The organism is Sphingopyxis sp. LC363, from assembly GCF_000756385.1.
In the GTDB taxonomy this organism is placed as follows: Bacteria; Pseudomonadota; Alphaproteobacteria; order Sphingomonadales; family Sphingomonadaceae; genus Sphingopyxis.
The window spans coordinates 1-56,077 of sequence record NZ_JNFC01000002.1; the positions used below are offsets into that span (position 1 = coordinate 1).

General features: G+C 63.8%; 55 protein-coding genes and 2 tRNA genes (1 of these 57 cut by a window edge). 39 read left to right on the top strand and 18 right to left on the bottom strand.

Annotated features, from left to right (window positions below; all coding sequences use genetic code 11):
* The first annotated feature begins 298 nt into the window (after window positions 1-298).
* Entirely contained in the window at window positions 299-658 is a 360-nt protein-coding gene (locus FG95_RS01405) for a DUF2200 domain-containing protein (RefSeq protein ID WP_037553447.1), read from the top strand.
* 67 nt (window positions 659-725) lie between these two features.
* On the opposite strand, the gene FG95_RS01410 is transcribed toward FG95_RS01405, so the two are convergent.
* The gene (locus FG95_RS01410) at window positions 726-1,607 is read right to left on the bottom strand and encodes a LysR family transcriptional regulator (RefSeq protein WP_037553448.1); all 882 of its coding nucleotides are present in this window, start codon (window positions 1,605-1,607) and stop codon (window positions 726-728) included.
* A gap of 95 nt (window positions 1,608-1,702) precedes the next feature.
* Between FG95_RS01410 and bla the strand changes: the two genes are divergently transcribed.
* Together bla and FG95_RS01420 are read left to right on the top strand one after the other, a co-directional pair.
* Window positions 1,703-2,563, top strand: coding sequence for a subclass B3 metallo-beta-lactamase (gene bla / locus FG95_RS01415; RefSeq protein ID WP_037553449.1), 861 nt, complete (start codon window positions 1,703-1,705; stop codon window positions 2,561-2,563).
* Window positions 2,564-2,643: 80 nt separating this feature from the next.
* Entirely contained in the window at window positions 2,644-3,756 is a 1,113-nt protein-coding gene (locus FG95_RS01420) for an energy transducer TonB (RefSeq protein ID WP_052181978.1), read from the top strand.
* Window positions 3,757-3,833: 77 nt separating this feature from the next.
* Here FG95_RS01420 and FG95_RS01425 read toward each other — a convergent pair whose 3' ends face one another.
* A complete protein-coding gene (locus FG95_RS01425; protein ID WP_152567549.1) occupies window positions 3,834-5,072 on the bottom strand; it encodes an SPOR domain-containing protein in 1,239 nt (412 codons plus the stop codon).
* Window positions 5,073-5,329: 257 nt separating this feature from the next.
* On the opposite strand from FG95_RS01425, the gene FG95_RS01430 reads away from it, so the two are divergent.
* The 3 genes from FG95_RS01430 to FG95_RS01440 are packed head-to-tail and all read left to right on the top strand — an operon-like array spanning window position 5,330 to window position 8,174.
* Window positions 5,330-6,052: a ParA family protein gene (locus tag FG95_RS01430; RefSeq protein ID WP_037553450.1), complete on the top strand. Its 723-nt coding sequence runs from the start codon at window positions 5,330-5,332 to the stop codon at window positions 6,050-6,052.
* A 14-nt stretch (window positions 6,053-6,066) separates the two neighbouring features.
* Window positions 6,067-6,750 (top strand): hypothetical protein, encoded by a 684-nt coding sequence (locus FG95_RS01435; protein WP_037553451.1) that lies wholly within the window; start codon window positions 6,067-6,069, stop codon window positions 6,748-6,750.
* A 23-nt stretch (window positions 6,751-6,773) separates the two neighbouring features.
* Window positions 6,774-8,174 carry an SPOR domain-containing protein gene (locus tag FG95_RS01440; protein ID WP_037553452.1) on the top strand — a complete coding sequence of 467 codons (1,401 nt, stop codon included), beginning with the start codon at window positions 6,774-6,776 and terminating at the stop codon, window positions 8,172-8,174.
* 91 nt (window positions 8,175-8,265) lie between these two features.
* Here the strand turns inward: FG95_RS01440 and FG95_RS01445 are convergent, their stop codons facing one another.
* From FG95_RS01445 to FG95_RS01465, 5 genes are all read right to left on the bottom strand, one after another.
* Entirely contained in the window at window positions 8,266-8,823 is a 558-nt protein-coding gene (locus FG95_RS01445; RefSeq protein ID WP_037553453.1) for a DUF4189 domain-containing protein, read from the bottom strand.
* 71 nt (window positions 8,824-8,894) lie between these two features.
* Window positions 8,895-10,118, bottom strand: coding sequence for a dihydroorotase (locus FG95_RS01450; RefSeq protein WP_037553454.1), 1,224 nt, complete (start codon window positions 10,116-10,118; stop codon window positions 8,895-8,897).
* The gene (locus FG95_RS01455; RefSeq protein ID WP_037553455.1) at window positions 10,109-11,104 is read right to left on the bottom strand and encodes an aspartate carbamoyltransferase catalytic subunit; all 996 of its coding nucleotides are present in this window, start codon (window positions 11,102-11,104) and stop codon (window positions 10,109-10,111) included. Before FG95_RS01455 ends, FG95_RS01450 begins: the two co-directional genes overlap by 10 nt.
* Before the next feature lie 66 nt (window positions 11,105-11,170).
* A complete protein-coding gene (gene ruvX / locus FG95_RS01460; RefSeq protein ID WP_037553457.1) occupies window positions 11,171-11,629 on the bottom strand; it encodes a Holliday junction resolvase RuvX in 459 nt (152 codons plus the stop codon).
* A 173-nt stretch (window positions 11,630-11,802) separates the two neighbouring features.
* Complete coding sequence (locus tag FG95_RS01465) at window positions 11,803-13,095, bottom strand: DUF3089 domain-containing protein (protein ID WP_037553458.1); 1,293 nt, start codon at window positions 13,093-13,095, stop codon at window positions 11,803-11,805.
* Between the two features lie 194 nt (window positions 13,096-13,289).
* On the opposite strand from FG95_RS01465, the gene FG95_RS01470 reads away from it, so the two are divergent.
* The 10 genes from FG95_RS01470 (at window position 13,290) to FG95_RS01510 (ending at window position 23,350) form a co-directional block, all read left to right on the top strand.
* On the top strand, window positions 13,290-15,065 hold the full coding sequence (locus FG95_RS01470; protein ID WP_037553459.1) for a DUF4153 domain-containing protein: 1,776 nt from the start codon (window positions 13,290-13,292) through the stop codon (window positions 15,063-15,065).
* A gap of 204 nt (window positions 15,066-15,269) precedes the next feature.
* Entirely contained in the window at window positions 15,270-15,572 is a 303-nt protein-coding gene (gene gatC / locus FG95_RS01475; protein ID WP_037553461.1) for an Asp-tRNA(Asn)/Glu-tRNA(Gln) amidotransferase subunit GatC, read from the top strand.
* Window positions 15,572-17,053: an Asp-tRNA(Asn)/Glu-tRNA(Gln) amidotransferase subunit GatA gene (gatA, locus tag FG95_RS01480; RefSeq protein ID WP_037553462.1), complete on the top strand. Its 1,482-nt coding sequence runs from the start codon at window positions 15,572-15,574 to the stop codon at window positions 17,051-17,053. The genes gatC and gatA overlap by 1 nt, the downstream gene beginning before the upstream one ends.
* Entirely contained in the window at window positions 17,050-17,328 is a 279-nt protein-coding gene (locus FG95_RS20410; RefSeq protein WP_152567550.1) for a hypothetical protein, read from the top strand. The genes gatA and FG95_RS20410 overlap by 4 nt, the downstream gene beginning before the upstream one ends.
* Window positions 17,328-18,794 (top strand): Asp-tRNA(Asn)/Glu-tRNA(Gln) amidotransferase subunit GatB, encoded by a 1,467-nt coding sequence (gatB, locus tag FG95_RS01485; RefSeq protein WP_037553463.1) that lies wholly within the window; start codon window positions 17,328-17,330, stop codon window positions 18,792-18,794. Before FG95_RS20410 ends, gatB begins: the two co-directional genes overlap by 1 nt.
* An 87-nt stretch (window positions 18,795-18,881) precedes the next feature.
* Entirely contained in the window at window positions 18,882-19,361 is a 480-nt protein-coding gene (locus tag FG95_RS01490; protein WP_037553464.1) for a hypothetical protein, read from the top strand.
* Between the two features lie 4 nt (window positions 19,362-19,365).
* Complete coding sequence (locus tag FG95_RS01495) at window positions 19,366-20,706, top strand: amidohydrolase family protein (protein WP_052181980.1); 1,341 nt, start codon at window positions 19,366-19,368, stop codon at window positions 20,704-20,706.
* A gap of 133 nt (window positions 20,707-20,839) precedes the next feature.
* A complete protein-coding gene (locus FG95_RS01500) occupies window positions 20,840-21,583 on the top strand; it encodes a hypothetical protein (RefSeq protein WP_235211417.1) in 744 nt (247 codons plus the stop codon).
* Entirely contained in the window at window positions 21,580-22,758 is a 1,179-nt protein-coding gene (locus tag FG95_RS01505; RefSeq protein ID WP_037553465.1) for a M48 family metallopeptidase, read from the top strand. The genes FG95_RS01500 and FG95_RS01505 overlap by 4 nt, the downstream gene beginning before the upstream one ends.
* A gap of 1 nt (window position 22,759) precedes the next feature.
* Complete coding sequence (locus FG95_RS01510) at window positions 22,760-23,350, top strand: hypothetical protein (RefSeq protein WP_052181981.1); 591 nt, start codon at window positions 22,760-22,762, stop codon at window positions 23,348-23,350.
* Between the two features lie 25 nt (window positions 23,351-23,375).
* Here FG95_RS01510 and FG95_RS01515 read toward each other — a convergent pair whose 3' ends face one another.
* Complete coding sequence (locus tag FG95_RS01515) at window positions 23,376-25,058, bottom strand: amidohydrolase (protein ID WP_052181982.1); 1,683 nt, start codon at window positions 25,056-25,058, stop codon at window positions 23,376-23,378.
* Between the two features lie 211 nt (window positions 25,059-25,269).
* Complete coding sequence (locus tag FG95_RS01520) at window positions 25,270-25,491, bottom strand: hypothetical protein (protein ID WP_037553466.1); 222 nt, start codon at window positions 25,489-25,491, stop codon at window positions 25,270-25,272.
* A 163-nt stretch (window positions 25,492-25,654) separates the two neighbouring features.
* Here FG95_RS01520 and FG95_RS01525 point away from each other — a divergent pair.
* Window positions 25,655-25,739: transfer RNA gene (locus tag FG95_RS01525), tRNA-Leu, on the top strand.
* An 87-nt stretch (window positions 25,740-25,826) separates the two neighbouring features.
* Window positions 25,827-27,446 (top strand): trigger factor, encoded by a 1,620-nt coding sequence (gene tig, locus FG95_RS01530; RefSeq protein ID WP_037553467.1) that lies wholly within the window; start codon window positions 25,827-25,829, stop codon window positions 27,444-27,446.
* 152 nt (window positions 27,447-27,598) lie between these two features.
* Here tig and FG95_RS01535 read toward each other — a convergent pair whose 3' ends face one another.
* Window positions 27,599-28,216 (bottom strand): DNA-3-methyladenine glycosylase family protein, encoded by a 618-nt coding sequence (locus tag FG95_RS01535; protein WP_037553469.1) that lies wholly within the window; start codon window positions 28,214-28,216, stop codon window positions 27,599-27,601.
* Window positions 28,217-28,318: 102 nt separating this feature from the next.
* Here FG95_RS01535 and FG95_RS01540 point away from each other — a divergent pair, with 102 nt between their 5' ends.
* Window positions 28,319-28,636: a 2Fe-2S iron-sulfur cluster-binding protein gene (locus FG95_RS01540; RefSeq protein ID WP_037553472.1), complete on the top strand. Its 318-nt coding sequence runs from the start codon at window positions 28,319-28,321 to the stop codon at window positions 28,634-28,636.
* Between the two features lie 3 nt (window positions 28,637-28,639).
* Here FG95_RS01540 and rlmB read toward each other — a convergent pair whose 3' ends face one another.
* Window positions 28,640-29,407 (bottom strand): 23S rRNA (guanosine(2251)-2'-O)-methyltransferase RlmB, encoded by a 768-nt coding sequence (gene rlmB / locus FG95_RS01545; protein WP_037553546.1) that lies wholly within the window; start codon window positions 29,405-29,407, stop codon window positions 28,640-28,642.
* A gap of 79 nt (window positions 29,408-29,486) precedes the next feature.
* Here rlmB and FG95_RS01550 point away from each other — a divergent pair.
* From FG95_RS01550 to FG95_RS01565, 5 genes are all read left to right on the top strand, one after another.
* A tRNA-Tyr gene (locus FG95_RS01550) sits at window positions 29,487-29,572 on the top strand.
* Between the two features lie 196 nt (window positions 29,573-29,768).
* Window positions 29,769-30,968: a tyrosine-type recombinase/integrase gene (locus tag FG95_RS01555; protein ID WP_037553474.1), complete on the top strand. Its 1,200-nt coding sequence runs from the start codon at window positions 29,769-29,771 to the stop codon at window positions 30,966-30,968.
* Between the two features lie 253 nt (window positions 30,969-31,221).
* Entirely contained in the window at window positions 31,222-32,250 is a 1,029-nt protein-coding gene (locus FG95_RS01560) for a hypothetical protein (RefSeq protein WP_052181983.1), read from the top strand.
* 416 nt (window positions 32,251-32,666) lie between these two features.
* Window positions 32,667-33,140, top strand: coding sequence for a hypothetical protein (locus FG95_RS20415; RefSeq protein ID WP_152567551.1), 474 nt, complete (start codon window positions 32,667-32,669; stop codon window positions 33,138-33,140).
* Between the two features lie 1,036 nt (window positions 33,141-34,176).
* Complete coding sequence (locus tag FG95_RS01565; RefSeq protein WP_037553476.1) at window positions 34,177-34,500, top strand: DUF736 domain-containing protein; 324 nt, start codon at window positions 34,177-34,179, stop codon at window positions 34,498-34,500.
* 58 nt (window positions 34,501-34,558) lie between these two features.
* On the opposite strand, the gene FG95_RS01570 is transcribed toward FG95_RS01565, so the two are convergent.
* Window positions 34,559-34,798: a helix-turn-helix transcriptional regulator gene (locus FG95_RS01570; protein ID WP_037553477.1), complete on the bottom strand. Its 240-nt coding sequence runs from the start codon at window positions 34,796-34,798 to the stop codon at window positions 34,559-34,561.
* Window positions 34,799-35,345: 547 nt separating this feature from the next.
* Here FG95_RS01570 and FG95_RS01575 point away from each other — a divergent pair.
* The 5 genes from FG95_RS01575 to FG95_RS01595 all read left to right on the top strand — a co-directional run bounded on the left by FG95_RS01575 (window position 35,346) and on the right by FG95_RS01595 (window position 38,573).
* The gene (locus FG95_RS01575) at window positions 35,346-36,239 is read left to right on the top strand and encodes an ArdC family protein (RefSeq protein ID WP_037553478.1); all 894 of its coding nucleotides are present in this window, start codon (window positions 35,346-35,348) and stop codon (window positions 36,237-36,239) included.
* Window positions 36,236-36,487, top strand: a complete 252-nt coding sequence (locus FG95_RS01580) for a sigma factor-like helix-turn-helix DNA-binding protein (protein WP_037553479.1) — start codon at window positions 36,236-36,238, stop codon at window positions 36,485-36,487. The genes FG95_RS01575 and FG95_RS01580 overlap by 4 nt, the downstream gene beginning before the upstream one ends.
* A 58-nt stretch (window positions 36,488-36,545) precedes the next feature.
* Window positions 36,546-37,466, top strand: coding sequence for a nucleotidyltransferase and HEPN domain-containing protein (locus tag FG95_RS01585; protein ID WP_037553480.1), 921 nt, complete (start codon window positions 36,546-36,548; stop codon window positions 37,464-37,466).
* A gap of 25 nt (window positions 37,467-37,491) precedes the next feature.
* Complete coding sequence (locus FG95_RS01590) at window positions 37,492-37,932, top strand: MucR family transcriptional regulator (RefSeq protein ID WP_037553481.1); 441 nt, start codon at window positions 37,492-37,494, stop codon at window positions 37,930-37,932.
* Between the two features lie 83 nt (window positions 37,933-38,015).
* Entirely contained in the window at window positions 38,016-38,573 is a 558-nt protein-coding gene (locus FG95_RS01595; protein ID WP_037553482.1) for a lipocalin family protein, read from the top strand.
* On the opposite strand, the gene FG95_RS01600 is transcribed toward FG95_RS01595, so the two are convergent.
* Both FG95_RS01600 and FG95_RS01605 read right to left on the bottom strand, forming a co-directional pair.
* Entirely contained in the window at window positions 38,560-38,790 is a 231-nt protein-coding gene (locus FG95_RS01600) for a conjugal transfer protein TraD (RefSeq protein ID WP_037553549.1), read from the bottom strand. The two genes, FG95_RS01595 and FG95_RS01600, sit on opposite strands and share 14 nt — an antisense overlap.
* 16 nt (window positions 38,791-38,806) lie before the next feature.
* Window positions 38,807-39,130: a conjugal transfer protein TraD gene (locus FG95_RS01605; RefSeq protein WP_037553483.1), complete on the bottom strand. Its 324-nt coding sequence runs from the start codon at window positions 39,128-39,130 to the stop codon at window positions 38,807-38,809.
* Window positions 39,131-39,303: 173 nt separating this feature from the next.
* Here FG95_RS01605 and traA point away from each other — a divergent pair, with 173 nt between their 5' ends.
* Window positions 39,304-42,288, top strand: a complete 2,985-nt coding sequence (gene traA, locus FG95_RS01610) for a Ti-type conjugative transfer relaxase TraA (RefSeq protein ID WP_037553484.1) — start codon at window positions 39,304-39,306, stop codon at window positions 42,286-42,288.
* A 9-nt stretch (window positions 42,289-42,297) separates the two neighbouring features.
* The gene (locus FG95_RS01615; RefSeq protein WP_052181984.1) at window positions 42,298-42,765 is read left to right on the top strand and encodes a DUF6118 family protein; all 468 of its coding nucleotides are present in this window, start codon (window positions 42,298-42,300) and stop codon (window positions 42,763-42,765) included.
* Between the two features lie 93 nt (window positions 42,766-42,858).
* Here the strand turns inward: FG95_RS01615 and FG95_RS01620 are convergent, their stop codons facing one another.
* From FG95_RS01620 to FG95_RS01630, 3 genes are read right to left on the bottom strand one after another with little or no spacing between them, the layout of a single operon-like run.
* Window positions 42,859-44,085, bottom strand: a complete 1,227-nt coding sequence (locus tag FG95_RS01620) for an NAD(P)/FAD-dependent oxidoreductase (RefSeq protein ID WP_037553485.1) — start codon at window positions 44,083-44,085, stop codon at window positions 42,859-42,861.
* Between the two features lie 44 nt (window positions 44,086-44,129).
* Entirely contained in the window at window positions 44,130-45,176 is a 1,047-nt protein-coding gene (locus FG95_RS01625) for an aldo/keto reductase (protein WP_037553486.1), read from the bottom strand.
* Complete coding sequence (locus FG95_RS01630) at window positions 45,176-45,883, bottom strand: ester cyclase (protein ID WP_037553487.1); 708 nt, start codon at window positions 45,881-45,883, stop codon at window positions 45,176-45,178. The genes FG95_RS01625 and FG95_RS01630 overlap by 1 nt, the downstream gene beginning before the upstream one ends.
* A gap of 253 nt (window positions 45,884-46,136) precedes the next feature.
* Between FG95_RS01630 and FG95_RS01635 the strand changes: the two genes are divergently transcribed.
* Window positions 46,137-47,387 (top strand): cytochrome P450, encoded by a 1,251-nt coding sequence (locus tag FG95_RS01635; protein WP_052181985.1) that lies wholly within the window; start codon window positions 46,137-46,139, stop codon window positions 47,385-47,387.
* Between the two features lie 35 nt (window positions 47,388-47,422).
* Complete coding sequence (locus tag FG95_RS01640; protein ID WP_081932961.1) at window positions 47,423-48,628, top strand: alpha-hydroxy acid oxidase; 1,206 nt, start codon at window positions 47,423-47,425, stop codon at window positions 48,626-48,628.
* On the opposite strand, the gene FG95_RS01645 is transcribed toward FG95_RS01640, so the two are convergent.
* On the bottom strand, window positions 48,625-49,671 hold the full coding sequence (locus FG95_RS01645; RefSeq protein ID WP_235211418.1) for an AraC family transcriptional regulator: 1,047 nt from the start codon (window positions 49,669-49,671) through the stop codon (window positions 48,625-48,627). The genes FG95_RS01640 and FG95_RS01645 overlap by 4 nt on opposite strands.
* 227 nt (window positions 49,672-49,898) lie before the next feature.
* Here FG95_RS01645 and FG95_RS01650 point away from each other — a divergent pair, with 227 nt between their 5' ends.
* The 6 genes from FG95_RS01650 to FG95_RS01675 form a co-directional block, all read left to right on the top strand.
* Window positions 49,899-52,178 carry a TonB-dependent receptor gene (locus FG95_RS01650; protein ID WP_037553490.1) on the top strand — a complete coding sequence of 760 codons (2,280 nt, stop codon included), beginning with the start codon at window positions 49,899-49,901 and terminating at the stop codon, window positions 52,176-52,178.
* A 113-nt stretch (window positions 52,179-52,291) separates the two neighbouring features.
* On the top strand, window positions 52,292-52,708 hold the full coding sequence (locus FG95_RS19750) for an ester cyclase (protein ID WP_052181986.1): 417 nt from the start codon (window positions 52,292-52,294) through the stop codon (window positions 52,706-52,708).
* 8 nt (window positions 52,709-52,716) lie between these two features.
* Window positions 52,717-53,028, top strand: coding sequence for a Rieske (2Fe-2S) protein (locus FG95_RS01660; protein WP_037553492.1), 312 nt, complete (start codon window positions 52,717-52,719; stop codon window positions 53,026-53,028).
* 2 nt (window positions 53,029-53,030) lie between these two features.
* A complete protein-coding gene (locus FG95_RS01665) occupies window positions 53,031-54,434 on the top strand; it encodes an FAD-binding oxidoreductase (RefSeq protein ID WP_052181987.1) in 1,404 nt (467 codons plus the stop codon).
* Window positions 54,431-55,132 carry a glutathione S-transferase family protein gene (locus FG95_RS01670; protein WP_052181988.1) on the top strand — a complete coding sequence of 234 codons (702 nt, stop codon included), beginning with the start codon at window positions 54,431-54,433 and terminating at the stop codon, window positions 55,130-55,132. Before FG95_RS01665 ends, FG95_RS01670 begins: the two co-directional genes overlap by 4 nt.
* On the top strand, window positions 55,125-56,077 hold the beginning of the coding sequence (locus FG95_RS01675; RefSeq protein WP_052181989.1) for an indolepyruvate ferredoxin oxidoreductase family protein. Its footprint extends 2,542 nt past the window's final position; 953 of the gene's 3,495 nt are visible here — the first part of the coding sequence; the start codon lies at window positions 55,125-55,127; its stop codon lies off the right edge, out of view. Before FG95_RS01670 ends, FG95_RS01675 begins: the two co-directional genes overlap by 8 nt.

A 56,077-nucleotide genomic window follows, 5' to 3' on the forward strand; every position in this document is an offset into this window, starting at 1 on the left:
GACGTACAGATCCTCCCCATCGCGAAGCGCTGGGGAGGGGGAGTGTTGGGTCGTCCAGTCCCCCGGACTGGACTTGGATTGCCGGGGGCAATCCAACCCTACACTCCGCGAAGCGGTGGTGGAGGGGTCTGGCCTTGCACCGACGCCTGACGGCGTCGACCCCTCCGTCAGCCCTGCGGGCTGCCACCTCCCCATCGCTGCGCAAAGGGGAGGATTTGGACGACAGCTCTCCACCCCTAAGCCGACATCGGGGTGACGATCGCGCTGCGGCCCACTATGATGCTGGCGGGAGAAGCCCATGACCAAGCACCGCATCTATTCGATCAGCGTCGCGAGCGTGTATCCGCATTATATCGCCAAGGCGGAGAAGAAGGGGCGCACCAAGGCCGAGGTCGACGAGATTTTCCGCTGGCTGACGGGCTATAGTCAGAAGGCGCTTGAGGGCGAGTTGGCGAAGGGCACGAGTTTCGAGGATTTCTTTGCCGCGGCGCCGAAGCTCAACCCGGCGCGCGAGCTGATCACGGGCGTGATCTGCGGCATCCGGGTCGAAAATATCGAAGATCCGCTAATGAAGGAAATCCGCTATCTCGATAAGCTGATCGACGAACTCGCCAAAGGCAAGGCGATGGCGAAGATTTTGCGCATTCCGGGGGAATAGTTGCCGCCGATGTTAATGGTGTTATCTTTGACGACGGCAATATTTACATTGTTAACTTTGCGTTGATCTACGCGGCTTCGGGAGCCGCCATCTCTTCGGTCAGCCACGCGCGGAACCGCCGCATCGCGTCGCTCTCGGGGCGCGACATCAGGCGGGTGAGCCAGTAGCGGCCGGCGTCGATCGCGACCGCGAAGGGCTGGACGAGTAGCTCGGCGGCAAGCTCGCGCGCGAACATCGAGGGCGGCGCGAGCGCGACGCCGTGGCCCGAAGCGGCGGCGGCCGCCATCAGCGCCGAGCTGTCGAAAACGGGGCCCCGCAGGACGGGGACGGGCACGCCGGCGGCGGCGAACCAGAGCGCCCATTCGTCGGCGCGGTACGAGCGCAGCAGGCGTTCGGTGACGAGGTCGGCGGGTTTTTGAAGGCGCGCGGCGATCGCGGGGGCGCAGAGCGGCGCCAGCGGCGCGGCGAGCAGCGGCTCGGCATGGGTGCCGTGCCAGGCGCCGTCGCCGAAGCGGATCGCATAGTCGAGCGCCTCGCCCGCGAGGTCGACGCGGTTGTTGTTGGTCGCGATGCGCAGGTCGATCGACGGGTGCAGGCGCGCGAAGGCATCGAGCCGCGGCAGCAGCCAGCCGGTCGCGAAGGTGCCGACCACGCCGACCTTGAGCGCCTCGCGGAAGCGGCCGTCCGCATATTGATCGAGTGTCGCGGCGACGCGGTCGAACGCCTCGGCGACGACGGGGACGAGCGCATGGCCCTCGTCGGTGAGCGCGAGGCCGCGCGGCAGGCGGTGGAAAAGGCGCGTGCCGAGGCGGCGTTCGAGCTGTGCCACCTGATGGCTGACCGCGCCTTGGCTGACGTGGAGCTCGATCCCCGCGCGCGTGAAGTTGAGGTGGCGCGCCGCCGCCTCGAAGGCGCGGAGGGCGTTGAGCGGGAGCTGGGCGCGGTCCATGACCCGTCATTAATTATTCTTATGGCTTTGTCGAGAAATGATGCTTTGTCGTCGGGCCGGCGAACGGGCATTTCCGGGGACGAAGGGAGACGAAAATGTTCGATGCAATCAACCTGTTCGCCTGGCTCGCGGGTGTGAGCGGGGCGCCGGTTCCGGCGGTCGATCCGCTGACGCAGCCGATCGAGACCTCGCGATCGGCCGGGTGGCTGGCGCCTGCGGAACCGGAGAAAATTTTCGGTAAGACCTATCTTGTCGGTTTCGCGGGGATGAGCGTCGCGCTGATCGACACCGGCGACGGGCTGGTGCTGGTCGACGGCGCGCTGCCGCAGGCGGCGCCCGCGATCCTCGCCAATGTCCAGAAGCTGGGGTTCGACCCCAAAGACATCAAATTTATTCTGAGCACCGAACCGCATTTCGACCATGCCGGCGGGCTCGCGGCGCTCGCGCGCGACACCGGCGCGACGGTGGTGGCGAGCGCGCGCGGTGCCGAGGGGCTGCGCATGGGGAAGCACGCCGACGACGATCCGCAGCTCGGCTATGGCGGCAGCTGGCCGGCGGTGGAGCGGGTACGCGTCGTCAAGGACGGCGAGGTGCTTAAGCTTGGCAAGACCGCGATCACCGCGGTCGCGACGCCGGGGCACACGATGGGCAGCATGAGCTGGCGCTGGCGCGCGTGTGAGGGCCGCGTCTGCAAGGCGGTGGTCTTTGCGTCGAGCCTCAATCCGGTGTCGGCCGACGGCTATCGCTTCACCTCCAAGGCCGGCGCGCCCTTTGTCGAGGGGTTTGCCGCAAGCTATCGCAAGATGGACGCGATGCCGTGCGACATATTGATCTCGGCGCATCCCGACAATGCGGGGCCGGGGCGGTATAACGACGCGCCGGGCGCGTGCCGCGCCTATGCCGACAGCTCGCGCAAGCGGCTCGAGAAACGGCTGGCGGAGGAGCGTACGCGATAGCAATCAATTCTGCGGCTTTTCAACCTTGTAAGCCCCCGCAATCGCGCTAGTCTGACGGCGAGTTTACGGGGGATTGCTCGATGTTGGACGCCGCCTTGCTGTTCGCTTTCCTGCCGGCTGCGGCGCCCGCGCCGCCCGTCACCGGCAATTCCGCCTATTCGCAGCAACTGCTGGCGTGGAATCCCGGCGAGATCCGCTGCGACGGCGCGGCGGTTCCGGGCACGGCGTTGCGCCCCGGCGTCGATGTGGCGACGATGGACCCGCAGCGGATCAAGCCCATATCCTATCGTTTCGCAATCGACGGTGCGGGGCGCACGCACTCGATCGTGCGCGACAGCGGTAGCGTTTCGCCCTTCGGGCAGGATATCGACCCGGCGCTGGCGGCGAGCCGCTTTGCCGCGGGGGCGCCGCGCGCGAATTGCGAAATCAGCTATTCGCCGCAATTCGCGTCGCTGGCGCAGGCGCCGCTCGCCGACATCGCCGCCTATTCGATCTTTCCGACCGGGCCGAGATTGCCCAAGGCGGGTTGGGACCGCTTCGCCGCCGCCGGCGATTGCCGCGACAAGCCGCGCCCGGTCGCGCTGCTGCGCGCGCGTCCCGATTTTGCGAAGCTGAAGGCGACTCCCGGCGTGCGCGACTGGTCGCTCGTCACCTATGACACGGATGATGAAGGGACCCCGGTCAATGTGCGGATCGCGCATGGCACCGGCAATGACGAACTGGACACCGCCGCGATCGAGGCGGTGCGGGCGTCGCGCTTCACCGGCGGTGCGCGGACGGGCTGCCTCTATCCCTATTGGCGCGGCGCGGCGAAGATTGCGGCGCCCGAACGGCCCGACAAGGCGGCGATGCGCCCCGCGAACGCCGCTTGTCCGGCAAAGATCGAGTGGGCGAGCCGGCCGACGACCTCTTATCCGACCGCCTATCGCAAGCGCGCGATCGAGGGCTGGGCGATGGTTTCGTTCGACGTCGCGCCGTGGGGCGAGGTGGGCAATGTCAAGCTGCTCGAAGCGCAGCCGTCGGCGGATTTCGGCGGGCAGGCGATCTCAATCGTGCGCAGCGGCCGCGTCGTGCCTTCGGCGCGGGGCGCGTCGGGCTGCGTCGAAACGGTGAAATTCCTGATGCCGGATCGCAATCAAGCCGACGATGAGGATGAGACGCCGGTCCAGCGACAAGACGTGCCTATTTTTTGATGTGGCTTCGGTCGAGCCGGCACCAACCAACCGCCGAAACCGCGTCCGGTATTGGGGGCTGCTCGCCGCTTCGCCGCCTATTTATCGACGACCAGACATGGCTGGCCGTCCTTGCGCAGCGCCGCGCAGAAGCTTTCGGCCTCGCCCTTGTTCGCGAAGCCGCCGGCCTGGAGGCGGGTGAGCTTGCCGCCCTTGACCAGATAGGGCTGGCGTCCGGCGAAGGCCGGATTCTTCTTTTCGAGCGTCGCCCAGAGTTTGCGCGCATTGCCGTCGACGCCGAAGGCGCCGAGCTGGGCGCGCCACGGGCTGGCGGCGGCACCGCTGTGGACGCGAACGGGGGCGGGGACCGCCTTGACCGGTTCGGATTTGGCCGGCGCGGGTTCGGCCTTGGCGGGTTTTGCCGGTGCCGGGGCGGGCGCCGACGGCAGCGGGCCGCTTGCGGGCGGCGGCGCGTAGGTCGTGCCCGGCTGGCCGGTCGCGGCGACGGCGTCGGCGGTCGCTTCGGCCGCCGCCGCCGCCGCGGCGCTGGCGACGGGCGAGGGCGGCACGGCGACGCTGCGGATCGGTTCGGGAAGCTTCGCGGCGGATGGCGGCGCGGGCTGTGCCTTGATCACCGGCGGCGGCATGTAGCTGGTACCGGGGGTCGAGGCGGGCAGGCTCGCCGTCTTGATCGGAGATGCGGGCGCGGGTTTCGGCGTGGCCGGTGTCGCTGCGCTGACCGCGGCGAGGCGCGCCTGCTGTTCGCCGCGCTCGATGTCGGGAATCATCGCGAGGCCGCGCTGGCGCTGCTCGAGCGGGATCAGATTGTCGAGCTGGACGAGGCGCGCCGAGGCGATGGCGAGCCCGGCGTCGCTCGCGCGCTTGGTGAGTGCATAAGCGCGCGGCCAGTCCTGCGCCGCGAGGTCGCCGTTGAAGTGCGCGGTGCCCAGAACATATTGGGCGCGCGGTTCGCCGCGTGCGGCCGAGCGGGCGATGAAGGTCATCGCCTCTTCGCGCCGGTTCGCGGTGAAGAGGACGAGGCCGAGATTGTCCTCCGCCTGCAAATGTCCCTGTTTCGCGGCGCGGCGATACCAGGCTTCGGCTTGGCCCAGATCGGTCGGCACGCCGCGGCCGAGCTTGTACGCCTGGCCGAGGTTGAACTGCGCATCGGCGTCGCCGGCGATCGCGAGCGGGCGCCATTCGGCGACGGCCGCCTGATAATTGCCCGCCTGCCAGGCATCGACGCCGTCCTTGACGTCGGCAAAGGCGGGTGCCGCCAGCATCGACACAAGGGCGAGCGGAAGGGCCAGTGAAACGGGGGTGCGGAACGAACGCATCTTATTCTCCAATGACTTGCGCGGCATGACAGCGGCTGCAGTCCCCGGATGCTTCATAGCGCCAATTGGCTAACACGGCGTTAGCGACAAAATGCGGCGCGCCGAACTTGATCCGTTCTGGGACAAGTTGGTCTTGAGGGATTGTTTACCATATTCGCGAGCAAGTCGTTCACCTTCTTTTTATCATCGTTAACCCAATTTTAGCGCCCCGCATGGCATCCCTTCGCCGATTTTTGGATTTCCGAGGGGGTAACGCAGTGCGCGTATTGGCATTGGCTTCACAGAAAGGCGGGTCGGGCAAGACGACGCTGTCGGGGCACCTTGCGGTGCAGGCGCAGCTTGCCGGCGCCGGCCCGGTCGTCCTGATCGACATCGACCCGCAGGGCTCGCTCGCCGACTGGTGGAACGAGCGCGAAACCGACCTTCCGGCCTTTGCCCAGACCACGGTCGCGCGGCTCGCCTCCGACCTTGAAATCCTGCGCCAGCAGGGCTTCAAGCTCGCCGTCATCGACACGCCGCCGGCGATCACCATGGCGATCCAGAGCGTGATTTCGGTTGCCGAGCTGATCGTCGTCCCGACGCGCCCCAGCCCACATGACCTCCGCGCCGTCGGCGCCACCGTCGACCTGTGCGAACGCGCGGGCAAGCCGCTGGTGTTCGTCGTCAACGCCGCCACCCCGAAAGCGAAAATCACCAGCGAGGCCGCGGTTGCGCTGTCGCAGCACGGCACGGTCGCCCCGGTCACGTTGCACCACCGCACCGATTATGCCGCGTCGATGATTGACGGCCGCACGGTGATGGAGGTCGACCCCAACGGACGCTCGGCCGACGAAATCCGCCAGCTGTGGACCTATATGAACGATCGCCTCGAAAAGAATTTCCGCCGCACGATCTTTGCCGCACCGATCCCGACGCAGGGCAATTACGGCGCGGTTCGCCCGATGGGTGGTGGCTTCGGCCGCCGCATCGCCGGTCAGTGACGGGAGCGGGAACCATGGGCGAACCGAAACCCCTCGCATCGCTGAGCGCCGGACTTCTGGCGCGCAAGGGCGGAGCGCGTCCCGCGATGCGCCGCCAGCCGCTCGGCAGCGGCCCCGCGCCGCTCAATACCGGTGGCTACGACGACCTTGGCTGGAACGACATGGGATATGATGTCGACCCCGACCAGTCGAGCGAACCCGCGCGGATGCTCGACCTGAAACCTTTGCTCACCGGATCGGTGCTGGCGCATAATGTCGAGGCCGAACATGCGGTCGACGACAGTGCCGGCCACGAGCTGGCGCCCGACTTCGCCGCGCCCGCAGACGATTTCGGTACGGACGATTATGGCGTCGGCCAGTTCGCGCCCGAAGCGGCCGAGGTTCCCGAGGTCGTCCGCCAGCAGGAATCGCTGATCGAACGCGTCGCCGCGGTGGCGCGCAAAGTCGAAGCGCGCCCCGAGCCGAAACCGAAAAAGGAAAAGGCACCGCGCGCGCTGCGCGCCCGCGAAAAGGCTGCGTTCACGCTGCGCCTCGATGCCGAACGCCACCTGCGCTTGCGGCTTGCGAGCGCGGTGACGAACCGGTCGTCGCAGATGATCCTGACCGACCTGCTCGACGAATATCTGGCGTCGCTGCCCGAAATCGACGCGATGGCGAGCCGCCTGCCGGCCGCGCGCCCGGCGCGCGGGTCGCGCTGAAAGACATAAGAGGGGGACCCATCATGAACCGCAAATTGCTGAAGAAGCTGGCCCTTTCGGGCTTCGTCCTCGGCGTCGCGACCGGGTGCAGCGGCATGGGCAAGATGGCCGATGCGCCGTCGCGCGCCGCCGGAACGCCCGCGCTTGCCGCCAAATCGGCGGACAAGGCGCGCGCGGCGCTCGAAGCCGGCAAGCCGAGCAAGGCCGTCGGCCTTGCCGAAGCGGCGGTGGCGGGTAGTCCGCGCGACGCCGGTTTTCGCGCGTTGCTGGGTCAGGCCTACCTCAATGACGGCCGCTTCGCCTCGGCGAGCGCGGCGCTGACCGAGGCGATGGAACTCGGCGCGACGGACAGCAACACGATCCTCTCGCTGACGCTGTCGCAGATCGCGCAGGGCAAGAATGGCGAGGCGGTGTCGCTGTTGACGCGGCATCGCGACACGGTTCCGGCGCCCGACCTGGGGCTGGCGCTCGCTTTGGCGGGCGACGCCGAAGGCTCTCTCTATGTCCTGGGCCAAGCCGCGCGCGCCGAGGGCGCCGAGGCGCGGACGCGGCAGAATTTTGCGCTCGCGCTCGCGCTGTCGGGCCGCTGGGCGCAGGCGCGGATTGTGGCGTCGCAGGATCTGTCGCTCGACAAGCTCGAAGGCCGGATGGCCGAATGGTCGAAACTCGCCGAACAGCCGAACGCGCAGGTCCGCGTCGCGGGCCTGATCGGCACCGAGGCGCAGCAGGACGCGGGGATGCCGGTCCGCCTCGCGCTCAGCAATTTCGCCGATACGCAAATGGCGGCCGCCGAGCCGGTCAGCGCGCCTGCTGTGCTCGCCAGTGCCGATCCGGCACCGGTCGCCGACTATGCGCCGCCGCCGCCGGTGCTCGCAGATGCGGGCAGCACGATCCGCAGCGTCGAATTGCCGATGCCGGTGCGCACCAAGGGCGGCGTCGTGCCGGTCACCGAATTGCCGCAGCCGACGCCGGCTGGCGAGATGATCCTTGCCGAAACCGCACCCTATCGCGCCGCGCCGCGCGCCCAGGGCGAGGGGCGCATCCGGCCCGCGCAGCAACAGGCGCTCGAACTCGCGACGGTGCTGATCCCCAAGGCGATGGGTTTCGACGCGAAAAATCCCGACGGCTGGGCGGTGCAATTGGGCGCTTACGACAGCCTGGCGATCGCCAAGGAAAAATGGGGCACGCTGAAAAAGCGCAACAACATGCTCGGGAATTTCCCGGCGTCGAGCCATGCCGCGACGATCAAGGGCCGCACTTACTATCGCCTGACGGTCAACGGCCTCGCCTCGCGCACCGATGCGACGAGCCTGTGCAATCAGCTGAAAGCACAGGGCCAGACCTGCTTCATCCGCGCGATGGGCGGCGGCGAGACGATCCAGTGGGCGGCGAAGGCGGGTTCGATGCGGCTCGCATCGCGATAGGGCAGATTTTCCGGAAAAGGGGGAGGGGCGTGGCCGCGAGGCCGCGCCTCTTTTGCATTATAAGGCGGCCGCAAACGACGGCTGCCGAGGGTCAGAAGCGAAAGAAATAGGGCATGCTTTCGAGCGTCTCGACGACCTTGCATTTGGCACCCACGCTCTTGCAACTGCCCATCACCGAACGTTTCGCGCCGCCGGGCGTGCCCGCGAAGCCGGCATAATATTGCCCTTCCTTGTCGCGCGCGATCGCGAAATGGCCATTGCCGCCCCATAAGCCAACGACGCAGTCCCGGCCGCCCGCCTCGTGGCACGCCGTCATCGCATATTGTTCGGCTTGCTCGCGGCTGTCGCCGCGCAGCGCGCCATAGCTATAGCCGGGCTGGCCCGACGCCGAGCGCCAGAAGGCGATCGCGGCGAAGCTGTTGACCATATAGCCGCCGACATATTCCTGTTTTTCCTGCGCGAAGGGGATGACCTGCCCGGGCGCGGCCGGGGGGCGGGCGTCACCATAGATTTGTTGCAGCACCTGCGGCGGCGGGGCGTTGCAGGGGAGCCCTTGCGCGCAGGGGATGCCCTGGACGGGTTGCATCTGCGCGGCCGCGGCGGGCGCGAGGAGGGCGGAGAGAAGAGCTGGCACGGCAAGACGGCGCATGGGGTCATCCTCGCTGTTTATCCAAACCTGTCCGAGGGGTATCGAATTAAATCAGCGAGATAAAGCCTGTATCAGCGTATCCGCAACCCGCCCTTCCACATCATCGTCGCGCGGCCCTGTACCGGCATGCCGTCGAAGGGCGTGTTGCCCGCCCAGGCGGCCATTTTCTTCGCATCGACCTGCCACGGCGTGCCGTCGTCGACGAGGATGAGGTCGGCTTCCATGCCCACCGCGAGGCTGCCGGCGTCGACGCCGAGAAGGGAGGCCGGAGTCGCCGCGAGCAGTTCGAACAGGCGGCCGGGCGAGACATGGCCGTCGCGGACGAGGCCGAGGCCAAGCGCGAGCAGGGTTTCGGCGCCCGCCATGCCGGGCAAAGCCTCGGCGAAGGGGAGGCGCTTGTCCTCGGGGCCGCGCGGGTCGTGGCCCGACGACAGGATGTCGATCGTGCCGTCCTTGATCGCGGCGAGGCAGGCGTGGCGGTCGTCCTCGCTGCGCAAGGGCGGTGAGAGGCGCGCGAAGGTGCGGAAATCGCCGATCGCGGTGTCGGAGAGCAACAGGTGCGCGGGGGTGATGCCGCAGCGGACGGGGAGGCCCTTCGCCTTGGCGGCGCGGATCAGGTCGAGCCCGCGCGCGGTGGTGACCTGGCGAAAATGGACGGGGGCGCCGGTTTCCTCGACGAGCGCGAGGTCGCGCGCGACCGCCATCGCCTCGGCGATCGCGGGGGCCGAGGCGAGGCCAAGGCGCGTCGCCATTTCGCCGTCGGTTGCGACCGCGCCGGCGGTGAGGCCTTCATCCTCGGCATGGATGATCGTGACGAGGCCGAGCGAGGCGGCATAAGCGAGGACGCGGCGCATCACGCCGCTGTCGGCGATGCGACCGCGGCCGGTGGCGACGGCGCGCGCGCCCGCCTGTTTCATCAGGCCGATCTCGGCGAGTTCCCTGCCCGCGAGGCCCTTGGTCGCGGCGGCGAGCGGGTGGACCCAGAGGTCGGGCTTGCCGCCCTTGGCGGCGCGTTCGACGAGCCCGGCGCCGTCGAGCGGGCCGCTGTCGGGCATCAGCGCGGCGCGCGTGATGCCGCCGAAGTGGAAGGCGGGCTTGTCGGTCGCGAAGACGCCGAGGTCGATGATGCCGGGGGCGAGCCATTGGCCCTTGGCGTCGATGGTTTCGGTTCCGTCGGGGACTTCGGTCGGATCGATGGCGGCGATGCGGCCGTCGACCGCGAGCAGGCTGCCCGCGCGCGGCGTGTCGCCGTCGATCAACTGGGCACCTACGATGTGGAGCGGCCTCAGTTCCATCCCGGGACCCCCCGCTGGCGGCGCGTCAATATGTCGAGGCACGCCATGCGGACGGCGACCCCCATTTCGACCTGTTCGGTGATCGTCGAGCGCGCGGGATCGTCGGCGATGCTGCTGTCGATTTCGACCCCGCGGTTCATCGGACCGGGGTGCATGACGATGGCGTCGGGCTTCGCCTTTTCGAGCCGCTTCGGCGTGAGGCCGTAGAGCGCGTGATATTCGCGCGCCGAGGGGAGGTAGGCGCCGTCCATGCGCTCGTTCTGGAGGCGGAGCATCATCACGACGTCGGCGTCTTTGATTCCTTCATCCATGTCGGTGAAGGTGGTGACGTGCATCCGCTCCATCGCGGGCGGGGTGAGCGTGGGCGGCGCGACGACGCGCACCTCGTTGCCGAGCAGCGTCAGCGCGAGGATGTTCGAGCGCGCGACGCGGCTGTGAAGGACGTCGCCGCAGATAGCGATCGTGAGCCCCTCGACGCGGCCGAGGCGGCGGCGGATCGTCAGCGCGTCGAGCAGCGCCTGCGTCGGATGCTCGTGGCGGCCGTCGCCGGCGTTGAGGACGGGGCAGTCGACCTTGTCGGCGATGAGCTGGACCGCGCCCGACGAGGCGTGGCGAATGACGATCGCATCGGCGCGCATCGCGTTCAATGTCATCGCGGTGTCGATCAGCGTCTCGCCCTTTTTCACGCTCGACTGAGCCGCGTGCATGTTGACGACGTCGGCGCCGAGGCGCTTGCCCGCGATCTCGAAGGAGAGAAGCGTGCGGGTCGAATTTTCGAAAAAGGCGTTGATGATCGTCAGGCCCGCGAGCCGGTCGTCATGCTTCGACGCGCCGCTGCGGTTGAGTTCGACCCACTCTTCGGCGGCGTCGAGGACGTAGCTGATCTCCCACGGGGTGAGCGGGGCGATGCCGGTGAGGTGGCGATGGCGAAAGGCATCGCCGCCGGGCGGATAGTCGCTGGCGGGTCGGGTGGTGGAGCTTGTCATTAAAGGGGAGCGTTTAGGTGCGGGGGGCGATTCTGGCAAGCGAAGATCCTCCCCGTTGGGGGAGGATCAGCGCGTCATCGCGTCGATCGCGCCTTGCAGGATGAACGCCGCCGCCGCGCTGTCGACGCGTGTCGCGCGCTTGGCGCGGCTGACGTCGGCGGCGATCATCGCGCGCTCGACCGCGGCGGTCGACCAGCGCTCGTCCCAGAGCAGAAGCGGAAGGCCGAGCGGCGCGAGGTTGCGCGCGAAGGCGCGGGTGCTTTGGGTGCGCGGGCTGTCGCTGCCGTCCATGTTGAGGGGGAGGCCGACGACGAGGCCGACGATATTATGCTGTGTGATCAGCGCCTTGAGCGTTTCGAAGTCGACCGAGAATTTCTTGCGGAGGATCGTCTTGTCGGGGGTCGCGAAGCTCCAGTTCGTGTCGCAGAAGGCGACGCCGATCGTCTTCGTGCCGACGTCGAGCCCCGCGAGACGGCCGCCGTTCGGGAAATTGGCGGCAAATTCGGGGGCGGCGGTGGTGATCATCACGGCCTCTCTAGAACATGATCGCCTTTGAATGAAAGACATCACCACCGTTCCGTCATCCTGGCGAAGGCCGGGATCTCGCCGGTGTGTCAGGATGCCAGAGTGAGATCCCGGCCTTCGCCGGGATGACGATTTAGGTGAGGAGGCGAGCGGGTTGAGAGCTGGACCCCGGATCAGGTCCGGGGTGACGGAGGGGGAGTAGTGGGCGTCGCCGGCTCCAGCGGTGCCGCCGGGGGCGGCACGGGCGACGGCTTGCCTTCATAGGTGGCAAGCCGGCGGAGCGCGTCGGCGCGGACGTTCGCCCAGAAGAGGGTGATGTCGTAGACGTGATAGTTGTTGCCGGGGAGCACATAGCCCGCGACGACATAATTCTTCGCGATATCGGCGTCGCCGATCATCAGGAAGCCTCGCGTGTCGTCGCATGTGGCGCCGATCTTGCCCGCGACCAGCGATCCCGACTTGAAGCCGGTGGTGGGCTTGAGCGTACCGATATTCGCCTCGGGCGGCGCGGCGGTATCGGGAACGCCGGTGAGCGGGTTGGTGCAGAGCATCCGCGTTTCGGCGCGCGGGCGGCCGTCGAAGCCGATGGTGCCGTCATAGGCGTCGGTGACCATCGCCGGGTCGGCGGGGTCGGCGAAACTCGCCCAGCCGAGGATGCAGCCCTTCTGCTCGGGCGTCTGGCACGCGGGCAGGCCGAGACCGGCGATATCGGTATCGAGGCTGACCGGCCAGCCGATGACATAGGCGGCGACGATGCGCTTCGCGAGCGGAGTGCCTGCGATCTTCGTGCGGAGCAGGGTGGTGAGATGGAGCGCGCCCTGGCTGTGGCCGGCGAGGATGATCGGCTTGTCCTTCGGCTGCGCGGCGAGGAAGGCGTCGAACGCTTCCTCGACGTCGCGATAGGCGGAATCGATCGCCTTGCCCGCGGTGACGCGGTCCTGCGCGAGAAAAGCGCCGAGCGTCGCCTGGCGATAGCGGGGCGCCCAGATTTCGCCGGCATCGGCAAAGGCGCTCGCCATGCCCTGCACGAACAGATTGGCGCGGTGGTCCGAATCGCGATCCTCGAGCGGGGCGTTCCAGCTCGAGCGGCTGTAATAGCTGGTCGGATGGACGAAAAAGACCGCGGCGTTGCCCTTGGGGAAGGGGGCTTCGGCGGCAGCCTCGGCCGCCTTGGCGGGCGGGATCAGCCGGCCGGCCGTCTTTTCGTCCGGAAGCTCGGTGCCGGGGGTTTCGCTGCCGTCGGAGGCGGGACGCCAGGCCGAGGGATCCTTTTCCATCCCCGGCCGCGCGAACCACATTTTGGGGTCGTCATAGGCGTTGGGCGCGACCGCGGCCTGCGGCTTGAACTCGGTGCTGGGGACGAAGGCGGTGCGCGCGATCCAGCCCGGGAAAAGCTGGTACACGACCCCGGCGGCAAGGATGAGGAGGATGATCGCGGCGATGAAGTAGAGGAACTTGCGGGCCAAATGGGGGCTCCATGGGAGAGGAATTGCTCCCATTCTAGCCGTTCGTGTCGAGCGAAGTCGAGACACCCGTCGCCAGTGCGTGACCGCGGGGCATCTCGACTTCGCTCGATGCGAACGGAAAAGGGGGAGGTTCACGGTGTCTAGAGACGCGCATTTGGCTTGCCGCGCGCCGTGAAACAAGCCCAGATGTCGGCATGACCGATGCAGTAGCAGCCGGCGCCGCCGCCGATTCGCCCCTCAGGCCGTCCCATGTCTCCGCGCGTCTCGACGATAGCGATCCGCCCTGGCCGCTGCGCCCGTGGATCATGGCGGCGATCTGCGCCGCCGCGGGGCTCGCCTTTCACCTGCTGATCGACCATCATTATGACGATGCGCTCGCGCATTGGCGGAGCGCGCTGGCGACGGGGATCGCGGCGGCGACGGTGGTGTTCGTGCTCGGAGTCGAACGACGCCGCTGGCACTGGGCGCTGGGCTTCGCGCTCGGCTGGGGCGTGATCCTCGGGCTGATCGCGCGGACGACCGCGGCCTATAATATCCAGGGCAATCCGGTCGAATGGCCCTTCTGGTCGGGGATTCTCGCGGTGCTCGTCGCGACCCCGCTGTTCCAGACGCGGCGCGACGTCGCGCCCGACTGGCGCTTCTGGAAGCTGTGGCAGATGCCGTACGCGCGGCTGCACAGCCATGCGTGGACCGACGCGGTGATCGGCGCGGCGAGCCTCGCGTTCGTCGGCATCACTTTTTTGCTGACGGTGCTGATCGGGCAGATGTTCAAGCTGATCGGGATCAACCTGATCTTCGACCTCTTGAACGACGAATGGTTCGGCTGGATGCTCGCGGGCGCGGCGTTCGGCGGCGCGGTGGGCCTGCTGCGCGAGCGCGACAAGCTGGTCGCGACCTTGCAGCGGCTGGTGATGATCGTGCTCGCGGTGCTCGCGCCGGTGCTCGCGGTCGCATTGGTGCTGTTCCTGCTTTCGCTCGCGGGAACGGGGCTGCAGAAGCTGTGGGATTCGGGCTTTTCGACCGCGGCGGTGATGATGGCGGTGGCGGCGTTCGCGGTGCTGCTCGCCAATGCGGTGATCGGCAACGGCGACGACGACCGCGCGACGAGCCCGGCGCTACGCTGGGCGGCGCCGGTGCTGGCGATCGCGGTGCTGCCGCTCGCCGCGATCGCCTTTTATTCGATGCACCTGCGCGTGGTCCAATATGGTTGGACCCCCGAGCGCATCTGGGGCGTGATCGCGGCGCTGATCGCGCTCGCTTATGGCATCGCGGGGCTGTGGGCGGTGGCGCGCGGGCGACGCGATTTCGACGACCTGCTGTGGCCGATGCAGCAGAAGCTGGCGATCGGGCTGGCGCTGCTCGCGCTGTTCCTTGCGTTGCCGATTCTCGATTTCGGGGCGATTTCGACGCGCGACCAGCTCGCCCGGCTGAAATCGGGAGCGACGCCGGTCGAGAAGTTCGACTGGGCGGCGATGGCGTTCGATTTTGGGCCGAGCGGGCGCGCGGCGCTGGCGGAGGTGGCGCGTTCGCCGCGGAAGGAGCGCGCCGACGCCGCGGAGGCGGCGCTGGCGGCGAAGAACCGCTGGGACCTGAGCGGACCGCGCGGCGCGCTGCTGCTGAAGCCGTTGGCCGAGCGGTTGCGTATCATTCCCGAGGGCCGCGCCTTGCCCGCCGAAGCGCTCGACCGGATTTCGGCGAGCTATATGTGCGGTCGCGCCAAGGCGTGCGTCGCGCTGTGGCTCGACGACAAAAGGATCGGCGTGCTGGGGCAGAATGAGCCGGGCGATGCGCTGAATTTCGACTTCGTGACGCAAAATGACGCCGGACAATGGGTGCAGGGCGATTGGGCGAAGCCCGTGCCCGCGAAAAGGCCGGCGGTCGACCTGTCGACGGCGCGGATCGAGGTCGAGACGGTGACGCAGCGCCGCGTGCTGGTGAACGGGGAGCCGGAATCGGGGACGTTCGATTGAGTTTTGTTCGTCCCTGTGGCGGAGCCATGGGGAGGTGGCAGCGGCGCAGCCGCTGACGGAGGGGCGGTAGCGCGACGTTGCGGCCCCTCCACCACTCGCTTCGCGAGCGGTCCCCCTCCCCATGGCTTCGCCACAGGGAGGATCATGGTTGATGCGATCCGGCGGGGATGCTAGCGGCGCGGCTTCGTTAAAGTTAGGGCGATCATGTCAATCGATCAGGCAACAGTAAGGAAAATCGCGTCGCTGGCGCGCATCGCGATCAGCGATGCCGAGGCCGCCGCGATGGAAGGCGAACTCAACGGCATTTTGGGCTGGGTCGAGCAACTCGGCGAGGTCGATGTGACCGGGGTCGAGCCGATGACCGCGGTGATCCCGAACCATCTGCGGCTGCGCGACGATGTCGTCGATGCCGACCCGCTGACCGGCGGCAATCGCCGCGACGATGTGCTGGCGAACGCCCCTGCGCCGCAGCACGGCTTCTTCGGCGTGCCGAAGGTGATCGAATAATGACCGAACTGACCAACCTGACCGTCGCGCAGATCCGCGACGGCCATCGCGCGGGCGATTTCAGCGCCATCGAGGTCGCCGAGGCGTTCAACGCCAATGTCGCGGGCGCGAAGGCATTGAACGCGTTCATCGTCGAGACGCCCGATCATGCGCTGGCGGCGGCGAAGGCGGCCGACGCCGACCGCGCCGCGGGGACGCTGAAGCCCTTGTCGGGCGTGCCGATCGGGATGAAGGACCTGTTCTGCACCAACGGGGTGCAGACGACCGCCGCGAGCCATATGCTCGAAGGCTTCGTGCCGCGCTATGAATCGACCGTTTCGCAGAAATTGTGGGACGCGGGTTGCGGCATGCTCGGCAAGCTGAACCTCGACCAGTTCGCGATGGGATCGTCGAACGAGACGAGCTATTTCGGCAACGTCATCAGCCCGTGGAAGCGCAACGACGGCGGCAATGCCGCGCTCGCGCCGGGCGGGTCGTCGGGCGGGTCTTCATCGGCGATCGCGGCGCGGCTCTGCCCGGCGGCGACAGGGACCGACACCGGCGGTTCGATCCGCCAGCCCGCGGCCTTCACCGGTATTTCGGGGATCAAGCCGACCTATGGCCGCTGCTCGCGCTGGGGCATTGTCGCCTTCGCCAGCTCGCTCGATCAGGCGGGACCGATGGCGCGCGACGTCAAGGACTGTGCGATCATGCTCGAGAATATGGCGGGCTTCGATCCGAAGGACGCGACGAGCCTCGACATGGCGGTGCCCAATTGGGAAGCGGCTTTGTCAAGCGATCTCAAGGGCAAGACGGTCGGCATTCCCAAGGAATATCGGCTTGAGGGCATCGACTCCGACATCGACGCGATGTGGGATGCGGGCATCGCGATGCTGAAGGATGCGGGCGCCGAGGTCGTCGAGATCAGCCTGCCGCACACGAAATACGCTCTGCCGGCCTATTATATCATCGCGCCCGCCGAGGCGTCGTCGAACCTCGCACGCTATGACGGCGTGCGGTACGGTTTGCGCGACCTGCCGCAGGGCGCGGGGTTGCAGGATATGTATGCCGCGACGCGCGCCGACGGCTTCGGGCCCGAGGTCAAGCGCCGCATCATGATCGGCACCTATGTGCTGTCGGCGGGCTTCTACGACGCCTATTACACGCAGGCGCAGAAGGTGCGGACGTTGATCGCGCGCGATTTCGAACAGGCTTTTGCCTCGTGCGACGTCATCCTCGCGCCGACCGCACCGTCGGCGGCGTTCGGGCTGGGCGAAAAGACCGCCGATCCGCTGGCGATGTATCTGAACGACGTGTTCGCGGTGCCCGCGAGCCTTGCCGGGCTGCCCGCGATGTCGGTCCCCGCGGCGCTGAACCGCGAAGGGCTGCCGCTGGGCCTGCAGATCATCGGCAAGGCGTTCGACGAGCAGGGCGTGCTCAATGCGGGGCTGGCGATTGAGGAGCGGGCGGGCTTCACGGCGCGTGCGGAGAAGTGGTGGTGAGTTTGAACCTGTCCGTTAAGCCCGTCTATGGATGGGGCTGGACGGACGGGGCTGGCACCGTCGAAACACCAAGTGAGTTTACAGCCATTGCTGAACGCAGCGGAGATCAATTGGTGGGAGTCGTCGGACCGGGTGAATTCTCCGGTTGGAAAGTTACCTTGTCGAAAAGACATACCGGACCTTTTGACGGGTTGGTGAATGTGACGATTCAGAACGATGGCGCAGAGGAAATATTCTCCGGTTCTGCGGAGATATCGAAGGACTTGATGGAATAATGAGCGACTATCGCATCAAGGGCGAAACCGGCGAGTGGGAGGTCGTGATCGGCCTCGAGGTCCATGCGCAGGTCACCTCCAACGCCAAGCTGTTCTCGGGCGCCGCGACGGCGTTCGGGGCCGAGCCCAACACGCAGGTGTCGCTGGTCGACGCCGCGATGCCGGGGATGCTGCCGGTGCCGAACCGCGAGTGTATCCGCCAGGCGGTGCGCACGGGAATGGCGATCGAGGCCGAGATCAACAAATGGTCGCGCTTCGACCGCAAGAATTATTTCTACGCCGACTTGCCGCAGGGTTACCAGATTTCGCAGCTTTATCATCCGCTTGTCGGCGAGGGTTCGCTGACGATCGCAGCCGATGAGAAGGCGGGTATCCCCTCCGACAAGGTGATCGGAATCGAGCGCATCCATGTCGAGCAGGACGCGGGCAAGCTGATGCACGACCAGCATCCGACGATGTCCTACGTCGACCTCAACCGGTCGGGCGTCGCGCTGATGGAGATCGTCTCGCGCCCCGACATGCGCTCGCCCGCCGAGGCGGGGGCCTATGTGCGCAAGTTGCGCTCGATCCTGCGCTATGTCGGGTCGTGCGACGGCAATATGGAAGAGGGCTCGATGCGCGCCGACGTCAACGTGTCGGTTCGCAAGCCCGGCGACGAATTCGGGACGCGCACCGAGACGAAGAACGTCAATTCGGTGCGCTTCGTGATGGCGGTGATCGAGGGCGAGGCGAAGCGCCAGGTCGAGCTGATCGAAAGCGGCGGCAGCGTGGTGCAGGAAACGCGGCTGTACGATCCCGACCGCAACGAGACGCGCTCGATGCGGTCGAAGGAAGATGCGCATGATTATCGCTATTTCCCCGATCCCGACCTGCTGCCGCTCATACTCGACGATGCGTTTCTGACCGAATGCCGCGCGAGCCTGCCCGAACTGCCCGACGCTAAGCGCGCGCGCTATCTGGCCGAAGGGATTTCGGCCTATAACGCCGACGTGCTGACCGCCGAGGTCGAGGTGGCGCGCTGGTTCGACGCGTTGCTCGAAGCGGGGGCGAAGCCCGTCGCGGCGGCGAACTGGGTGACGAGCGAGTTATTCGGTGCCTTGAACCGTCTGGGCCGCGATATTTCGGACTCGCCGGTCAGTCCCGCCCAGGCGGCCGAACTGCTCGGGCTCGTCGCCGACGGCACGATTTCGGGGACGATCGCCAAGGCGGTGTTCGAAAAGATGCTCGAAAGCGGCGATGCGGCGGGCGTGATCGTCGATCGCGAAGGGCTGAAGCAGACGAGCGACACCGGCGCGATCGAGGCCGAGATCGCCAAGGTCCTCGCCGCCAATGGAGACAAGGTTGCGCAGTATAAGGGCGGCAAGGAGGCCCTGTTCGGCTTCTTCGTCGGGCAGACGATGAAGGCGATGCAGGGCAAGGCGAACCCGCAGGTCGTCAACGAACTGCTGAAGAAGGCGCTCGGCTGACCCAATAAGTGATCGCGTTCACAGCGAATCCGGCCGCTTCGCTGTCATGGCATTGAAATCAGTGCAGATATGATGGGAAGGGCGGATATGATGAAGCGGATGATGGTTTCGGTCGGCGGCGCGCTCGCGCTGGTTGTCGGCGGTTCGGCAATCGCGGCGCCCGCCGTGAACGACGGATATGACTGGGCGATGCGCGTCAACGACGAGGGGCCGGTGCACGATGCGATCCTTGCCTATGAGGTCGACGGCACCGACGACCAGCCGCTGAACTTCACCTGCGAGGAAAGCGGCGACCGCGTCTTTGCAGGGATTTCGGGCGGTGCGCCCGACCTGACCGCGATCACCCTCGAGTCGGGCGACCAGCGCGTGCGGCTGACCGGGACGACCGAGGCCGACGAAATACCGACCTTTACCGCGCAGGAAATGCCCGCGACCTTTCCCTTCTTTCGCGCCTTTGCCGCGAACGGCTGGCTGCGGATGACCGCGAATGGCGACACAGTCGACATGACGGCGACGCCGCGCGGCAAACAGGCGATAGCGCGTTTCGCCGCTTTCTGCGCCGGCTGACGCGATGCGGCAGATGCTGCGCGCGCTGCTGACGCTGTGCTCGATGCTCGCCTTCGCCGGCATGGTGCGGGCGGAGACGGTCGTCTTCACCGACGTCAATGTCGTGCCGATGGACGCCGAGCGCGTGATTGCGCGCACGACGGTGATCGTCACCGACGGCAAGATCGCGAGCATCGGGATCAAGGCGAAGCTGCCCGCGGGGACGCCGGTGATTGACGGCAAGGGGGCGTGGCTGGTGCCGGGGCTCGCCGACATGCACAATCATGTGACGACGCGCGACGACCTGACGCTGCTGCTCGCGAACGGCGTCACCACGATGCTCAACATGGGCGAGGCGACGAACAGCTTCGCCGGGCGGACGCGGATAGCGGTGAACAAGGGCGAGGTGCCTGGGCCGCAAATTTTCACGGCGCTCGCGGTCGACGGCGACCCGCAATATGGCCATCTGGTCGTCAAGACGCCCGAGGATGCGCGCGCGATCGTCGGGATAGCCAAGGCGAACGGCTACAGCTTTATCAAGGTCTATACGAACCTGCCGGCCGATGCCTTCGCGGCGCTCGCCGGGGAGGCGAAGGCGCAGGGGATCGGTATCGTCGGGCATAATGCGAAAGCGGTCGGGCTTGCGAAGCAACTGGCGGCGGGACAGGCGATGGTCGCGCATGTCGAGGAATTTTTCTACGGTTTCTTCCCCGAACCGCCCGCGGATGACCAGAATGCGCCGCCCGCCGATGCGCGGATCGTCGACGCGATCGCGCTGGCGAAGGCGCATGGCGCCTTCGTCACGTCCGACCTGTTCAACTATCGCACGATCGCGGCGCAGTTCGGCAAGCCCGAGGTGGTGAAAGCCTATCTGGCGGCGCCCGAGGCGCGCTATCTGTCGCCCGCCGACCGGCTGGCGTGGGCGGGGTCGGGCTATCAGAAAAAGGCGGTCGACCTGTCGCGGCGCGTGGCGTTCGAGGCGCGCTTTGTGAAGGCGATGGCCGATGCCGGCGTGCCGCTGATCACGGGCGGCGACGCGCCGGCGATTCCGGGGCAGGTGCCGGGCTTCGCGCTGCACGAAGAGATCGACGCGATGCTCGCCGCCGGGCTGACGCCGTGGCAGGCGCTGTCGGCGGCGACGCGCACGCCGGGCGAATTCATCGCGAAGACGGTGCCGGGCGCGGCGAAGTTCGGCGTTGTGGCGCCGGGCTATCGTGCCGACCTGTTGCTCGTCGCCGAAAACCCACTCGAAGAACCTGCAACGCTGCGCTCGCCGCTCGGCGTGATGTCGGGCGGGCGCTGGTTGGACGTGGCGGCGTTGAAGGCGATGCTCGCCGACGTCGCGGCGCGGCGCTCTGGCCAGTAAAATATAGGAAAAAACAGGCCGGTTTATGTACGCCGATTTTTTGCTTGCCGCGTTTGAAGCTTTTTACGATGCACGCATTTGGGACAGGCGGAGGATTACTTCCCGAGTCTGAAGATGTCCGGGGGGACGGGGGATGATGAATAAATGGCTGGCGGCCGCCATTCTGGCGGTATCGTTTCTTGTCATGGCGCCAATGGCACATGGGCAAGAAAAAGGCGCAGTGCGCGAAGGGTTTTCGGCTGAAACGCTCAGCGGAAAGAAAATTTTGCTGTTTCGGCCGTCGGTTTGGGTAGGCGAGCAGTCTACGGGTGGGCTCGCCGAGCCTAACGCCGATTGGACCGCGCAGGCGCGCGAGTTTCTGAATGCCGAACTGGCCCGCCGCCAGATAGAGTTCAGCAACGAGCTGATCATCGAGCCCGATCTTGTCGGCGAGGACGCCAAGCTTTTTTCCGAACATCGGGCCTTGTTCAACTCGGTTGCCAGTTCGGTCGTCAATTACCAGTTCTTTGCCGGAAACCGTCTCCCGACGCGGAAGAACAAGGCATTTGACTGGACGCTGGGAGAGGGCACCAAAGCAATCGCGGAGAGGACCGGCGCGCAATATGGGCTATTTGTCCGGACCGAGGACCAATATGGCTCATTCGGGCGAAAGATGTTTCAGGTTCTCGCGATCGGGCTGGTCGGCGCGGGCGTGAGTTCGGGCAAGCATGTCGGCTATGCGGGACTTGTCGATTTGCACACCGGAAATCTGGTCTGGTTGAACGCCGACGAGCAAATGGGCGGTGACGTCCGCACCGAGGAGGGCATGCAAAAGCGCGTTGGTCAATTGCTGGAGGATTTTCCGGGTTTCAAGCCGGTCGCTACGGCAGCCAAATGACCAAGCGGGCAATCGTTGCGGCAGTAGTGATGCTGGCCGCCCCTTCTTCCTTGGCCGCGCGTGAACCGTTCGAAAGGCCGACCTATGCAGGGGCATATGAGCCGCTGGGCGTCGATGAGCGCGGTTTGTGGATGCAAATGGACGATTATGAAAGGGCGTTTCGCGATTCCCCTTTGGTCGTTCGAGATGAAGCTCTCACCAAATATGTAAAGAGCGTACTTTGTAAAACGGTCGGACCAGATCGTTGCGAAGCAACGCGAGTCTATATTGTCCAGGATAAGCTGTTCAATGCGAGCATGGCACCAAATGGAATGATGCAGGTACACACCGGCTTGTTGGCTCGCGTGCATTCGGAAGCGGAACTGGCGACGGTATTGGGACACGAATTTGCTCATTTTGAGCTGCGGCACAGCTTGAATGGCTTTAAGGAGCAGCGAAAAGGCAGCGACTTGATGGCGTGGATCGGCTTGGCGGGCGCCGCCGCTGCCCCGAACACCGGTCTCGGCTTCGCCCAAACGCCGATCGCATTCGGTTTCTTCGGCTTTAAGCGTGCGCAGGAGTCCGAAGCGGACGCTCTTTCCGCATCCTACATCAAGGCATCGGCTTACCCGCTGCGTGCATCGGCCGTGTGGACGCGACTGATGGAAGAAGAGGACGCGCTGAAAGAAGAGCGGAAGTTGCGCAAAATTCGCCGGCGAAATCCGGGGGCGATCGATACGCACCCCACTGATTTACAGCGTGTCGCCTATTTCGCCGAGCAGGAAGCCGAGGCGGGAGCAGCGGAGGGTGACGACGGGCGCGAAGCCTATGGTGCGGAGACCGCGCGCGTTCTGCCGACGCTCTTCGACAGCTTGGTCAAGGGCAATGAGTTCGCCGCTGCCGACTATGTCATCCAAAGCCGGGCCAACGCCTTGGGCTGGGACGGATTGTTGCTTCATGCCCGCGGCGAGCTGTATCGGCTGCGCGGCAACCCGCGGGATCTGGTGACGGCCCGGCAGTTTTACGAACAAGCGATCGCGACCGGTTCGGCGCCTGCCGAGGCGTGGCGCGGCGCGGGACTGACCGCGATGCGCGGCGGGGATAGCTCGGCGGGAAAAGCCGCGTTGCGCGAATATCTGGTCCGATTGCCGCAGGCATCCGACGCCGCGGCCATGAAAATGCTGTTGGAGAATTGAAATGGCTATCCATCGTCGTTCGGTGATTTTCGTCGCGGTTGTGCTTGCTGCCTGGAGCCCGTCTGCAAGTGCGGGCTGGAAGCTGATAAGCGCAAAAGAAACCGCGCAGGTCGATGGCTTGAAAGTAACGCCCGAAAGAGACTGGAACCAAGGTGGACGGCCCGGCAAGCAGGGACGGGTGTGGACGCAGGATGGTGTCGGTCTCAACGCGATCGAGTTCTTCTCCGCCATTCCTGCGGGTGGGTCGCTGTACAAGGAGCGCGACAAGAAGAATAATCCGATGCCAAAGTTCGACAGCGGTCTGTTGCTGCCCGAACTGGCCGATTTTTTTGAACGCAGCTTTCGCGCGGCGAACCAGCTTTCCGATTTTACGATCGTCGAATCGGCCCCAACCGACATCGGCGGGAATAAGGGGTTGCTGGTCCGCTATCGTTATACGATGCCGAATGACGAGTTGACGCGGCTTGGCGAGGCTCGCCTGGCGGTCGTCGACGGCAAATTATTCGTAGCGAATTATTATGCGCCGCAACTGCACTATTTCGGCGCCGGCCTGCCCGAGGCACAAGCCATGATGCAGCGCGTAAGATTCTGAGGTCCGCGAGCGGCGCCGGGCGAGTCTAGCGTGGAGGTGCCGACCACACGCTTTTTCCCTCCTTGATTGTTTCGCGGACCTGGATGTCCTTGATTCCATCGACCGGCGTCGTCAGCGGGTTCTGGTCGAGGATCACGAAGTCGGCGAGCAGGCCGGGCTTGATGCGGCCCTTGCGGTCTTCCTCGAAGATTTGCCAGGCGGGGCCGGTGGTGAGCGCCTGCAGTGCGGCATAGGCGCCCAGCCGTTCCTTTTCGCCGCTGACGACGCCGGCGAGCGAGACGCGCGCCATCGAGGTCCAGAGCATGAAGCGCGTGTCGAGCGGGGTGACGCTGTAATCGCTGTGGTTGGAGGCGATCAGCCCCGCAGCGCGCGCCGAGGCGAAGGGGCTGATGAAATCGACCACTTCGTCGGGGAAATTGGTCCGGTGAATGTCGGCCCAATACCAGGTGTGGTTCGAGAAATAGGCGGGGCCGACGCCGATCTGTTTATAGGCGGCGAGCTGATCGGGGCGCTGGAACTGCGAGTGGATGACGATCGGGCGGCGGTTCGCGGTGGCGGTGATTCCGAGCGCCTCGAAGCCCTCGATCGCCATGTCGATCGCCGCGTCGCCATTGGCGTGGACGAAGAGCTGCCAGCCGCGGTCGTGGACCTTCTTCGCCTGCACGATGAAGTCGGTTTCGGAGAGCACCGGTTCGCCGTGCCAGGGATGATGACCCTCGGGGCTGCCGCGCTTGTAATCGCGGGTGAAATAGCCGGTGCGCGCCTGCACCGACCCGTCAAGGACGAACTTGATCCCCTGCAGCTTCACATGGCCCTGATAGCTGCCGAATTTGAGCGCGGGCTGCGCGAGCAGCGCGTCGAGCCCGGTCGAGAAGGGGAGGAGCGCGAGGTCGATTTTCAGTCGCTCGCGTGCGGCGGGCGACGTGAGGAAGGCGACGTCGGGCGGCTGGGTCGCGCCGTCCTGCGCATGCGTATAGCCCTCGGCGAAATAGGCGTTTTGCGCGGCGTCGAGCGCGGCGAGTTTCTGCTCCGCTGTCGGCTGCGGCAATTTGGCGAGCAGCAGGAACATCGCCTTTTCGAGCAATACGCCGTTGAGCTTGCCCGCTTCATCGCGGAGCATCATCCCGCCGGGCGGGACGGGGGTGGTCTCGTCGATGCCCGCGGCCTTCAGCGCGGCGCTGTTGGCGACCGCGCCGTGGAGCGAGACATGGAGGACGACGAGCGGGCGGTCGGGGGCGATCGCGTCGAGTTCGGCGCGGGTGATATAGCGTTTTTCGGCGAGCGTCTCGTGGTCGAACTGCCAGACGGTCGCCCAGCGTCCGGGCTGGGCCGGGGTGCGGGCGAGATAGTCGCGGATCGCCGCCATGACGCCGTCGACGTCGGTGACCGGCGCTCCGGCACGGAGATCGAGCCCGCCGGCGGTCAGCGTGGCGACGGTGAAATGCGAATGGGCGTCGATGAAGCCGGGGAGCATCGTCGCGCCGTTGAGGTCATGGACAACGGCGCCGTCGCCAGCGGCGGCGCGAGCCTGCTTTTCGGAACCGGCGAAGGCGATGCGGTCGCCCTTTGTCACGACCGCTTCGACAGTCTGCGGAGTGTCGCCGTCCATCGTGATGATCGGGCCGCCGAGGTAGAGCGTGGTGTCCTGCGCTGTGGCGGGCGCTGTGTTCGCCAAGAGCAGCGCGATGGCGGCGGTGATGGATTTCATATGTCTCTCCCCTTGCTGCCATCGTGGCGGCGGAGGGAAGGGCGGGTCAAGAGGTTAGCAAGCTAATTTTAATCCTCCCTGTCGCGGAGCGATCGGGAGTGGCCGCCCGTAGGACTGACGGAGGGACTGGTGGCTCTGCCATCGTCGCCCCTCCACCACGCCCTGCGGGCGCGGTCCCCCTCCCCATCGCTTCGCGACAGGGAGGATCTGCTTAAACCTGATCGGGCGGCACTTCGTCGGGGCCGCGGCCGGGCTGGTCGATATCGCCGCCGCCGGGGCTGCCGGGGATTTCGACCGGTTGACCGGCTGGGTCCTCGAGCGGTGTCGGCTGGGTCGGCCGTTCGGGCGGCGATTGCGGTTCGATCGTGTCGGGCTTCGGCTTGGGCAGCGGGTCGGCGGCCTTGACGTGGAGGTCCGAGGGGTAGGGCATCATATATCTCCTTGACCTGATCAACGAACCGGCGCGACGCATGTTCCGCCAGCGGAACGGGCGGCTTTGTGCCCTTGCCCTTGGCCGCGTGTCTGCTATAGCCCCGCGCGGCCCGCACGGGCGTGCGCGGCAGCGCGCGATTTCGTGCACCCGGCCGAAAACACCTGCGGGCGTGGCGGAATTGGTAGACGCGCTGGTTTTAGGTACCAGTATCGCAAGATGTGGGGGTTCGAGTCCCTTCGCCCGCACCATTCCGCAATGCAGGCCGGGATCATGGGGAACTTCGCCCTTTTGGCGGGGTTCGATACGAGATTTTGAGCAAGGATAAGACCAAGGCAATGAAGACCGTCGAAACGCTGAACGAAGGCCTGAAGCGCGAATATCGCGTCACGATCACCGCCAAGGATATCGACGCGCGCGTCGACGACGAGGTGAAGAGCATCGCCCCGACCGTCCGCATGCCCGGTTTCCGCCCCGGCAAGGTGCCGCCGAACCTGATCCGCAAGATGCACGGCCCCGCGCTGTCGGCCGATGCGCTCAACAAGGCGATCGACGCCGGCGTGCGCGACCTGATGGCGAAGGAAAAGCTTCGCCCCGCGCTGCAGCCGGCCGTGACGCTCGCCGACGGTTATGAAAGCGGCAAGGATGCCGAAGTCACCGTCGCGCTGGAAGTACTGCCCGAAATCGAAACCCCGTCGATCGACGGGCTGAAGCTCGAGCGCCTGACCGTTCCCGCCGACGACAAGGCGGTGATGGCGAAGATCGAGGAATTCGCCGCGCAGATGAAGCGGTTCGAGGAAGCGCCGAAGACCAAGAAAGCCGCGACCGGCGACCAGGTCATCATCGACTTCGCCGGCAGCGTCGACGGCGTCGCCTTCGACGGTGGCACGGGCGAGGACATGGCGGTCGAAATCGGCTCGGGCCAGCTGATCCCGGGCTTCGAAGACCAGCTCGTCGGCGTCAAGGCCGGCGACGAAAAGGTGCTGAAGGTCAGCTTCCCCGACGAATATCCGGTCGAAAATCTGAAGGGCAAGCCCGCCGAATTCGCCGTCAGGGTGAAGGAAGTGAAGGTTCCCGCGGCGTCGAAGATCGACGACGAGTTCGCCAAGACGCTCGGCCTCGAAAGCCTCGACAAGCTGAAAGAGCTGATGAAGGATCAGGTCGAGCAGGAACTCAACGGCCTGACGCGTACCTATATGAAGCGCAAGCTGCTCGACCAGCTCGCCGCGAGCCATGATTTCGAAGTGCCGCCGACGATGGTCGAGGCCGAGTTCAACCAGATCTGGCAGCAGCTCGAGCATGAAGCGAGCCACGAGGAAGATCCCGAAGCGGCGAAGGCCGATCTCGAGAGCGACCGCGACGAATATCGCAGCATCGCGGTGCGCCGCGTCCGCCTCGGCCTGCTCCTGTCGGAAATCGGCCAGGCGCATGGCGTGCAGGTGTCGGCGCAGGAAATGCAGCGCCTCGTCATGCAGGCGGCGCAGCAGTATCGCCCCGAAGATCGCCAGCGTTTCGTCGAATATGTCCAGCAGGACGCGCTCGCCGCCGCGCAGCTCCGCGTCCCGCTCTATGAGGACAAGGTCGTCGACTTCCTGTTCGAAAAGGCCGAGATCAGCGACCGCGAAGTGACGCGCGAAGAGATCGAAGCCGCGATCGAAGCCGACGACGACGGCCACGTCCACGGCCCAGGCTGCGGTCACGACCATGACCATGACGCGAAGCCCGCCAAAAAGGCGGCCGCGAAGAAGGCTGCGCCCGCCAAGAAGGATGCGGTGAAGGAAGAGGCCAAGGAAGAAAAGGCCGAGGCTCCCGCCAAGAAGGCGCCGGCGAAGAAGGCCGAAGCCAAGACTGAGGACAAGCCCGCGGCGAAGAAGGCTGCTCCGGCGAAGGCCGCTGCGGCCGAGAAGGCTGAGTCCGCCAAAAAAGCTCCGGCCAAGAAGGCTGCGGCGAAGAAATAGGCTTCGGCTGATGATTACAAAAAAGGCCGGGTGGAGGATGCTCCACCCGGCCTTTTTCGTTTGAATCGTCGCCCCCGCGAAGGCGGGGGCCGCTACCGGTGTAACGCAAGGTTGCTGGCGGCCCCCGCCTTCGCGGGGGCGACGGACACCGCCTAAATCACATCCATATTATAGCAATGCCAGCTGAAGATCGCCGCCGCGCCGCGGTGCGGACGCCAGGTTTCGGCCAGTTCGCGCGCCCGTTTCTCGCTCGGGCGCGCGCCCAATTGCAGGATGCGGCCGACGGCTTCCTGCACCGCGAGATCGCCTGCGGGCCAGATGTCGGGGCGGCCTTCGGCGAAGAGCAGGTAGATTTCGGCCGACCAGCGCCCGATGCCCTTGACGCGCGTGAGCAAGGCGATCGCTTCCTCATCGTCGGCGGGGAGCGCGTCGAAGGTCAGATCGCCGTCGAGGATGAGCTGGGCGAGGCTTTTGGCATAGCCCTGCTTCTGCCCCGACAGGCCGCAGGCGCGCAGCGTGTCGAAATCGGCGGCGGCCATGACTTCGGCGGGGCAGCCTTCGCCGAATTGCGCCTCGAGCTTGTTCCAGATCGAGGTCGCGGCGGCGACGCTGACCTGCTGGCCGACGATCGTGCGAAGAAGCGTCGTATAGCCGGGCGCGCGGATGCGCGGCTCGGGATAGCCCGCGTTGCCGAGCGCGCGCGCGAAATTGGCGTCGCGCTCCGCCAGCGCGTCGATTCCCGCGTTCAGCTGCTGCTGGCTTAGGCCCATCCTATATTCTCCTTTTGTTCCCAAGGTTGCTGATAGCAACGCTTGATTTGACAGGCAACGCGCGACATAGCGCCTGCGACAAGAAAGAGATGAGGGACTAGCATGGCCAAGCTGATTGTCGTGACGCGCGACGGAACCGAACATGAGATCGAAGGCGACACCAGCCTGACCGTGATGGAAAATATCCGCGACGCCGGTTTCGACGAATTGCTCGCGCTGTGCGGCGGCTGCTGTTCGTGCGCGACCTGCCATGTCCATGTCGAGGCGGGCGACAAGGACGCGATGCCCGCGATGAGCGAGGACGAGAACGACCTGCTCGATTCGACCACCGACCGCGACGATAATTCGCGCCTGTCGTGCCAGATCCCGTTCAGCGACGCGCTCGACGGGCTGAAAGTGCGGATCGCGGCGGAGGATTAGACCTTATTGGCCCGCCGTCGCGACCGCGTAGAGCGCGATCGCCGCGGCGTTCGAGATGTTGAGGCTCTCCATCCGCGGCGAGATGGGCAGCTTTGCCAGCACGTCGCAATGTTCCATGACATTGTGGCGCATCCCGTCGCCTTCGGAGCCGAGCACCAGCGCGACCTTGCTGCCGTCGAGCGTCGATCCGAGCGTCGTTTCGGTGTCGCCCATCAGCCCGATGCGCCAATATTGGGCCTCGGCGATCTCCTCCAGCGCGCGCGACAGGTTGACGACGCGCACCCATGGCACGGTTTCGAGCGCGCCCGATGCCGAACGCGCGATCACGCCGCTTTCGGGCGGGCTATGGCGGTCCTGCGTGATGATCGCCGCCGCATCGAACGCCGCCGCCGAGCGCAGCACCGCGCCGATATTGTGCGGATCGGTGACCTGGTCGAGGATGACGAGCGGACGCTTGCTCTCCGCATCCACCTCTTCCTGCAACAGGTCGCCGAGATGGATATTCTCGAGCGGGTCGACCTCGATCACCAGCCCCTGATGCGGCGCGTCGCGCGCGACGAGTCGCGCGAGGTCGGCGACGTCCGCATAGCTGATCGGAATCACCGGCGGCAGGTCGAGCTGGCCCAATGCCTCGCGCGTGCCCCAGATGCGCTTGACGTTGCGTTCGGGGTTGGCGAGCGCGGCGAGAACGGCGTGGCGGCCCCAGAAACGGATGGCCTGACCGCGTTGGTTTCCGCCTGACGGGCGGCGATGTCGGGAAAATTGTCTCATAAGGCGCGCCTTTCCCACGACCGCCATTGACAGGCAAGCCTCGTTTCGCCATTGGACCGCTTCCCAAAGCGGGCCCCAAGGACAGGTGGCCGAGTGGTTAAAGGCAGCAGACTGTAAATCTGCCCGGGTTTCCGTACGCTGGTTCGAATCCAGCCCTGTCCACCACCCTCCGGTCCGAGGGCATCTCCCAAAACCTCTGGAAACCGCAGAAAACATAGGGTATTATCCTTGGGTCGGTCCTCTGTATCTCACGCCGTATCACTGCAGCGCAGAGAAAAGTGGGGGGAGAATGTGGGGGAAGATTTTTCACCCCCTCAGAATCGGCCCTCCAAGTGTGGGGGAAAAGATGGGGGTTAACGCTATGAAAAAGCTCACAGCTTTGGCGATAAAGGCCGCCATGGCGAATCCCGGCACCTATCAGGACGGGGACGGGCTGTTCCTGAAGGTGGACAAACGTGGCGGGGCTTCTTGGCTTCTGCGACTACAACATGACGGCAAGCGCCGGGATATCGGTTTGGGAAGTGCCAAATTGCTGCCGCTCGTGGAGGCACGGCAAAAAGCCAGCGAGCTGCGCAGGGCCATCAAGATCGACCGTCGCGATATTCTGATGGAAAGGAAGCATGAAGCGGCCGCCAAGGTGACCTTCCGCGAGGCCGCACATCAATATCATAAGGAGAATGCGGCCGGTTGGAAAAGCGCCATCTATGCACGCCAGTGGCTCGCCAGTCTCGAAAGTCACGCCTTTCCGAAATTGGGCAATGTTCCGACCGGAGGAATCGCCGCGGCTGATATCATCGATGTGTTGTTGCCGATCTGGCAGGAAATCCCGGAGACGGCACGTCAGGTGCGCAACCGCATTTGCGTCGTCCTGGATTATGCTCATGCGAAAGGCTGGCGCTCCAGCGAGGCTCCGTCGGGCAATGGCAGCCTCAAAGCGGGGAGGGGGCTGCCCCGGCAAGTGAAGTCACGGGAGAATCGCAAGGCGATGCCTTACAGCGCGCTTCCGACTTTCGTCGCGACTTTGCGGCGAAAGCCGGCCTTCGGGCGGTTGGCGCTCGAATTGCTCATCCTCACAGGCGTGCGCAGCCAAGAGGTTCGCCTGGCAACATGGGACGAATTTGATGTCCAGCGGCGCCTCTGGATTATTCCCGCGGATCATATGAAGCGGGGCAAGGCCCACATCGTTCCCTTATCTGACGCGGCCTTGGCGGTACTCGCGAAGGCAAAGGCCTTCCGCCTTCCGGATACCGATGTCGTATTCCCGGGAGCTGCGGGTAAGCCGATGTCCGATATGACGCTGCTCAAGGTGCTGCGCGACATGAAGGAACCTTTCCACGTTCACGGCTTTCGCTCCACCTTCACCGACTGGGCGGCAAATGCAGGCTTCGCCGATGCCGTGGTGGAGGCGGCGCTGGCTCATAAGACGCCCGACGCTGTGCAGGCGGCTTATCGCCGTACGACCTATCTCGGCACGCCGGAGCAGCCGGGCGCGCGCGTTACGCTGATGGATACATGGGGGCGCTATTGCGCGGGGGAGAGCCCAGGAGGTTCCACGAGTTGAGCGCACGGTCAAATATGGCCGGTAGGCGACCGTCCGGATTGGAGTGGAGTTGCAGGATAGCGGACGTTCACTCAGGGTCGGCTGCCGACCAAACTCGCCCTTCCGATGCAGTAGTGCGAATGTCACCTCGCGCCGAAACCGATTTTTCGCAGCCTTGATAGCTACGGGTGACAGATTGCGCTGGCGGGGCTAGTATTCTCGCTTTAGCCTCGCTTCTAAGAAAGTCGAAGGCAGCCAAGCGGGGGGGGGGGTGATGATTACCGTATTTAGCGTCGTTAAGGACGAAGTGATTCAAAGCACCGTAGCGACCGGTGTCACCACCTACAGATACGCCCTCGATAGCCTGTTCCCTCTGATTGATAAGTTCGAGGAACAGCGAAAGGTTCAACGGAAAAAGTTCTACGAACGGCTGAAGGCGGATATTCTCCGGGGCTGTGTAATGCCTCCGATAACCCTCGCCTTCGTAAATCCCGCGCATGCGAGCGACCTTAATGCCGCCAATATACAGGCTTTCGTAGAGGAAAACATCTCCGAGGGATACATTTTGGACGGCATGCAGCGACTTAACACGCTGTGGGATGCGTCCAACGAGATTGGCTTTAATCCAGATGGAAGTCTCAGCGTGAACGTGATCATCGCTGAGCGTTACGACCTTTTGTTGTATCGGATGATCACTCTTAACAACGGGCAGAAGCCCATGACTGCGCGACATCAAATTGAGATGTTAACAAAGGGTGTCCTAAATATAGGTCACCCTGATATGGTTATTGTATCTGAAAAGGAAACTGAGTCTGTAAAGCCTCATGGGGCCTTTAGAAAAAGTGATATCGCTTCCGCCTATACAGCATTTCTAACCAATAGTGTTAACAATGAAAACTCTCGCATAATCGAGTCAAAACTAGATGAAATTCTCGTCGGCAAGGTTATGGACTCAGACCTTACCACATCTAATGTATCTTTCTCTGATATATTAGACCAGGTTGCGCGTTTCTCGGCTGATACGATATCCCGAGACTGGCTTCGTCTTGGCAACAACTTGGTAGGCTTCGCGGTGGGCGCAAAAAGGAGCTTTGAACAATTAAAAGTGATAAGCAAGGACCACTTTAGGGTTCTGACTGAAACATTCGACGAAGCGTTTTCCGCACTTAATGTTTCAAAAATTAATGTTGGTAAGTTTCGGCGCGAATTATCGATGCACTTTTTTGCAAACCTAGACCGCTATCAGGATGCAGACGCTGACGAGATAACCAAAGTCTTTTTTGAGAGAACGATGGTCGATTGATAACTATGCGATCATTTCAGCTTGTTGAGCCGGTTAGCGTCCACGGCTTGCCCGAGCATCCCTTCGGCCTTGGCCAGCAAGGATATGCGCTACATGAGATCGTGAGAATTATTGTTGGCAATGTCGACGTTAAAGACCAGGCAGACAATGTCTTTCGACTTCGACGCAACGAGCTCCGAACGAGGCCTCTGCGTGCGCACAGGGTGGCGAGAGTAGTAAAGCTCCTCTTTGAGTCGCAGGTTAATCTCGGTGATTATTCGCACCTTCTTACGACAGTCGGAGCACGAAATAGTAATTTTTTCGCGACAATCAGAGATGAACTCATCTTATGCCTAGTCGCGCGCAGAGAAAGACGGTTCACCGAAAGTTTTTTATACCTATATAGGATACTTGAATACACTTCTGTCGCCTTTCCGATGCTATATGCACTATCAAATCAAAACTTTGCAGGGTCGCTAAGTTTTTTAAAATCTCTCGTATCTGATGGTAAGCAAGGCGATCTAAAGGTTCTATCGAAAGCGCTGCCTACGTTGGCGGCACAGGGTAATCTTGATGGCTTACTATTCGACTTTTCAGTTGCAGGATACGACGTTAATTTAGTTAGCAAGATCAAGAGCGAGCTAAATGCTGCGGTAAAGCCAGCAGTCTCGAGTATGGATTTTGAAGATCAAGGCGACATCCTGTTTAGAGTGGCATTTAACGATATGTCACACCTGTTTGCGACCCTTCGAAATAGAATGTTTCACTATAGGAACGATGAGCGAAATATCGATCTTGTTAAGATCGGAGGTGCTGAAACTGTCTGCAAACTCTGCATAGACGAACTAATTTATTGGTTTTGCTTGGTCTATACCGAGATAATTCGGACTGTTGGAAAGCAAATCATTTGACGTGGAGCGCTCGTCGAGGGAACGTGTAACGTCGGCTTCTAACTGGGGCTGACGCTCGGCGCCTGGCACTTCAGCAGCGGCTAAAGTCCAAGCCTGCGATAATTTGATCGTCCGCTTTCGGGCGAGGAAAAGTCGCTGTCGAAAGGCGAGAAGGAGGCGCATTCCAGTTATAGAATTGAGCGCGGCCTCAAATGAGCGCACACTGGCGGCGGCAGGCGCCGCCAGAGGTCGCGCGTTTGGTTGGGTGGCCGCGCGGCGCACTTGGCTCGCTGATCTTGGCGGGGCGGCGGCTAAGCACAACTGCGCACGCACGCCGCCCCGCCGACGGCTTCGCCAAGGGCGCGTCTGTTGTTCCGGCATGGCGCGCCGGGCTCGCCGACCGGCGCGGCGTCGTTGTTTCGCGCTCGCTATCCCCGCAAGCTGGCGCGGCGAGTGGATGGCACGAGGTTGCCTCGGGCGAGCGGGAAGAGGGCTGCGCGAAACTGCCTCTGCGCCGCCGACACGAAGATGCTGCATCTTTCACATCCTGCCTGGACTTCGCCGGGGTCGTTATCGTCGAGCTCGAAGGCGTCGCGGGGGTTGGCGCGAGCTTTGGCAACGGGCTTCGCGTCAACGCCAGGCCCCGGACCTCCGGCATGATCTTTCCGCGATCGGAAGACGGTTTGAGGGCAGGGAGCGTCGGCCCTAGCTGAGGCCGTATCGTCTGCGGAATATCGGTACGATCGCTTGTCTCGCTCAAACATCGACGATTGATCGGTCCGGCCGATAGCTGTCGGGCGCTCCACCTGTTCTGCAGAACCATCCCCGGCGACGGGCGATCGACCTGGACCCGCGCGGCGTCCCGCGTAAGCGCGGCGGGGCGATTATTTCCCCGACTGCTGCGCAGTCTCCTCGCGGCCGCTTCGCTTCAAATAATCGTCCCGCTGCACTCCTCCGCTTCGCTGCGGCCCTGACGGGTTCGCGGGAGCGCCTCATGCCGGTCCTTGGTCCGCCCATGCCGCAGGGATGGTCCCGCGGTAACTCAAGGAGACGACAAATGGCATCTATCGGCTTTGTGAACGGCACCATCGAGAAGGGATTCGTGGGCCAGCTCAAGACCCTCTCGATCCGCGCAGCGATCGAGATCCGGACCAACCGCTCGAAAGCGGGCGACGTCCAGCCCGACTACCGGGTCTATTCCGAGGGCGTCGAGATCGGTGCCGGCTGGATCCGCGTCGGACAGCAGTCGGGCGAGCCCTATGTGTCGCTGAGCCTCGCAGCCCCCGAGTTCGGACCGCGCCGGCTCTATGCGAACCTCGGCCGCGCCGCCGGGCAGGATGGCGAGGATGGCTATGCCCTCATCTGGAACCCCGCCGACTGAGGCTTGACTTCCACCCCGCGCCGCCTCCGCGGCGCGGGGTTTCGCTGTCCTGAGCCTTTCAGACAGGGCCGTCGCCGCGGCCGCGGCTGCGCCTGAGGTCGGCGAGGGTGAAGGACATGGGATTGCGGAGCCAGATATCGACTTCGCCGGCACGCCAGCCGCAGCAACGCTCCGCCAGCTTGTGCTGCGGCGGGAAGGTGCCGGCGGAGATCTTGCGATAGAGGGTGGCACGGCTGAGCCCGGTGAGATCGAGGACTTCGGTGAGGCGCATGAGGCGGAGGGGAGATTGATATGCCATGTGCTGTTTCTCCATATGTCGGGGGATCATACGTCGACGTGAGATCATAGAAGGGATCGAAATCGCGTTCGTCAACACCCCAGAAATCTGCCGATTTTGCTATCGTATGATGGCGTAGTGCCGTGGGCATCCATGGGCGTCCGTGGAGGTTTGCGGGCCGACCTGGCGTAGCCTGAACTTTTTGTCGCACAGCGTCTCGCGCATGAGATCGCCCGAGGAGAAATGAGGCCGTCGGCGACGGCCGCGTCCAAAATGTCGCGCCGTCACCGGCGCGGCGAACGTTCTGATTCGCCTGGATGAGGGCGCCGCTGGCGCACAGGCGGTCGCCGCTCTGCGGCGGCGTTGTCCCCGGCGCTGCGGGGGCGGAGGTGGGCGTCACTCGCCTCTAGCCTCGCCCGGCCGGGCCGCAACCCGCGTCGCGGGTCCTCCATTGCATTGCGGTCCTGCGGATGCAGCCCGCCCGATGATGCGGGTCTGCCGGCTCCTTCCTGCCGCCCACCTCCGCCCCCTTCCGGGCCGGGGTGCGGTGGCTGGAAGGAGAAAGGTTGTGCGCAAGGAAAGGATCGAACGGGCGAGCCTCTACAGCGAGGTCACCAACCGGATCATCGTCGAGCTGGAAGAGGGGCGGCTGCCTTGGGTGCAGCCTTGGGACAGCGCGGCGTGCGGCTGCACCATGCCGCAGAATGCCGGAACGGCGCGCAGATATAGCGGCATCAATGTGCTGATCCTCTGGGCCGAGGTGATCGCCAAGGGCTATGCGTCACAGCGCTGGCTCACCTACCGGCAGGCCGAGGCCGCAGGCGGCAATGTCCGGCGCGGCGAGAAGGGCACGGTCATTTGCTATGCCGACCGCTTCACGCCGAAGGCGGAGCAGGAACAGGCGCGCAGCGAAGACCGCGAGGCACGGCAGGTGGCTTTCCTCAAGCGCTTTGTCGTGTTCAACGTCGAGCAGTGCGAAGGGATTCCCGAAGACTTCACCGCACCGTTGGTCAGCGCCGATCCGGTGCTGGCGATCGCCGAGGCCGATGCGCTGATTGCTGCGAGCGGCGCGCGCTTCAACATTGGCGGCGCGGATGCCTTTTACAGCCCCTCCCATGACTTTGTGCAGGTGCCGCCGCAGGCGGCCTTTCACGAGCCGGTGAACTGGTATCGCACCGCGCTGCACGAGCTTGGGCATTGGACTGGGCACGGCAGCCGCTTGGATCGCGACCAGACGGGCGGCTTTGGCTCCGAAGCCTATGCCAGGGAAGAGCTTGTCGCCGAAATGGCATCAGCCTTCACCTGCGCTTCGCTCGGCATCGCGCCGACCGTGCGCCACGCCGATTATATCGCATCATGGCTTTCTGTCCTGCGCGATGACGAGAAGGCGATCTTCCGCGCCGCAAGCCAAGCCAGCAAGGCGAGCGATTATCTGCTGGCCTTCACGGGAGGCGAACAATGAGCGCGCGTAAGGCCCGCGCCGAGCGGCTTCGTTTGTGGCGCGCCGAGCGCGCGGTCGATCGGATGCGCGGCCTCGACCGCAAGGTCTTTCTCGCGATCCGCGTCGACGAGATGCGCTATCCCGAAATTGCCGAGCGGTTCGGCATCAGCGTCGCCGAGGTCGAGAAGCACTTCGCCGCGAGCCTTCGCATCATGATGAGCGCCATGGATGAGAAAGATCCATGGTGGTGGCGTTTCCGGCTGTGGTGAAGCGGCGCGGGCCGGATGGCGCTTGCCATCCGGCCCGCGCGATTACAGGGTGATGTAAATGCGCACCGATCTCGATCATCTTCCGGCCAATAAGCAGCGCGAGCTCGAGCGCGTGAAGGCGATCATCTTCGAGGAGTTCGAGGACGCCATCGCGCTTGCGACGATGAGCTGGAAGAAGAAAGGACGGATCGACAAGATCATCCTCTACGGCAGCTATGCGCGTGGCGGCTGGGTCGACGAGCCGCACACCGCCAAGGGCTATCGCTCGGACTTTGATCTGCTCATCATCGTCAATGACAAGCGCCTCACCGAGAAGGTCGATTATTGGCTCAAGCTCGAGGATCGGCTGAACCGCGAGCTTGCGATCGACAGGACGCTCCACACGCCGGTCAACTTCATCGTCCACACCTTGCAGGAAGTGAACGACGGGCTCGCGCATGGCCGCTATTTCTTCATGGACGTCGCGAAGGACGGCATCGCGCTCTACGAGTATGACGACAAGGCGCTTCATAAGCCGAAGCCGAAGACGCCGCAGCAGGCGCTGGAAATGGCGCGGGAGTATTTCGAAGAGTGGCTTCCGTCTGCTCAGAGCTTCCTTCGAGGATATAAGCACGCACTAAATGACGGCGACTTGAAGAAGGCTGCATTCGACCTACACCAGACTGCCGAACGCCTCTATCACTGCGTCCTTCTGGTCTGCACGTTCTACACGCCGCATGTCCATAATCTCGGCTTCCTGCGCACGCAGGCTGAGCGCATCGACATGCGGCTCGTCGATGCCTGGCCGCGCGAGCTGAAGGCCGATCGCTCGCGCTTCGAGAAGCTCAAGGAAGCCTATGTGAAGGCGCGCTACAGCAAGCATTATCGGATCAGCGAAGACGAGCTTCAATGGCTCGGCGAGCGTGTCGAGGAACTGGGCCGCGCGGTTCATGCGATTTGTTCGGAGCGCATTGCGCTGCTAGAGCGCCAAGCGAAGTAATTCGCTCATTCCCGAAAGGTAGATCATGGACGATCCCGAAACGCTGATCACGCTGACCGCCGACATTGTGGCCGCGCATGTCAGCAACAACAGCGTGGCGATTTCCGATATTCCGCTGGTTATCCGCTCGGTGCATGAAGCGCTCTCCGGCCTGTCTTCGAACGCCGAGCCCGAACGCGAGGCGCAGCAGCCTGCCGTATCGGTGCGCGCGTCGGTCAAACCTGATTATATCGTTTGCCTTGAAGACGGCAAAAAGCTCACGATGCTGCGTCGCTATCTGATGACCAACTTCGGCATGACACCCGACGAGTATCGGGCGAAATGGAACCTGCCGAAGGATTACCCGATGGTGGCGCCCAATTATGCCGAGAAGCGCCGCGCGCTCGCCAAGCAGATCGGGCTCGGCACCAAAGGACGCGGCGGCGGTCGCAAGCCTGCCGCTGGCGGGCGCGCCAAAGCCAAATAGCGCGGCCGTCGTTGCACCGTCGGTGCGGCAACGAAGCTTGGGCTCGCGCGTAGAACCGTGGACCATTTATCCACGGAGTATCCATGAAGAAACCCGTTCTCGCCGCCGGTGCGGTGGCAGCCGTCGCCGCGCCGTTCGCCTATCTTCTCTGGAAATATTATCCGCGTCCCGGACCGGTCGGGAACTACTCGGTCCCCGAACCCGCGAAGGCGGTCGACCTCCGCCGATATATGGGGCGCTGGTACGAGCAATATCGTTACGATGCGTCGTTCGAGGAGGGACTCGAGGCCGTCACGGCGGACTATTCGCTGAACCGCGACGGCACCGTGCGCGTCGTCAATCGGGGGCGCAAGGGTGCGCCCGATGGCAAGCTGCGCAAATCGGTTGGCAAGGCAAAGGTCGAGGACAAGGCGACGAATGCCAAGTTGAAGGTATCCTTCTTCGGCCCATTCTTCGGCAATTACTGGGTATTAGACCATTGCGACGATTATCAATGGTCGATCGTCGGCGAGCCGTCGGGGCGCTATCTCTGGGTGCTGACGCGCGACGCCAAGCCAGGCGCGGAAATGCTGAACGATCTCGAAGCGCGCGTTCGTGCGCTCGGCTATAATTGGGCGTTGATTCACTTCACTCAGCACTGAACAAATCAGAGTTTCGGCCGTCCGCGAACGCGCGCCGTCCTCGGCGGCGCCATAGCGTTAGTTGCTGCTCGCGCTCGTCGCCGCGAAGCATCGCGGCGGCCTCCACCAGCAGCCCGAGGATGACGGCGCGATCATCGCCCGTCAGCTCGATCAGATCGGCTTTGGCGACGAGGCCGCCCAACTCGATCAGTTGGCGCGTGCGCTCGCGGCGCTTCACCTGCCACACCCGCGTGTCATGCCGCGCCCGCTTCGCCTGGACGCGGTTCTTCGCCTGCACAATCCGCCGGTGCGCCGCCCGCGATGCCGCGAGCGCCCTTGCGAGTGAGGGGGCCTCCTCCGCGAAAGAGGGCCGCGCCGCTTTTGCGCCACGCCTCCTTCCGCGTCTTGTCGGCGCCGACGGCGTCGAGCAGCGCGCCCGCAAGTTGCTCGATCGACAGCGCATCGGCGCCCGTTGCAATGACGAGCTCGCCGAGCTGGCCTTGCTTCTTGGTCTTGAGCGCCCTGGCCTTGTCGGTCAGCGCCTGAAGTTCGGCGTCGAAATCACGCGGTTTACGCATCGTTACGTCCTTCCGTTTGAGAGGGTCGGACGAACCAGCTATGCCGACTCTCAAGCGCCCGCAAGCAGCTGAAATCTCCCAAGACTTTGTGATCCCGAGCGCGATGAAATCGTGTAAGGGCGCGCTTATACGTCGTGCCGACGTGCTTGTTTTGCTGTAAATGGTACGGCGCTATGGCGCTTTACCATTTCTCGGCCAAAGTCATTTCGCGCGCTGTGGGCTGCAGCGCGGTTGCCGCCGCCGCCTATCGTTCGGCCGACCGGCTGCACGACGAACGGCTCGGTCGCCACCATGACTTCTCGAACAAGGCGGGCGTCGTCCACAGCGAAGTGCTTCTTCCCGAGGGCGCCGACGAACGCTGGTCGGATCGCGAACAGCTCTGGAACGATGTCGAGGCTGCGGAGACTCGAAAGGACGCGCAGCTCGCCCGCGAAGTTGAGTTCGCGATCCCGCGCGAGATGACGCAAGAACAGGGGATCGGACTGGCGCGCGACTTCGTCCAGCGCGAGTTCGTCGAACGCGGCATGATCGCCGACCTCAATGTCCATTGGGACATGGGCGCTGACGGCCTCGCCAAGCCGCACGCGCATGTCATGCTCACCATGCGCGAAATCCGCATCGGCGAGGACGGATCGGCCGCGTTCGGCGCGAAGATGCGCGAGTGGAACCGCACCGAACTGCTCACCCATTGGCGCGAAGCCTGGGCAGACCACGTAAATGAACGTCTGGTATCGCTCGACATCGATGCGCGCGTCGATCATCGCAGTCTCGCAGAGCAGGGCATCGACCTTGAGCCGCAGCACAAGATTGGCCCGGCGGCCTCGCGCATGGCGGCGGATGGCCTGGCGCCGGACCGGCTCGCCGAGCATTTGGAGATCGCGCGGTCCAACGGCGACAAGATCATCGCCAATCCTTCGATCGCGCTCGACGCGATCACGCATCGCCAGGCGACGTTTACCACCCGCGACCTTGCGATGTTCGTGCACCGGCACAGCGACGGCAAGGAGCAGTTCGATGCCGTGATGTCGGCGGTGAAGGCATCGCCCGAACTGATGGCGCTCGGCAAGGACGGGCGCGGCGATGATCGGTTCACGTCGCGGTCGATGATCGAGACCGAGCAGCGCCTCGAACGCGCGACCGCGACGCTCGAGGCGCGGCGTCATTATGGTGTTGCCGAGCGTCATCGCGAACGGGCGTTGGCGAATGCGTCGGCACGCGGGCTCGATCTGTCGGCCGAGCAGCGCGGCGCGCTGGAACATGTCGCCTCATCGCGCGGGATCAGCAATGTCATCGGCTATGCCGGGACAGGGAAGAGCGCGATGCTTGGGGTTGCGCGCGAGGCGTGGGAAGCGGCAGGCTATCAGGTGCAGGGCGCGGCGCTCTCGGGAATCGCGGCCGAAGGTCTGGAACATGGCTCGGGGATCGCTTCGCGCACGCTCGCGAGCTTGGAGCATCAATGGGCGAATGATCGCGAGCGGCTGACCGACAAACATGTCCTCGTCATTGACGAGGCGGGGATGATCGGGACGCGCCAGCTCGAGCGCGTCGTGTCGGAAGCCGAACGACAGGGCGCGAAGGTCGTGCTCGTCGGCGACCCCGAGCAGCTGCAGGCGATCGAGGCCGGCGCCGCGTTCCGGGCGGCGGCCGAACGGCACGGCGCTGTCGAGATCATGGACATCCGCCGCCAGCAGCAGGAATGGCAGCGCGAGGCGACGCGCGAGCTTGCCACCGGGCGCACCGGCGAGGCGATCGGGCGCTATGCCGACGCTGGCCATGTCCACGCCGCCGAGACGCGCGAGGCGGCGCGCACCGAGCTGGTCGATGCGTGGGATCGCGACCGGCAAAATCATCCCGATGCCAGCCGCATCATTCTGACCCACACCAATGACGAGCGCGAACAGCTCAACGATGCTGTCCGCCAGCGGCTGAAGGCAAGTGGAGCACTTTCCGACGAAGTCGCCCTGAAGGTCGATCGGGGCGAGCGAAGCTTCGCATCGGGCGACCGCATCATGTTCTTGAGTAATGAACGTGACCTCGGCGTGAAGAATGGCTCGCTCGGTAGCGTTGAAAGCGTCAGCCCTGCGCGTATGGCAGTGACGCTCGACGACGGGCGACGCGTGGCGTTCGACCTGAAGGACTATGCCCATGTCGATCATGGCTATGCGGCGACCATCCACAAGGCGCAGGGCATGACCGTCGACCGCGTGCAGCTGCTGGCGACGCCGGGCATGGACCGGCACGGCGCCTATGTCGCCCTGTCGCGGCACCGCGAGGCGGTCGATGTCCATTATGCCAAGGATGACTTCGCGAACCAGGCGAAGCTCGTGCGCACGCTCGGCCGCGAGCGCGGCAAGGATATGGCGAGCGACTACAAGGTGGCGGAGGCGACGAAGGTCGCTGAGCCCAAGCGCTCCATGTTCGACGGGCTTAAGCTCACCGTCTCGCGCGAGCCGTTGCGGGAGGAGGCGCCCACGCTGCGGCGAACCGTCGGGCTCTCAGACGTCCGCGTGAGCGCCCACCTTGTTGATCCCCCTGCGGTCCGATCGGCGCTCGACAAGGCGGTGGAGCGCTTTGCGCGCGTGACCAAGGAGATCGTCGATGTTCGCCGCGCGGGCGGGAAGGAACTTCCGCACGAGCTCGATGCCTACAGGAAGGCCCGGCAGGAGCTCGATACGCTGCGGCCGGGCGGGGCGAACGATCTGCGCGAAGCGTTCGGGAAGAGCTACAAGCTCACCAGCGAGGCTGCTCAAGGTAAAACCGCAGGCGCGATCGCGGCGATGGACCGGCAGGAGGCCGCACGGATGGCTGAACGTGCGGCTGAGCGCGCGGCGACGGTCCGCGCCGAGCGCGACCGTGTCCGGCTCGCCGCCGAGACCAGGCGCCTCGCTGCCGAGACCGAGAAGCGCGCCGAGCTGTTCGTTGCGACCTGGAAGAAGCAAAGCGTCCAGGCGAAGGAGGCGCCGACCCACGCCGCGCGCTCGGCCGCGCGCGCCAACCTCGCCGACATGGCGAAAAGCCTTCACCGCGATCCGCAGCTCGAGTCGCTGCTCCAGAATCGACGCGCCCAGCTTGGTCTGGACGCTATGAGCACGAAAACGCTGTCTCAGGATCTCCAGCTAAGTCTAGGCCGTGGACGCGGCATGGGGATGGGTATGTAAGCTGGACCCATGACGCAAAAAATCACCCGCACCCCGCCCACCAATGACGCCGCCACAGCCTTCGAAGACCTGCGCAAGGAAATATCGCTCCAGCGCGCCGCGATCGAAGGGCTGACAGCAGCGAAGGACAAGATTCCGGATTACTCCGAGACGCTGCGCGATACGGCGCAGCGTCTGGGCCAGATCGAGAAGCGCCTTGAAAGCATCGACCAGCGTCCGGCGATGCAGCTCACGCCGCTGACGCTTGCCGCCGAAAGCTTCGAGGCATCGCGATCTTTCGGCGCTGAGGATCGCAAATCCCTCGGCGAGGCGCGCGCGGCGCTGGCGCGCGAGCTCGGCCGCGTCGAGGGGATGATCAAGCAGAGGAGATCGACCAGCGAACAGGAGTGGTGGGTGGCCTGGGCTGCGACCGGCGGCGTGTTGTGCGGGCTATTCCTCGGGCTGCTCGGTGCAGCGGTTTGGACACCAGCCGGCTAGATCATACTGTGAGACAGCAGGCGTATATTCTTCGTCGGTCGCGGGTGCTTTTTGGCTCTAATGCCCTCGCAAACAAGGCACCATGTACGGAGACTATGCTGGGAGCAGTTCCTTGAGCGGCGTCTCCGTGTCGGCAAGCTGCTCTGGCGACGCAACCACCCCGGCGGTGACGATCATGCGCCCCTGGACATAATCCTTGGTCGCGTTGACGCAGTCGATCGCGATCACCTTGCCGGCCTTCAGATAGACGATCGAGAAGCTGCGCGTCGCAGGATCGCCGCGAAGGACCGCCTGGTCGTGCCCGGTCGAGAGCCCTGCGGTCTGGAGCTTCAGATCAAATTGGTTCGACCAGAACCAGGGGATGGCATGATAGGGGGCCTCGTCGCCGACGATGCCCTTGGCGACGACATTCGCCTGATCATTCGCATTCTGTACTGATTCCAGCCGGATCACCGCGCCCTCGGCAAAATGATTTTCATGCGCTGCGCAGTCGCCGATCGCGTAGATGTCAGGCAGGCTCGTCCTGCACATCCGGTCGACCAGAACGCCGTTGCCGCCCTCGGCACCGGCCGCGATCAGCGGCTCGACCGCAGGGACGATGCCGATGCCGACGATGACAAGGTCGGCGGGGATCACCTCGCCGCCAGCCAGCCGGACGCCCGTTACGCGCGTGTCGCCCTCGATCGCCTCGACGCAAACGCCAAGCCTGAGGTCGACGCCGTGATCGCGATGCTCCTTCTCGTAGAAGCGCGACAGCTCGGGCCCCGCGACACGCGCGAGTACGCGGTCGAGCGCTTCGAGCAGCACGACCTTCTTGCCCGCCTTCGTCAGCACCGCCGCGGCCTCGAGCCCGATATAGCCGCCGCCGATCACGACGATCTGGCTTGCGGTTTCCGACGCCGCCTTCATAGCATCGGCATCGGCTTTCGTCCGCACGCCTTGAACCCCGGGCAGGTCGCCGCCGGGGATCGGCAGCATCCGCGGGCTCCCGCCCGTCGCCCAGACCAGCTTGCCATAGCCGATCGTCTCGCCCGCATCGGTCGTGACGCTGTGCGCGGCGGGATCGACGCTCACGACGCGCTTGCCCAGCAGCATCGTCACCGCGCGTTCGTCCCAATATTTGGCGGGCCGCAGCTGGATGCGTTCGAATTCCTTCTCGCCCGCGAAATATTCCTTCGACAGCGGCGGGCGCTCATAGGGCAGCTCGGGCTCGTCGCCGATGATCGCGATGCTGCCTTCGAACTTCTGCGTACGCAGCATCACCGCAACCTGCGCCCCGCCATGTCCGCCGCCAACAATCACAACGTCGAATTGCTTCATTTGCTCGTCCAGATTCAAACGCATTGCCGGATATGCGACGCAGGTCAGCGGCGACCGGGAAAACGAGGGATGTCGATCTGGTCGAACATACCTCCATAGCCGAGCGCCATCGGCATATCCCACTCGAGCATGCTATAGGGGTGTCCGGCGTCGAAGGCGCTCGCGGCGTCCAGTTCTGCCAGCACATCCTCATCCAGCACGAGGTCGATCGCCCGAAGATTGTCGGTGAGCTGGTCGGGGCGCGTTGCCCCGACGATGGGGATGACGCCGCGCGACATGATCCATGCAAGCGCAACTTGACCGGACGTCGCGCCCAAGCGATCTGCGACGGCGTCGAGTGCGTCGGCAATCTTGCGGTTTCGTTCGTCGAGTGGTTGAAGCTGCATAGTGTCCATGCGGTTGTTGCCGCCGGACTCCGCCGACCGGGTGTATTTGCCGGTCAGGATGCCACCCGCGAGCGGCGACCAAGCGGTCACGCCGATGTCATGAGCCGCTGCGAGCGGCAGATGCTCGCGCTCGATCGAACGCTGGACGAGGCTATATTCAAGCTGCATGGCGGCAATCGGAACCAGCCCGCGCAGATCGTGAAAGGCCTGCGCCCGCGAGACCACCCACGCGGGAACGTCGGAAAGCCCGATGTGGAGGATCTTCCCCGCGCTGACTGCATCGTCGAGCGCCCTCTGCACCTCTTCGACCGGCGTGGTGAAATCCCACCAGTGAACGAAATAAAGGTCGATATGGTCGACGCCGAGCCGCTTGAGGCTGGCATCGAGCGACCGCGTCAGGCTTTTGCGATGCATACCTGCGGCATTGGGATCGCCAGTCCCCGGTACTGCGTTGGCATATTTGGATGCGACGACGTAGCGATCGCGGTCGGCCTTGATCAACCGGCCTACGATCCCTTCGCTCTCGCCGCCCGTGTACATGTTGGCGGTGTCGATGAAGTTGCCGCCTGCTTCGGTAAAAGCGTCGAATACTGGCCGGCATTCCTCCTCGGGCCGCGACCATTCGGCCGCGGTCCCAAATGTCATCGTACCGAGCGCGATCTGCGATACGCGCAGGCCGCTTTTACCGAGCAGACGGTATCGCATCAGACGGGCTCGCCGAGGCCGGGGTTGTTCCGCCATGCTTCGTCGGGGAAGGGAATGACGCCGAGTTGCATCGCGAACTCCCGGAAATTCCAGTGCGTGCGGCAGCGGACGATCTTGCCGTCGCGATAAAATTGCGTCGTGGTACCGCGCGTGTAAGTCGTCTTGCCCGCGGCCGGGATGCCAAAGAAATCCTCGTTATGCGTGGCTTTCCATATCCACTGCATATAGCCCCACTCGTCATATTCGAAGTCAGAGCCAAGGAAGATATTGTCGGCATAGCGACGATAGACATGCTCGGGGAAATCGCCAGGCGTCGGGCCCGTTCGCGTCTGGGCGTGCTGACGGGGACAGCGGCCGCCGTCATAGCTCAGTACCTCGAATTTGTGGACGCCGAACGGCGAATCGGGCCCCGAATTGTTGAACACGACGAACGCCTTGTAGAGGTCTTCCTTCGTCGTGATCGTTTGCATGAACTCAATGTCTTCCCAAACGAAATCGTCGGCGTAATAGCCAAGAACTTCCTCGGCGCCCTTGTCGAAGAACGCCGTCACCCAGTCTTGCGCGCTGTTGAAATCCTTTGGCCGAGAGTTGTGCGAGGGTGTTTCGGTGCCCGTTGACATCGACGGCGCGCGCAGGCCGCGCAGCACGCGCTGCTGGTCAGGCGTCAGATGCTCATCGGTGACATGGGAGGCATAAAGAAAATGCATGCGTCTTCCTCTCTAATTCAGGATGATGGCGGGCTCGACCCGTTCTTGTGCCCACAAACTATCCCGCTGCATCGCCTTTGCCACGGCAGAAGGGGTCACGGCGAGGCCGAACGTGCCAGCGACTTCAAATCTTTGGCACCATCTGCTTTTTCATGGCACGGCTGGCCCTTCGGGGCGGCGATGGCTGCCCATAGTCTTTCCTTTAACCAGATAGGGATGGTGCCGATGGGCCTTCCAACATTCGGAGAGAAAAATGAGCGAGACCTTGGTCAACTCTAGCGCGGTGACTGACACCGAAGAGCGCGTCTACGATCCGCTCGATCCTGTCGTGAAACACGAACCCTATCCATATTACGCAAAGCTGCGCCGCGACGATCCGGTGACCTGGCTGCCGTCGCTCGAAGCCTTTGGTGTCGCGCGCTACGACGACGTCGACACCTTGCTCAAGAACGGCAAACTTTACAGTAGTTCGATGTTTTGGCCGGCCTTGCTCGGCGAATATGATCCGGTACCTGAGGTGCCGCCGATGATCTCGATGGACCCGCCGGGACACGTCCACTTACGCAAGCTGGCGAACAAAGCCTTCGTGCCCTCGAAGATCAAGGTACTCGTCGATCGGACCTACGAGGTCGCGAACGAGCTCATCGACGACATCATCGCGAAACATGGCAACGAAGGCGAATTTGATTTCGCCACCGATTTTTGCGCGCTCTACCCGGTGACGGTGATCGCCCAGGTCCTGGGTGTGCCGACCGCGCGCCGTGCCGAATTCAAGGTGTGGGTCGACGATATTCTCGCTGCCGCGAACCGCGCAGCCTATGGGCCGGAGCGGCTCGCTGAGATTCAAGACAGCTCGAACAAGGTGCGGGCGTTCTTCGAAGAGCTTTACGACGAGCGCGCCGCCAACCCGCAGGACGACCTCATCTCGCAATTCATCGTCGCCGAAACCGACGGCGAAAAAATGTCGCGGATCGAAGTGATCCAGATGTCGATCCTGCTGCTGATTGGCGGGGTCGAAACCACCACCAACCTGCTCGGCACGACGCTGGTCGAACTGAAACGGCACCCGGACGTGTACGCGCGCGTCCGCGCCAACCTTGAACTCATCCCGGCGCTGATCGAGGAAGTGCTGCGGTACAATCCGCCGGTTCAGATCATTTTCCGGCACACGATGGAGGATACCGAACTTGGCGGGGTCAAGATTCCCAAGGGATCGACCGTGATGCCGCTGTTGGCCTCCGCCAATCGCGATGAAACCAAATTCCCGAACCCGGAAGTGTTCGATATCGACCGCAAGATTACGGTTCCGCTGATGTCGTTCGGGCAGGGGCCGCATTTCTGCCTGGGCAATTATTTATCGCGAATGGAAGCGCGGTCGGCGTTGGAAACCGTCTTCCAGCGGTTCGAACTTCTGGAGCCGGTGTCGGACGAGGTCGAATGGCTCGATTCCTACTTCGCCCGTGGCCCTCACCATCTGAAGGTTCGCTTTCGCGTTCGCGGCTGACCCGGCCGCGCTGACTCGAAAGGAGGGGAGCCGATATGTCCAGGCTGACGCAGTGCTATGGCACTGCCGATTATGAGGTCGCGGCCCGTCGCCGGCTTCCCCGTCCGCTTTTCGACTATATCTGTGGGGCGGCAGACGACGAAAAGACGGCCGCGGCAAATGTTAATTCCTTTGATCGCTATGAGCTGGTGCCGCGGTATCTGGCTGATGTGACGAAGGTTAGCGCCGCAACCCGCGTGCTGGGTTGTGACATCGCCTGGCCGCTCATCCTTGCGCCGACCGGCATGAGCCGCATGTTCCATCCCGATGGCGAAATGGGCGTCGCGCAGGCGGCGGCCGATGCGGGTTGCGGATATGCGCTGTCGACCATGGCTACCACATCGATCGAGGACATCGGCGCCGCCTCGACCGGCCCCAAAATCTATCAGCTCTATCTGCTCGCCGACGACGCCTTGAATTTCGCCAGCATCGACCGCTGCAAAGCAGCGGGTTTCGATGCGCTGTGCATCACCGTCGACACAATCGTCGCGGGGAATCGGGAACGCGATCTTCGGTCCGGGCTGACTGTTCCGCCCCGGCTCACCCCGTCCTCGCTGGCTTCCTTCATTAGGCGCCCCGGCTGGTGCCTCAGTTATCTTGGCGGGGGGAAATTTTCTTTGCCTAACGTCGCGGCGGGTGGCGAGGGCGATCTTTCGACGCTGGCGTCGTTCTTCGCATCGAAAATGGAACCCCATATCAGTTGGGAACGGATCGAGAAAATTGCCAGCTATTGGGGCGGACCATTTGCGATCAAGGGCCTTCAGTCCGTCGACGACGCACGCCGCGCTGCCGATTTCGGCGTGACCGCGGTGATAATTTCCAATCATGGCGGTCGTCAGCTCGACGGTGGCGCCGCTACGATCGACTTGTTGGCCGATGTCGTCGATGCAGCGGGTGGCCGAATCGAGGTGATATTGGACGGCGGCATCCGCCGCGGCAGCCATATCCTCAAGGCGATCGCAATGGGGGCAAGCGCCTGCATGACCGGACGGCCATATCTCTATGCACTGTCGGCATTCGGAGCGGCAGGCGTCGAGCGCTGGCTCGGTTCCATGCGGCAGGAAACCCTTCGTACGATGGCGTTGTTGGGCTGTGCGTCGGTAGCCGACGTCGGCCGCGAGCATGTTCGATTGGCCGCTTCCGCCCCGGCATTTATGAGCGGTAAGAGCGCATCGCACGGCACGCCGCGTCAGACGGTCTAGATATCGAGAGCCCGGGCTACTTCGACGACTTCGTCCGCTTTCATCTGGGCTATGACGCTGGGGCGCCGGCCCGTCCAGCGCTTGAAGGCCCGGGAAAATGTTCCTTCATCGGAAAAGCCCAGCATATATGCGATGTCGCGAATGACCAGATCGCTGCGTTGCAGATATTGAAACGCCAATTGAAGCCGCACGCGATCAAGTACGTCCGAGAAGGTCGTTCCTTCATCTTTGAGGCGGCGCAGCAGCGTGCGTTCGGTCATATGCAGGCTTTTGGCGATGTCGCTTTTGCGGACCATCCCGTCCGGCATCCGGGCAAGCAGCGCATCGCGGACGCGCACGGCAAAGCGCCCCGCCATCCGTGTTTCGAGATAACGGTTCGCGACCCCGTCCAGCAGCGCGGCAAGTTCTTCGTCGGCAACCAGGATCGGGCGATCCAGGTCGGCGCGTGCGAAAACGATCGTATCCTCGGGCTGCGCATAATGGACCGGGCATCCAAAGAAAGTCTCAAGCGCGGCACTTTGCCGTGGTTTAACGTGCGCAAGGCTGACGGATATTGGCGTAATCTCGACGCCTGCAATCCAGCGAAGATAGGCCAGAACCGACGCGAGCACCGTCTCGACGGTTTGATAGATCGGCGGTTCGCCGCCCGTGTCGAAAACGATAGCGAGGGTGACCTTCTCTCCCGATTCGGTGAGCGTCGCGGTGGCCGAATCCGAAATGAGGCGGCAGTAAAAGGCAAATCGGTTCAGCGCGCGCGAGAGCGTGGCTGAACAACTCATGGCATAGCCGACGACATGAAAGGTCGACGGGCGCACCTCCGACGCGACGCGCAGCGCGAAATCCGCATCGCTGAGCGCCACCGCCCTGCGCCAAAGCTTGCTGATCTGTTCCTGGGAATAGCGTCCATATCCGCCCTCGAGGCGCGACGGGTCCATGCCGATATCGTGCAGCACCTGGTCGGGATCAATCCCGCTCGCGCGCATGGCCCTGACAATTGCCAGAACCCAACCACTCAGACCTGATTTTGACGCTGCTTCTGTCACGCGATCCTCAAGATAATCCGCTGGAGGGGGAGCGTTTAGGGCATTCGGGTGACCAAGTCACGCCAAGGCGCTGAGAGTGCTCCTGATGCTGAACGTGTCGCTTTGTCCCGAACGGCTTTGCCTTGGCACGACGCGCCCTGTCGTTTTTTGCCACATTCTTCGATGCACTGCCCGACTAAGGCTGAGCGTGCCTGAAAGGCCGCCATCGCCGGAAGAGGAGAGGATTGATGCGCAATAAAGGTTTTCTGTTCCGCGCGTCGGCGGCGTGGGTCGTCGGCATGGCACTCACCGCCGTTCCCGCAGCGGCGCAGTCTGCAGGCGACGTGGTCGCCGAAGACACCGGCCCGGTCGACATCGTCGTGACGGCGACGAAGCGTAACGAAAATCTGAGCCAGGTTCCGATTGCGATCTCGGTCACGACCGACGCGGACATTGCCGCAAAGGGGATCGTGCGTCCGCAGGATTATCTCGTTTCGACGCCTAACGTCACTTTCATCGACGAGGCGACCGGCGACAGCTTCACCAATATTCGGGGCCAGACATCAGTTCGCAACTCGGACCCCAACGTTGCGGTCGTGATCGACGGCGTTCAGCTGTCGAGCCTCAAGCAGTTCAACCAGGACCTGTTCAACATCCAGCAAATCGAAGTGCTGAAGGGTCCGCAAAGCGCAATTTATGGCCGCAATGCGGCGGCGGGCGCCATCGTTGTTACGACGAAAAAGCCCCGCGAAGAACTCGGCGGTGCCTTTCTTGCCGGCTATGGCAGCTGGAATACGGCACGCGCCCAAGCTGAAGTCAGCGGTCCACTCACCGATACGCTCGGTTTTGGTCTCGCGGCGTCGTTCCGCGACACGGACGGTCCGTTCACCAATATCACCACCGGTGAAAAGCCGTACAGGCTCCGCACGGTGTTGGGGCAGGGGCGTCTTTATTGGGAGCCGGCTGACGGTTTGACTGTCGACTTCAAGGTGAGCGGGCATGACACAAAGGGTGGCTCGACCGCGCTTCAGTCGCAGTTCGTTGGGCTGCCGATCGGCGGCATTCCCGTGAACGAGCTCGACGCCGATCGGACCGATCTTCCCTTCGTGACCAACGTCCAGGGGCAGCTCGACGAATGGCTCGTCGCGGGATCGCTAAAGGTGGATTACGACATGGGCTGGGCAACGCTCACCTCGGTGACCGCGGTTGACAAGCTCTACCAGTTCTTCGGTGGAGACTCTCCGCCCTACCTTGCGGATTCGGGTACCCCGGGGTCGACTGTCCAGGGCTATAAATATCGCGACCGCAATTTCTCGCAGGAGCTTCGCCTGACTTCCGACAGTGCGCAGCGGCTGCGCTGGCAAGTTGGTCTCTATTATCTGAACTTCAAGCGCGGTCAGATCAGCGAGCTCAACCAGGATCTCGTCGGCATCGTTCCGGTATCCGACGGCATCGATCTTCCTGGCGATCCCGTCATCGGCGCAACCGTCAGCTATGCGCGGCAGGCCTACAAGACCGAAAGTTTTGCACCCTTCGCGAGCATCCAGTTCGACGTGACCGATCAGCTTCACCTGAATCTGGCGGGCCGTTACGACATCGAGAAGCGCAGCGTGGTCGAACTCGCACCCGACGCGATCAACCCGGTCACCGGTGCCAACTATAACCTCTGTATCCAGGCGCGCGGTGTGGGCACCACGCTCGCCGACTGCAAGGCCTCAGAGACCTTCAAGGAGTTCGAGCCCAAGGCGAGCATCTCCTACGATCTCGGCCGTACCGGTAGCATTTACGCGAGCTACGGCAAGGGCTTCAAGAGCGGCGGTTTCAACCCGCTGGGCAGCCGCGCAGCACTGCTTGCGGTGGCGCCTCCGGGATCGCAGGTGTTCGTGCAGGATCAGTTCGCAGCTGAAAAGTCGACCTCGTGGGAAGTCGGTACCAAGCTGCGCCTGTTCGACCGGTCGCTGAGCCTCAACCTCGCGGCCTTCACCACGGACGTGTCGGGCGCTCAGCAGTTTGAATTCTTCCCGACCGCAGGGCTTCAGACGACGACGTCGATCGACAAGGTTCGCTTGCGCGGCTTCGAGGTCGACTTCAACTGGCGCATCCCCGGTGGGCCGCAGATTTTCGGTGCCTATGGCTACACCGACGGCAAGGTGCGCGCATTCGCCGCTAACCCGGCCTTTGTCGGAAACCGCGCGCCCAACGCCGCGAAATATAACCTGAATGCCGGCATCACGCATGACTTCGAGCTCGGTGACGACCTGCTGCTGACCCCGCGCGTCGAATATACGCGGATCGGCTCGATCTGGTGGGATGCCAACAACACGCCGGGATCGCGGCGCAGCCCCGTCGACCTCGTCGATGCGCGCCTGACGCTGGCCAAGGAAGATCGTTGGAGCCTGTCCTTCTTCGGGAAGAACATCTTCAATGAAAAATACAATCGATCGGTTCTGCCGCTGCTGGGCGTGTTCCAACTGACGTCGCGTGCGGAAACCCGTCACCTCGGTGTTGAAGGGCGGTTCAACTTCTAACCTCTCCCCTTGCCGTCCCCGGCATTTTTGGCGGGGACGGCAATTTTTGGTTAGGCGCGACGATGCGGTGACATCGACGTTCCGCATGCTGACTTGAACCACGGAGATACGTAATGAACAAGCAATGGGCGCAATATTGGATCGGGCTTTTTGCCAACGGGACGGACGAGTTGATGACGCTCTATGCGCCCGAGTTCGAATTTGAGGACGTGAATTTCGACTTGCGGATCAATAATGACCTTCCGGCGCTGCGGTCGTTCTTTGAGGGTTTCATTATCGAGGACCCGTCGCAGAGTTATAACAAGTTCGATGTATTCGACTATGTCGGTGACAACCGTCTCGGCTCCTTCCAGTGGACCTGGGAGACCAAGCATGCCGGCGATTTCCTGGGTGTCGATGCGAAAGGCAGGGTCACCAAAACCCGCGGCGTCACCGTCATGGGGTGGAACGAAGACGGCAAAATCATTCTGGAGCGCAGCATCTGGGACGCGATCCCTGTTCTGCAGCAGCTTGGCGCCATCCCCGGATAATCGCAGCCATGACCGACAAGAAAGAATATTGCATCGGATCGCTGGCCGCCGTCGAGGCGGGGGAAGCAATCTTGGTCGAGGCGGGCGGACAGGATGTTGCCCTGTTCATGTGTCGGGGCAAGGTGGTTGCCACCAACGGCCAGTGCCCGCACGCCGAGGGGCCTCTTCACGAAGGAGAGGTCGATGGAGCAATTTTGACCTGCCCGTGGCACGGTTGGACCTTCGATCTGGAAACCGGCGAATGCCAGGAAGATGATTCCATCATCCTCGAGCGCTATCCTGTCCGCATCGACGGCGACGATGTGTTCGTGAGCCTGTGACAATGCAGCACGCCCTCCCTGCCGTGCCGGCTGGTCTCATCGAACAGTTGCGTGCCGTCGTCGGCGAGACGGGCGTGCTGACTGGCGAAGAGGTCGCAGCCCGCTATCCGGGCTATTTCATGGACCGGATAGCCGCCGACGCGATTGTGCGCCCACGCACGACCGAAGAGGTCTCCGCCGTGCTGCAGCTTTGCAATGCCGCTGGACAACCCGTGGTCGTGCAAGGCGGTATGTCGGGATGGGTGCGTGCGACTCAGACAAAGGCCGGTGAAATCGCCTTGTCACTCGAGCGCATGGCCGCCATCGAGGAAATCGATACAGTCAATCGCACCGCAACGGTGCAGGCGGGTGTCATTCTCGACACGCTGGAAACCGCGCTTGCCGAGCATGGCCTGACATTTCCTCTCGATCTGGGCGGGCGGGGATCGTGCCAGCTAGGCGGCAATGCGTCGACCAACGCCGGAGGGATGCGGGTCATTCGCTATGGTATGATGCGCGAACAGGTGTTGGGGGTCGAGGCAGTGTTGGCGGATGGCCGCGTCATCTCATCGCTCAACCAGATGATTAAGAACAACACCGGCTATGATCTGAAACAGCTATTCATCGGTTCGGAAGGCACGCTAGGCGTTATCACCCGGCTGGTCCTGCGTCTTCGCGAACGACCAACCAGCTCCAATACGGCAATCGTCTGCGCATCGGACTTCAGCCAGATAGTCTACCTGTTGCGGTTCGTCGATCAGGGGCTCGGCGGACTTCTCAGTGCGTTCGAGTTGATCGACAATAATTTCTACAACGTGAACACAGGCGCGGGAAAGCATGCGGCTCCGCTTGCTTCCGATAAGCCTTATTACGCGATCATCGAAATGCTGGGATCGCAGCAGGAACGCGACAGCGAACTTTTCGAAACCGTTCTCGGCGAGGCGGGAGAGCGGGGCTACTTTGACGATGCCGTGCTCGCTCGCTCAGAGACGCAGCGCGAGCAGATATGGAACATTCGCGAGGACCTGGAGCATGTCGTCCGCGAATTCCAGCCCTTCTATGCCTTCGATGTGTCTCTGCCGGTGGGCAGGATGCAGGACTATATTGCCGCGGTGACCGAAAAGCTGAAGGGGCGATGGCCCGACAGCAAAATCGCTTTCCTTGGCCATATGGGTGACGGCAATTTGCATATCGCGATAGGCGCGGGCGGGGAAGACGACCGGCACGGCGTCGAGGCGTGCGTCTATGAGCCGCTGCGACCCATTGGCGGATCAATCTCTGCCGAGCATGGAATCGGGCTGGAGAAGAAGCCGTGGCTCGACGTGACGCGCTCGGCGGATGAGCGCAAGCTGATGAAGGATATCAAGCAGCTTCTTGATCCTGGCAATATCCTGAACCCCGGCAAAATCCTGGACCTGCATCCGTGACCGTGCTTCGCCTGCTTGGTTATCCCGTGAGCAATTACGTCAACATCGTTCGTGCTGCGTTGATCGAGAAGGGATTGGAGCACGAGTTCCTCGTTACCCGTTCATCGCAGGAGCCAACGTTTCTGCAAATAAGCCCGCTCGGCAAGATCCCGGTCCTGGAGACGAGCGAAGGGGCTTTGACCGAAACCGTCGCCATTCTCGACTATCTCGACGATGCCTTCCCCGACGTTCCGCTGCGGCCCGAAACGCCCTTCGCACGCGCACGGGCGCGCCAGATCATCAATATCGTCCAGGTCTATGTCGAAGCTCAAGTACGGCAGCTGTTTCCGGGCGTGTTCATGGGCGGCGAAAATCTGGCGACGACCGAGGTGGCGGTCCGTTCGATGCTCGACCGCGCGATAGCGGCGCTGGCGCGGCTGCTCGAACCCGGACCATTTCTGTTCGGTGACCGGCCGATGCAGGCGGATCTGTTCACTTTTTACAATATCGACATCGCCGATCGCGTCACCCGGTTCACCTACGCCCGATCGATCGTCGAGGAGATCGGGGGGCTGGCGCAATGGTGCGCCGCCATGCGGGCGCGCCCAAGTACCGGGACTGTAATGGCCGAATTCGAAACCAGTTTCGAAGCCTATCTCGCCGCCCATTGCGCCCCCTATCGGCCGGACGAATACAAAAGGTCTCTATCTAATGCGTGACGTCAAGCTGACCGACAAATACACGATCGATGAAGGCACCGTTCTGATGACCGGTACGCACGCGTTGGTGCGCTTGCCGATGCTGCAAAAGGAACGCGACACGCGGGCCGGGCTCGACACGGGCGGGTTTATCTCGGGGTACCGCGGCTCGCCGCTTGGAAGCTATGATCAGGAATTGTGGCGCGCCAAGTCGCTGCTCGAGACCATGGACATCATGTTCCAGCCTGGCGTGAACGAGGATCTGGCTGCGACAGCAGTATGGGGTACCCAGATGCTGGCCGGTATTCCCAACCCCACGAAGGATGGGGTCTTTGCCATCTGGTACGGAAAAGGACCAGGCGTCGACCGGTCGGGCGATCCGTTCAAACATGGCAATATGGCGGGTTCGCACCCCAATGGTGGTGTGTTGATCGTCGCTGGCGACGATCATTCGGGTAAGTCATCGACCGTCGCGCATCAGAGCGAAGTGGCGCTGATGCACGCGGGCATGCCGATCCTCGCGCCGTCGAACGTGCAGGACGTGTTGGAATTTGGCCTGCTGGGCTGGGCCATGTCCCGCTACACGGGTCTCTACACCGGCTTCAAAATGTGTAACGAGGTGCTGGAGCAGACGATGACGGTCGAGCTTCCGCGTCTCGACAATGGACCGGTGTTGCCCGATCGCGGGACCGCACCCGTCAATGGGTTCCACAATTTCCCGACGCATCTCGACCGCGTTCAGTCGGAGATCGTGGCGAAGCGTTATCGTTGGCCGCTGGTCGAAAAGTTCGTCCGCGCGAACGGTATCGATCGGCTGTTGATCGACACCGGCATGCGCAAGCTCGGCATCGTCGCGTCGGGCAAGGCGGTCCAGGATGCGCGTCAGGCACTGAAACTGCTCGGCCTCGACGATCAGGCTGCGGCCGCCTTCGGCATTTCGCTCTATCAACTTGGCTGCGTATACCC

Bases quoted from the DNA above. Each gene is read 5' to 3' on its own strand.
- FG95_RS01405 (WP_037553447.1), top strand. From the start codon at position 299: ATGACCAAGCACCGCATCTATTCGATCAGCGTCGCGAGCGTGTATCCG.
- FG95_RS01580 (WP_037553479.1), top strand. From the start codon at position 36,236: ATGAGCGCGCGTAAGGCCCGCGCCGAGCGGCTTCGTTTGTGGCGCGCC.
- FG95_RS01660 (WP_037553492.1), top strand. From the start codon at position 52,717: ATGACCGACAAGAAAGAATATTGCATCGGATCGCTGGCCGCCGTCGAG.
- FG95_RS01450 (WP_037553454.1), bottom strand. From the start codon at position 10,118: ATGGAACTGAGGCCGCTCCACATCGTAGGTGCCCAGTTGATCGACGGC.
- FG95_RS01490 (WP_037553464.1), top strand. From the start codon at position 18,882: ATGATGAAGCGGATGATGGTTTCGGTCGGCGGCGCGCTCGCGCTGGTT.
- FG95_RS01590 (WP_037553481.1), top strand. From the start codon at position 37,492: ATGGACGATCCCGAAACGCTGATCACGCTGACCGCCGACATTGTGGCC.
- FG95_RS01425 (WP_152567549.1), bottom strand. From the start codon at position 5,072: ATGCGTTCGTTCCGCACCCCCGTTTCACTGGCCCTTCCGCTCGCCCTT.
- ruvX (WP_037553457.1), bottom strand. From the start codon at position 11,629: ATGATCACCACCGCCGCCCCCGAATTTGCCGCCAATTTCCCGAACGGC.
- rlmB (WP_037553546.1), bottom strand. From the start codon at position 29,407: ATGAGACAATTTTCCCGACATCGCCGCCCGTCAGGCGGAAACCAACGC.
- FG95_RS01540 (WP_037553472.1), top strand. From the start codon at position 28,319: ATGGCCAAGCTGATTGTCGTGACGCGCGACGGAACCGAACATGAGATC.
- gatA (WP_037553462.1), top strand. From the start codon at position 15,572: ATGACCGAACTGACCAACCTGACCGTCGCGCAGATCCGCGACGGCCAT.
- FG95_RS19750 (WP_052181986.1), top strand. From the start codon at position 52,292: ATGAACAAGCAATGGGCGCAATATTGGATCGGGCTTTTTGCCAACGGG.
- FG95_RS01505 (WP_037553465.1), top strand. From the start codon at position 21,580: ATGACCAAGCGGGCAATCGTTGCGGCAGTAGTGATGCTGGCCGCCCCT.
- traA (WP_037553484.1), top strand. From the start codon at position 39,304: ATGGCGCTTTACCATTTCTCGGCCAAAGTCATTTCGCGCGCTGTGGGC.
- FG95_RS01495 (WP_052181980.1), top strand. From the start codon at position 19,366: ATGCGGCAGATGCTGCGCGCGCTGCTGACGCTGTGCTCGATGCTCGCC.
- FG95_RS01565 (WP_037553476.1), top strand. From the start codon at position 34,177: ATGGCATCTATCGGCTTTGTGAACGGCACCATCGAGAAGGGATTCGTG.
- bla (WP_037553449.1), top strand. From the start codon at position 1,703: ATGTTCGATGCAATCAACCTGTTCGCCTGGCTCGCGGGTGTGAGCGGG.
- gatB (WP_037553463.1), top strand. From the start codon at position 17,328: ATGAGCGACTATCGCATCAAGGGCGAAACCGGCGAGTGGGAGGTCGTG.
- FG95_RS01510 (WP_052181981.1), top strand. From the start codon at position 22,760: ATGGCTATCCATCGTCGTTCGGTGATTTTCGTCGCGGTTGTGCTTGCT.
- FG95_RS01435 (WP_037553451.1), top strand. From the start codon at position 6,067: ATGGGCGAACCGAAACCCCTCGCATCGCTGAGCGCCGGACTTCTGGCG.
- FG95_RS01630 (WP_037553487.1), bottom strand. From the start codon at position 45,883: ATGCATTTTCTTTATGCCTCCCATGTCACCGATGAGCATCTGACGCCT.
- FG95_RS01515 (WP_052181982.1), bottom strand. From the start codon at position 25,058: ATGAAATCCATCACCGCCGCCATCGCGCTGCTCTTGGCGAACACAGCG.
- FG95_RS01635 (WP_052181985.1), top strand. From the start codon at position 46,137: ATGAGCGAGACCTTGGTCAACTCTAGCGCGGTGACTGACACCGAAGAG.
- FG95_RS20415 (WP_152567551.1), top strand. From the start codon at position 32,667: ATGCTATATGCACTATCAAATCAAAACTTTGCAGGGTCGCTAAGTTTT.
- FG95_RS01520 (WP_037553466.1), bottom strand. From the start codon at position 25,491: ATGATGCCCTACCCCTCGGACCTCCACGTCAAGGCCGCCGACCCGCTG.
- FG95_RS01535 (WP_037553469.1), bottom strand. From the start codon at position 28,216: ATGGGCCTAAGCCAGCAGCAGCTGAACGCGGGAATCGACGCGCTGGCG.
- FG95_RS01470 (WP_037553459.1), top strand. From the start codon at position 13,290: ATGACCGATGCAGTAGCAGCCGGCGCCGCCGCCGATTCGCCCCTCAGG.
- FG95_RS01640 (WP_081932961.1), top strand. From the start codon at position 47,423: ATGTCCAGGCTGACGCAGTGCTATGGCACTGCCGATTATGAGGTCGCG.
- FG95_RS01555 (WP_037553474.1), top strand. From the start codon at position 29,769: ATGAAAAAGCTCACAGCTTTGGCGATAAAGGCCGCCATGGCGAATCCC.
- FG95_RS01500 (WP_235211417.1), top strand. From the start codon at position 20,840: ATGATGAATAAATGGCTGGCGGCCGCCATTCTGGCGGTATCGTTTCTT.
- FG95_RS01650 (WP_037553490.1), top strand. From the start codon at position 49,899: ATGCGCAATAAAGGTTTTCTGTTCCGCGCGTCGGCGGCGTGGGTCGTC.
- FG95_RS01560 (WP_052181983.1), top strand. From the start codon at position 31,222: ATGATTACCGTATTTAGCGTCGTTAAGGACGAAGTGATTCAAAGCACC.
- FG95_RS01620 (WP_037553485.1), bottom strand. From the start codon at position 44,085: ATGAAGCAATTCGACGTTGTGATTGTTGGCGGCGGACATGGCGGGGCG.
- FG95_RS01420 (WP_052181978.1), top strand. From the start codon at position 2,644: ATGTTGGACGCCGCCTTGCTGTTCGCTTTCCTGCCGGCTGCGGCGCCC.
- FG95_RS01605 (WP_037553483.1), bottom strand. From the start codon at position 39,130: ATGCGTAAACCGCGTGATTTCGACGCCGAACTTCAGGCGCTGACCGAC.
- FG95_RS01455 (WP_037553455.1), bottom strand. From the start codon at position 11,104: ATGACAAGCTCCACCACCCGACCCGCCAGCGACTATCCGCCCGGCGGC.
- FG95_RS01595 (WP_037553482.1), top strand. From the start codon at position 38,016: ATGAAGAAACCCGTTCTCGCCGCCGGTGCGGTGGCAGCCGTCGCCGCG.
- FG95_RS01410 (WP_037553448.1), bottom strand. From the start codon at position 1,607: ATGGACCGCGCCCAGCTCCCGCTCAACGCCCTCCGCGCCTTCGAGGCG.
- FG95_RS01615 (WP_052181984.1), top strand. From the start codon at position 42,298: ATGACGCAAAAAATCACCCGCACCCCGCCCACCAATGACGCCGCCACA.
- FG95_RS01440 (WP_037553452.1), top strand. From the start codon at position 6,774: ATGAACCGCAAATTGCTGAAGAAGCTGGCCCTTTCGGGCTTCGTCCTC.
- FG95_RS01625 (WP_037553486.1), bottom strand. From the start codon at position 45,176: ATGCGATACCGTCTGCTCGGTAAAAGCGGCCTGCGCGTATCGCAGATC.
- tig (WP_037553467.1), top strand. From the start codon at position 25,827: ATGAAGACCGTCGAAACGCTGAACGAAGGCCTGAAGCGCGAATATCGC.
- FG95_RS01665 (WP_052181987.1), top strand. From the start codon at position 53,031: ATGCAGCACGCCCTCCCTGCCGTGCCGGCTGGTCTCATCGAACAGTTG.
- FG95_RS01445 (WP_037553453.1), bottom strand. From the start codon at position 8,823: ATGCGCCGTCTTGCCGTGCCAGCTCTTCTCTCCGCCCTCCTCGCGCCC.
- gatC (WP_037553461.1), top strand. From the start codon at position 15,270: ATGTCAATCGATCAGGCAACAGTAAGGAAAATCGCGTCGCTGGCGCGC.
- FG95_RS01570 (WP_037553477.1), bottom strand. From the start codon at position 34,798: ATGGCATATCAATCTCCCCTCCGCCTCATGCGCCTCACCGAAGTCCTC.
- FG95_RS01585 (WP_037553480.1), top strand. From the start codon at position 36,546: ATGCGCACCGATCTCGATCATCTTCCGGCCAATAAGCAGCGCGAGCTC.